Raw genomic sequence first — 57,671 nt, 5'->3', positions numbered from 1 at the left:
CCTGTCAATGTACCCTCGACCCCTCGTTCTCGCTAGTTTGGCAAGTAACAACTTTCGAATCTAACCTGTGCGCAGGCTCCGGCGGCTCCGCCCGTGGGACGTGGTCGGCGCCACGAAGGAGACGAGGTTCAGAGATGGCCAGTGCGTCAGGAGAGGGCTGGAGCGGCGTGCGATGACTGAGGTGCAGAGCGAGGTCCGCGACCTCGCGAGCCGCGAGTACAAGTACGGTTTCGTCACCGACCTCGACGCCGACGCCGTCCCCCGTGGCCTCGACGAGGGCGTGATCCGTGCCATCTCCGCGAAGAAGGATGAGCCGGAGTGGCTGCTCGAGTGGCGGCTGCGCGCCTTCCGCTTCTGGCAGACGATGCGCGAGCCCACCTGGCAGAACGTCCACTACGACCCGATCGACTACCAGGACATGATCTACTACTCGGCCCCCAAGCCGAAAAAGGTGCTGGCGAGCCTCGACGAGGTCGACCCCGACGTGCGCGCGATGTTCGACAAGCTCGGGATCTCCCTCGCCGAGCAGGAGCGGATGAGCGGCGTCGCCGTCGACGCGGTCGTCGACTCGGTCTCGGTCGCCACGACCTTCAAGGCCAAGCTCGCCGAGGCCGGCGTGATCTTCTGCTCCTTCTCCGAGGCGGTCCACAACCACCCCGACCTCGTCCGCAAGTACCTCGGCTCGGTGGTCCCCTTCCGGGACAACTTCTTCGCGACGTTGAACTCGGCGGTCTTCTCCGACGGCTCCTTCTGCTACGTGCCGAAGGGCGTCCGCTGCCCGATGGAGCTCTCCACCTATTTCCGGATCAACGCCGCCGAGACCGGGCAGTTCGAGCGCACGCTGATCATCGCCGACGAAGGCGCCTCGGTGAGCTACCTCGAGGGCTGCACGGCGCCGATGCGCGACGAGAACCAGCTGCACGCCGCGGTCGTCGAGCTCGTCGCCCTCGACAACGCGCAGATCAAGTACTCGACGGTGCAGAACTGGTACCCCGGCGACGCCGAGGGGCGCGGCGGGATCTTCAACTTCGTCACCAAGCGCGGCAAGTGCGCCGGCGTGAACTCGAAGATCTCCTGGACCCAGGTCGAGACGGGCTCGGCGATCACCTGGAAGTACCCGGGGGTCGTCCTGCAGGGGGACAACTCGGTCGGCGAGTTCTACTCCGTCGCCCTCACCGCCAACCACCAGCAGGCCGACACCGGGACCAAGATGCTGCACATCGGGAAGAACACCCGCTCGACGATCCTCTCCAAGGCGATCTCGGTCGGCCACGGGCAGAACACCTACCGGGGCGCGGTGAACGTGCTGCGCTCGGCGCACAACGCCCGCAACCACACCCAGTGCGACTCGCTCCTCATCGGCTCCCGCTCTGGGGCCTACACCTTCCCCTACATCGAGGTGAAGCACCCCTCCGCGCAGGTCGAGCACGAGGCCTCGACCTCCAAGATCGGTGAGGACCAGCTCTTCTACTGCCGCCAACGGGGGATCTCCGCGGAGGACGCCGTCTCGATGATCGTGAACGGCTTCTGCCGCGAGGTCTTCAAGGAGCTGCCGATGGAGTTCGCCGTCGAGGCGCAGAAGCTGCTCAACGTGAGCCTCGAGGGGAGCATCGGCTGATGCTCGTGATCGAGGACCTGCACGCGAAGGTCGGCGAGGTCGAGATCCTGCGGGGGATCGACCTCGAGGTCGGCCCCGGCGAGGTGCACGCGGTGATGGGGCCGAACGGCTCGGGGAAGAGCACGCTCGCGAACGTGCTCGCCGGGCGCGAGGACTACACGGTGACCTCCGGCAAGGTCACCTTCGACGGCGTCGACCTGCTCGCCCTCGCCCCCGAGGAGCGCGCCGCCGCCGGTGTCTTCCTCGCCTTCCAGTACCCCGTCGAGATCCCCGGCGTCGGCAACATCGTCTTCCTGCGGGCCGCGCTGAACGCGATCCGCCGCAGCCGTGGCGAGGAGGAGCTCGACGCGATGGACTTCCTCGCGATCGCCAAGGAGAAGATGAAGATCGTCGACATGGACGCGAGCTTCACCGGCCGCGCGGTGAACGAGGGCTTCTCCGGCGGCGAGAAGAAGCGCAACGAGATCTTCCAGATGGCCGTGCTCGAGCCGCGCCTCGCGATCCTCGACGAGACCGACTCCGGCCTCGACATCGACGCCCTGCAGTCGGTGGCGGCCGGCGTGAACGCGCTCCGCGACCCGGCGCGCTCGATGCTCGTGATCACCCACTACCAGCGCCTCCTCGACTACATCGTCCCGGACCGGATCCACGTGCTGCGCGCCGGGCGGATCGAGCGCTCGGGGGACAAGGAGCTCGCCCTCGAGCTCGAGGCGCACGGCTACGGCGCCGGCGAGGGCGGGAAGTGACCGCACTAACGGCGACCCTCGACTGGGCGGGCCCCCTCCCCGTCGAGGACAGCGGCGACGACAGCTGGCTCGGCGCGCTGCGGCGCGAGGCCTACGCGCGCGCCGCCGCCCAGGGCTTCCCGACGCGAAAGCACGAGGACTGGCGTTACACCCGTCTCGCGCCGCTGCTCGCGCTCGAGCTCTCCGTCGCCGCGGATGCGCCCGCGCCCGAGGAACTCGCCGCCCTCGACGCCCGCGTCCCGGATCTCGGCGGCGCCCGCGTCGTGTTCGTGAACGGACACCTCGACAGCTCCCGCTCCCGCCTCGGCGGGGACGCGGCGGGCTTTCGCGTGAAGGCGCTCGCGCAGGCGCTCGTCGAGGACCGCGCCGTCCTCGAGGCGCACCTGCGCGCCGCGCTCGCCACCTCGGACACCTTCGGCTCGCTCAACACCGCCTTCGCCGCGGACGGCGCCTACCTCGTGATCGACGAGGAGGCGGTGATCGAGGCGCCGCTCCACCTCGTCTTCCTGCAGAGCCGCACGGCCGGGCCGCTGCTCGTGAGCCCCCGCACCGTCGTCGTCGCCGGCGCGCACAGCCGGGCGACGGTCGTCGAGAGCTACTACGGCGCCGCCGACGGCTGCTACCTCGACAACGCGGTCACCGAGATCGTGCTCGGCGCGGGCGCGACGCTCTCCCACTACAAGGTGCAGCTCGAGGGTGAGCAGGCCTTCCACCTCGCCGCCCTCGACGTCCGCCAGGGTCGCGACAGCCACTTCTCTTCGCAGTCGCTCGCGCTCGGGGGGGCGATCGCCCGTCACGAGGTGCAGGTCCACCTCACCGGCGAGGGCGCCTCCGCCGAGGTGAACGGCCTTTTCATGCCCCACGGCGAGCAGCAGCACGACAACCCGACGACGATCGCCCACGACGCCGGCCACTGCGTGAGCCGCGAGCTCTACAAGGGCGTGGTCGACGACCGGGCGCACGGTGTCTTCAACGGCAGGGTGCTCGTCGCCCTCGACGCCGGCGGCACCGACGCCAGCCAGGCGAACAAGAACCTCCTCCTCTCGGACCAGGCCGAGGTGGACACCCGCCCCCGCCTCGAGATCCTCGCCGACGACGTGAAGGTCTCCCACGGCGCGGCTGTGGGGCAGCTCGACGACGAGGCGCTCTTCTACCTCCGCTCGCGGGGCATCCCCGAGGAGGCCGCCCGCCAGCTCCTCATCTCGGGGTTCGTCGGCGAGCTCCTCGAGCGCTTCGAGCCGGCGCTCCTGCGCAGCCACGTGCACGAGCTCGTCGCCGAGCGGGTGCCCGTTGCGAGCCGGGCCGGCCGATGACCACCCCCGTCGCCGAGGCGGCGCTGCTCGGTCGCCTCGACATCGAGGCGCTGCGCGCCGAGTTCCCGATCCTCTCCACCCGTCCCTACGGCAAGCCCCTCGTCTACCTCGACTCGGCGGCGACGAGCCACAAGCCGCAGGTCGTGCTGGACGCGATCACCGCCTTCTACGCCGGCCACAACGCGAACGTCCACCGCGGCGTGCACTACCTCTCTGAGCGGGCGACCGAGGACTACGAGGGGGCGCGGGCGCGCCTCGCCGCCTTCCTCGGGGCCGCCGCGGACTCCGAGGTGATCTTCACCCGCGGCACCACCGAGGCGCTGAACCTCGTCGCCCACAGCTACGGCCGCACCCACCTGCGCGCCGGCGACGAGGTCCTCGTCACCGAGATGGAGCACCACTCGAACATCGTCCCCTGGCAGCTCGTCTGCGAGGAGCGGGGGGCGCACCTCGTCGTCCTCCCGGTCGACGACACGGGCGTCCTCGAGCTCTCGGCGCTCGACTCGCTGCTCAGCGAGCGGACGCGGATCGTCGCCCTCGCCCACGTCTCGAACGTGCTCGGCGCCGTGAACCCGGTGCGCGAGGTCGCGGCGCGCGCGCACGGCGTCGGCGCGGTCGTCGTCGTCGACGGCGCGCAGGCCGTCCCGCACCTGCCGGTCGACGTCGCCGAGCTCGGCTGTGACTTCTACGCCTTCTCGGGCCACAAGATGTACGGGCCGACCGGCATCGGGGTGCTCTGGGGGCGGCGCGAGCTCCTCGAGGAGATGCCCCCCTACCAGGGCGGTGGCGACATGATCCGCACCGTGCGCTTCTCGGGGACGACCTACGCCGCGCCGCCGCAGCGCTTCGAGGCCGGGACCCCGGACCTCTCGGGCGCGGTCGGCCTGGCGAGCGCGGTCGGCTTCCTCGAGCGCATACGCGGCGAGGGGCTGGAGCGCCACGAGGCCGCGGTCCTCTCCTACGGCACGGCCGCCCTTGAAGCGGTGCCCGGCCTCACCCTCGTCGGGACGGCGCCCGCCAAGGTCGGCGTCCTCTCGTTCACCCTCGCCGACGTGCACCCGCACGACATCGGCACGATCCTCGACCGCGAGGGGGTCGCGGTGCGCACCGGCCACCACTGCGCGCAGCCGCTGATGGAGCGCCTCGGCATCCCAGCGACGGCGCGCGCCTCGCTCGGCTGCTACTCGACGACGACCGAGATCGACGCGCTCGTCGCCGCGCTGCACAAGGTGGAGGAGGCCTTCCGGTGAGCGAGCTCGGCGACCTCTACCAAGAGGTGATCATCGAGCACTCGAAGTCGCCGCGGAACTTCGCGGTGCTCGCGGACGCGACGGCGACCGTCGAGGCCTACAACCCGCTCTGCGGGGACCAGATCACCCTCTATCTGAAGATGGCCGACGGCCGCATCGCGGACATCTCCTTCCAGGGCCAGGGCTGCGCGATCTCCAAGGCCTCGACGTCGCTCATGACCCAGGCGCTGAAGGGCGAGGACGAAGAGACGGCGCGCGCGCTCTTCGCAGAGGTGCACACGCTGCTCACCGAGGGGCCGGACGCCGTCGCCGAGCCGGAGCACCTCGGCAAGCTCGCGGTGCTCTCGGGCGTCTCGGAGTACCCGGCGCGGGTGAAGTGCGCGAGCCTCGGCTGGCACGCGCTGAAGAGCGCCCTCGACGAGGGCGCGCAGCCGGTGTCGACGGAGTGACGATGAGCGAGGCCCGCAGCCCGGTGATCGTCTCTCGCATCTGCGAGGCGACCCTCATCCCCGGTGGCACGAAGATGCTGCTGCACGAGGGGGAGGAGGTCTACGTCACCCAGTCGCTCGGCGGCACCTTCACGGTGACGACGATGCGCGGCTACCTCGCGCGCGTCGCCGGCGCGGACGCCGACGCGCTCGGCCTCGAGGCGCCGGAGGAGGCCCCCGCGGCAGCGGCTGGCAGCGGCGCCCCCGCCGACCTCGAGCAGGTGCTCGAGGAGCTGAAGAGCGTCTTTGACCCGGAGATCCCCGTCAACGTCGTCGACCTCGGCCTCATCTACGGCTGCGAGCTCAGCGAGGCGCCCGGGGGCGGCCAGCGCGTCGAGATCAAGATGTCGATGACCGCGCCCGGCTGCGGGATGGGCGACGTCCTCGCCGACGACGCGAAGACCGCCGTCGCCGCGCTGCCGGGCGTCGAGGAGGTCGACGTCGAGCTGGTCTGGGACCCGCCGTGGGACCTCTCGCGGATGTCCGAGGCGGCCCGCCTGCAGCTCGGCATGTACTGATCCGAGGGCTCCTCCCAATCACGCGAACGGCGAGGCGCGGGCGAGATCGGCCAGGTCGACGCTCATTTTCCGTCGCCGGTGTTTTCCCCGTCGACGATGTCGATCGGGCGGAGAACCGTTCGTCGTTTCGGTGTAGGCATCTACAGGAGGTAGGCGATGAAGTACATGCTGCTGATCCACACCAACGGCTCGGACTGGGAGGACCCGGCGGAGGCCGAGGCGATGATGGGCGAGTACATGGCGTTCACCCAGTCGATCGTCGAGAGCGGCGAGCTCGTGAGCGGTGACCCGCTCGAGGGCCCCGACACGGCGACGACGGTGAAGGTGCGCGGGGGGACGACCTCCACGACCGACGGCCCCTTCGCCGAGGTGAAGGAGTTCCTCGCCGGCTACTACATCGTCGACGTGAAGGACCTCGACCGCGCCCTCGAGCTGGCGGCGAGGATCCCCGACGCCCGCACCGCGGGCATCGAGGTGCGCCCGATCCGCGAGATGGGGATGCCGAGCTGAACCCTGAGCACGTGCTCGAGGCCGCGCTCCGCGAGGAGCGCGGCCTCGTGCTGGCCTCGCTCATCAAGAGCTGCGGCGACTTCGACCTCGCCGAGGACGCCCTCCAGGAAGCCGCGGTCGAGGCGCTGCGCCACTGGGGGGAGCGCCCCCCCGACCGCCCCGCGGCGTGGCTGCTCACGACGGCGCGCCGCAAGGCGATCGACCGGGCGCGCCGCGAGGTGCGCGGCAGCGAGCTCAGCGCCGCGGCGGGCGACCCCGCTGTCGAAGAGACCTACCTCGAGGACCCGGGGCCGGTCGCCGACGAGCGGCTGCGGCTGATCTTCACGTGCTGCCACCCGGCGATCGCCCCCGACGCCCGCGTCGCCCTCACGCTGCGCACCCTCGGGGGTCTCACGACCCCCGAGATCGCCCGCGCCTTCCTCGTCCCGGAGGCGACGATGGCGCAGCGCATCGTGCGCGCCAAGCGCAAGATCGCCGCCGCGCACATCCCCTACCGCGTGCCGCCGGCCGAGCAGCTCCCCGAGCGCCTCGCCTCGGTGCTGGCGGTGATCTACCTGATCTTCAACGAGGGCTACAGCGCGAGCGCCGGCGACAGCGTCGTCCGCCACGAGCTGTGCAACGAGGCGGTGCGCCTCGGCGAGGTGCTCGCCGCGCTCGTCCCCGACGAGCCCGAGGTGCGTGGCCTGCTCGCCCTGCTGCTGCTGCACGACGCCCGGCGGGCGACGCGCCTCGACCGGCGCGGCGACCTCGTCCTCCTCCCCGACCAGGACCGCAGCCAATGGGACCACAAGCAGATCGCGCGCGGCGTGGCGCTCGTCGAGGACAGCCTCGTCGCGAGCGGCGGCCGCCCCGGCCCCTACGCGCTGCAGGCGGCGATCGCCGCGTTGCACGCCGAGTCCGGAGAGGGCGGGGCGACGGACTGGCGCCAGATCGCCCTCCTCTACGGCGAGCTGCTGCGGGTGCTGCCGACGCCGATCGTCGCCCTCAACCGCGCCGTCGCCGTCTCGATGGCCGACGGGCCCGCCGCGGCGCTCGGCCTCGTCGAGGCGCTCGCTGGCGACGAGGTGCTCGCCCGCACCTACCTGCTTCCAGCGACGCGCGCCGACCTCCTCCGCCGCCTCGGCCGCACCGCGGAGGCGGCCGAGGCCTACCAGCGGGCCTTTGAGCTCGCGCCGACCGCACCCGAGCGCGCCTTCCTCGAGCGCCGGCGCGACGCGCTGCTGCGCGGCGAGGGCTGAGCGCGCTCCCGCGGGATCAGGCGACGACGCGCTGGCGCCGGCGTGCCGGCCGGGCGATCGTCGCCATTCCCGCCCGCTCTGGCGGCAGCAGCGCCTCGAGCGCGAGGTCGCGCAGCGGGAGGGAGAGGTAGTGGCCCTGCGCGACGGTGCAGCCGAGCGCGCGCAGGTGCAGCAGCTGCTCCTCGGACTCGACGCCCTCGACGACCGTCGTCGAGCCGATGGCCTTGGACATCGTGATCACCGCCGAGACGATCGCCGACTTCACGGGGTCGCTCGCGATCCCCTCGACGAAGGTGCGGTCGATCTTCACGACGTCGATCGGGAAGCTCGCGAGGTAGCCGAGGGCCGAGTAGCCGGTGCCGAAGTCGTCGATCGCGACGCGCGCCCCGAGGTCCTTCAGCCGCGCCAGCACCTCGTTGGTGCGGGCGACGTCCTCCATCGCGAGGCTCTCGGTGATCTCGAAACAGAGCTGGGCGGGATCGACGCCGGTGCGAGCGAAGACCTGCTCGATGTCGCTGATGAGCGCGGGGTCCTGGAACTGGCGGGCGGAGAGGTTGATCCCGACGGCGATCGGGGCGGCGAAGTCCTCGGCCCAGGCGCGCGCCTTGCGGCACGCCTGCAGGAGCACCTCGCGCCCGAGCGGCAGGATGAGGCCGGTGTCCTCGGCGAGGCCGATGAAGTGCTCGGGGGAGAGCACACCGCGTTCGGGGTGGTTCCAGCGGACGAGGGCCTCGACGGCGACGAGCGTCCGCTTCGCGACCGAGTAGAGGGGCTGGTAGTAGACCTCTATCTGACCGCGCTCGAGGGCGCGGCGGAGGCCCGCCTCGAGGTCGATGCGCTCGGCGGAGCGCAGCCCCATCGCCCCCGCGTCGAAGAGCCGGAAGGTCCCGCCCCGCCCCACCGCCTTGGCCTGGTACATCGCGACGTCGGCGTCGTGCAGCACGTCGTCGCGTCCCGCTCCCGCCCGGCTGAGGCCGATGCCGACGCTCACGCTCGCGACCACCTCGTGGCCGTCGGGGAGGGTGATCGGCGACCGCAGCGCCTCGAGGATGCGCTCCGCGGCGGCGGCGGCCTCGCCCTCCTGCACGTCCTCGAGCAGCAGCGTGAACTCGTCCCCGCCGAAGCGGGCGAGCGTGTCCCCAGGGCGCAGCGTCGCCGCGATCCGCTCGGCGATCGCCATCAGCAACGAGTCGCCGACGTGGTGGCCGAGGCTGTCGTTCACGATCTTGAAGCGGTCGACGTCGCAGAACAGCACGGCGTGAAGGCCGTGGTTGCGCTCGGCCCGGCGGAGCGCGTGGTCGAGGTGGTCGAGGAAGAGGCGACGGTTGGGCAGCGAGGTGAGCGCGTCGTGGAAGGCGTGGCGGGCGAGCTGCTCCTCGAGCTGCTTGCGCTCGCTGATGTCGCGAAAGACGAGCACGGCGCCGGTGACCGTCCCCCCCTCGGCGATCGGGGAGACGGTGCAGGCGACGTCGAACAGGCTCCCGTCGGCGCGCGGGAAGCGGGTGTCGTAGCTCACGCCGTCCGGCGTCGTGAAGGCGCGCTCGGCGGCGGTCACGACAAAGGGCGGCGCGAGCGGCCCCCGGCTCTCCTCGCCGAGCACGGTGACGTCGTCCCGCCCGCCCTGCAGCTCCCAGCCGAGCATGGTGCAGGCGGCGCGGTTGGCGAAGATGACGCGCCCGCTCCGGTCGACCGCGCAGACGCCCTCGCCGAGGCTCGAGGTGATCGCCGAGAGGCGCTCCTGCTGGCGGCGCTTGGACTCGTAGAGGGCGGCGTTCGACAGCGCCCCTGCGCCGACCGCGGCGAGCGCGTCGAGCAGCGACTGGTCCGCGGCGTCGAAGGGTTCGGTGCGGCTGCGGCCGTCGACGCCGAGGACGAGGTCGCCCTCGCCGAGGGGGAGCGCCGAGCTCAGCTCGTAGCCTCCCCCCGCGGGAGCGAGCGCCGCCTCCTGGCAGCGCAACAAGGCGCGCGCCGCGTCGAGGATGTCGCGGGTCACCTCCTTCGCGCCGATCGAACGGTGGACCGCGACCGTCGACTGGAACAGGCCCTGCATCCGGGCGCGGTCGCGGCGCGCCTCGAAGTGGCCGGCGAGCACCTGGCGGAGGATGAGCAGCGGCAGCACCGCGAGCGGCAGCGCCCAGGGGAACGCCGAGGTGACGAGGGCGCAGACGGTGGCGACGACGGTGCCCCCGCCCTCGACGCGCAGGCGGACGTCGAGGCCGTCGAGGATCCCGGACCGCCACGGCGCGCCGGTCGCCCAGAGGATCGCGGCGACCGCGGCGGAGTTCGCGACCGAGAAGATCGCCGCGGCGAGCAACGCCGCCGCCACCACCGTCGCCGAGAGCGGCCGGCCGGCCGCGCCCACGAGGTCGAAGACCGCGGCGGCGACCCCCGTCGCGGCCACCAGCTGACCCGTGTTGAAGAGCGACTTCGCGAGCGGCCGCCGCTTCAGCAGCTGCGCGGTGACCGACGCCGCGCCGAAGACCACCACGGTGAGGTCGGGGCCGACGAGCAGTACGAGCACGACGAGGAAGCCCTCGTCGAGGTGGATCGCCTCGGACTGCTCACCCACGTAGACGAGGAGCGGCCGCAGCCAGCTCCCGAGCACGAGGAGGCCGAAGACCCCACCGAGCACGAGGGCGCGCGTGGAGGGCGTCGCGCCCGAAAGGCGCGCCGACGCGCCGGCGAGCGCGGCGGCTCCGCCGAGCGCGGCGAGCGCGACGACGAGACGGGCGCGGGGCGGGAGGCTCACCGCCTGCGCCCCACGATCGGCCGCCCGCGCGGACCGGTCAGCTCCACGAAGAGCCGTTCCACGCCACCGAGCTCCACGCCTCGCCGTTCCAGGCGAGCGAGTCCCACTGCTCGCCGTTCCAGGCGAGCGAGCTCCAGGCGCTGCTCGACCAGGCCCCGCCGTTCCAGGCGAGGGAGTTGAAGGTGGCGCCGTTCCAGGCGAGGCTCGACCAGTTGCCGTTCCAGGCGAGGCTCGACCAGTTGCCGTTCCACGCGAGGCTCGACCAGTTGCCGGGGTTCCAGCTGGACTGCGCCCAGGCGTTCTCGAGGGACACGGTGAGGCCGAGCCGGACGGCGGGGCCCCCGGGGTGCGAGGTGAGGGTGAGGCCCGACACCGAGGCGGCGGCGGAGGCGTCAAGCTCACCGTGGCCGTCGACGAAGGGGTTCCCCACCGGCCCGGGGGTGGTGCTCGACAGCAGCGCCGCCTTCACCTGGTTGGGCTGCTCGGAGGGGTGGGCGGCGAGGAGGAGGGCGACCGCGCCGGAGGTCACCGCCGCGGAGAAGGAGGTGCCGGAGCCGACGAAGTTGCCGCTACCGACGCGCGCCTCGGGGTAGCTGGCCTCGACCGTCGAACCGGGGGCGGCGAGGCTCACGACCGAGCGCCCGGAGGTCACGAGGTCGGGCTTGAACCAGCCGTCGGGGTTCGTCGGCCCGGCGCTCGAGAAGCTCGCCATCTGGTCGGCGGCGGGCGCGCTCTGGCCGAGGTCGTCGACCGCACCCACCGTCACGACGTCGGGGTCGTCCCCCGGGGCGAGGATCGTGCCGTTGGTCGGACCGTCGTTGCCCGCGGAGGCGACGACGACGATGCCGGCCGCCCAGGCGCGCTCGACCGCCTGGTCCAGCGGGTCGAGTGCCGTCGACTCGACGGGGACGTAGCCGAGGGAGAGGTTGAGGACGCGGATGTGGAACGCGGCGGCGTGCGCGATGGTCCACCCCACGCCCTCGATGACGGTGGCGAGGTCGGTCGTCCCGCTCGCCCCTGCGACCTTGACGGCGACGAGCCCGGCCGCGGGCGCTTCCCCGAGGTAGGAGCCCCCCGACGAGGCGCCGTTGCTTGCGATCAGCCCGGCGACGAAGGTGCCGTGGCCGTACTGGTCGTTGAAGGGGTCGCCGCCGCCGCTGAGGTCGACGCCGCCGACGAGCCGACCGGCCAGGTCCGGCAGGTTGTCGATCCCGGTGTCGAGGACGGCGACGTTGACGCCGGCCCCCTCGTCGCCCGCCGACCAGAGGTCGGTCGCGCCGGTCTGCTGCGGGTAGACCGCGGCGGGCGGGCGCGTCGTCGCCGGCGCGGCGTCCGACTGCACCTGCACGGTGAGGTCGGGGGTCACCACCACGCCCGGGAGCAGCCCGAGGAGGGTCACCTCGAGCGGGGTGAGGGTCGCGGCGACGAGGCCGCCGACGCCGAGGTCCTCGAGGGCGGTCCCGCCGACCTGCTCGACGAGGCCGATGACGGTCGCGACGGCGCTCGAGCCGAGGTCGCCGATGACGTAACGCGCCCCCCCGCCGGAGAGCCCGGGCAGCAGCGCGGCGCCGGCAGGCGCGGCACCCGGCAGGGCGAGGGCGCCGACGAGCAGCGCTCCGGCGAGGGCGGTGCGTCGGGCGGCGCCGCCGGGGCGGCGGTGGTGGCGGATGTGAAGTCCCATCGGTCTCCTCCAGTGCGATCGGGTGCGTAACGGCACCGCGCCCCCGGGAACTCCAACGGATTTGCGCGATTTTCGTGAACTTTCACGCGGTGTGATCGGCCGACCGCGGAGCGTGTTGGCCCCGGGTCCCTTCGGGGTGGGTGGCGGGCCACCGGACCCACCGCCGGCCCACTCCCTCGACCCGACCATCGCCGGGGGGCGGCGGTAGGGTGGGCCGATGTTCGGTGGTGGGATCGGCAGCCGGGGCGGCTACGGGAACCCCACGCTGCGCAACATCCGGATCGGCCTCGTCGTCGCGGTGATCGCCGCCGGCCTCCTCTTCCATCGCTCGGGGAGCGCCTACTCCGCGATCCGGACCGTCTACCTCGTCGCGGTCCTCGGCTTCCTCGCCTACGGCTTCACCCGGCGCCGCCGCTCCGGCATCGGCGGCGCGCGGCGCCCCGGCTCGCTCCCCGGTGGGGCACCCCTCCCCGGAGGCTGGGGCGGCCAGCAGGGCGCGCCGGTCGACATCCGCCCGGCCCCCTCTGACCCGGCGCCACCGCTCGCCGCGGCGGGCTGGTTCCCGGAGCCGGACGACCCGGGGGTCGAGCGCTACTGGGACGGCGCGAACTGGTCCAAGCGGCGCCACCGCCAGGGCGACAGCTGGGTCGAGGACTAGCTCCCGGTGTCCGACCTGCCGCGCTACGCGGAGCTCCCCCCGGCAGCGAAGGGCGGCCGCTCCGCGTGGGGGGTCTTCGGCGCCGAGGACCAGATCGGGACGCTCAACCTCCTCACCCCCGAGCGGGTGGCGGCCGCGGCCCGCCTCATCGAGCGCGGCGACCGCTTCCCCCTCGACGCGCCGATCGACCTCTTCTCGCCGGCGCTCACCTCCCGCCGCGGCGTCCCCCGCCACCAGGTGCTGCACCGCGCGGGGACCTCCTCCTTCGACGACGTCTACGACAACTTCTACCCGCAGGCGGGTAGCCAGTGGGACTCCCTCGGCCACGTCGGCTACGACCTCGACGCCTTCTACAACGGGGCGAGCGAGGCCGACGTCGCGAGCGGCCGGCGCAACACGATCGAGCACGCCGCGGCGCACGGGATCGCCGGCCGCGGCGTCCTCCTCGACGTCGAGCGGGCCCTCACCTCGCGCGGCCGCGCCTATGACCCGGGCATCTCGACGCCGATCAGCGTCGAGGACCTCGAGCTCGCGCGCTCCGACGCCGCGCTCGCGATCACCCCCGGTGACCTGCTCCTCGTGCACACCGGCTTCGCCCGCTGGTACGCGGGCCAGCCGACCGAGGTGCGCGCCGAGCTCCCGTCCGACCTGCGGGCGCCGGGGCTCGAGCACAGCGAGGCCGTCTGCGAGTGGCTCTGGGACCAGCACGTGGCGGTGATCGCCTCGGACACCTTCGCCGTCGAGGCCTGGCCGCGCGACCTCGCGGAGATGCCCTTCGGCTACCTGCACCGCGTCCTCATCGGCCAGTTCGGCCTCTCCCTCGGCGAGCTGTGGTGGCTCGCCGACCTCGCCGAGGACTGCGCCGCTGACGGCCGCTACGAGATGTTCGTCACGGCTGCGCCGATGCGGGCGCCCGGCGGCATCGGCTCCCCGGCGAACGCGCTCGCGATCAAGTAGCCGCCCCGCCCTCGGGCGAGGGGCCGGTGGCGAGCGGCCGCTCCGGGTCGGCCGACCACTGCGACCACGAGCCGGGGTAGAGGCGCCCCGCCGCGAAGCCGGCGAGCTCGAGGGCGAGGAGGTTGTGGCAGGCCGTCACCCCCGAGCCGCAGTACGAGACGACCTCGTCGCCCGGGGCGAGACCCGCCGCGGCGAAGCGTTCGGCGAGCAGCTCGGGCGTGAGGAAGTGCCCGTTGGCGTCGAGGTTCTCGCGGCAGGGGAGGGAGCGGGCACCGGGGATGTGGCCGGTGCGGGGGTCGATCGGGTCGCCCTCGCCGCGGTAGCGGGCGGGGTCGCGGGCGTCGATCAGCAGCAGGCCGCCACCGGCGACCTCCTCGATGTCGGCGAGGCGCTCGGGGGGGAGGGGCCTGGCGCTGAAGTCCCCGGTGACGGCGACGACCTCCCCCTCCTCGAGCGCTCCCGGCCAGGCATCGATCCCGCCGTCGAGCAGCGCGCTCGAGCAGCCGAGGGCGCGCAGCATCCAGACGAGGCGGGCGGCGATCACGCCCCCCTGGTCGTCGTAGACGACGCTCTCGCTGTCGTCGGAGATGCCGTGGCGACGCATCGCGGCGGCGAACCGCTCCGCCGCAGGGAGGGGGTGGCGGCCGACCGCGGGGCCCGGGACGGCGGCGAGCTCGTGCTCGAGATCGACGAAGACCGCTCCGGGGAGGTGGCCGGCGAGGTAGGCGTCCCGGCCAGAGCGGCCGTCCAGGTACCAGCGGAGGTCGACGAGGACGAGGTCCTCCGGGTGCTCGGCGACGAACTCGGCGGTGACGACGGGCGGGAGCACCGGGCTAGCTTGCCGCTTGTCGCGCCTCGCGGCCAAGGAGGGACGGATCGGATGGCAGAGCTGCTCGCGACTCGCTCGCTGCACCGGTGAGCGCGACCCCGCTCGGCCTCGTCGCCGGGACCCTCACCACCGGTGCGTGGCTGCCCCAGCTCGTGCGCACCTGGCGGCTCGGTCGCGCCGAGGAGATCTCCTGGGGCTATCTCGCGGTCTTCGGGAGCGGCGTCACCTGCTGGCTCGTCTACGGCCTCGTCCTCTCCTCGCTGGCGATCATCGTCGCCAACGCGGCGACGATCGTCCTCGTCCTCGGCCTCGTCGCCCTGAAGTTGCGCACCCGCCCGGTCGACCGTCGCCTCGCCGACGAGGCGACGGGGCTCAGATAGCGGGCGGCGGTCGGCGATGGGGGAGATCGAGCGCGGCGGCCTCCGCCTCGCCTACGAGCGGCGCGGCGAGGGCCCCCCGGTCGTGTTCGTCTCCCCCCTCGGCTGGAGCGGCGCCCACTGGAGACTGCACCAGGTCGGCGCGCTCTCGGGCGAGTTCGAGGTGGTCACCTACGACCACCGGGGGACCGGTTCCTCGTCGGTGGCGGACGGCCCGTACTCGACCCGCCTCCTCGCGCGCGACCTCCTCGTCCTTTTCGAGGAGCTCGACCTCCTCGAGCCGCTGCGCGTCGTCGGCCTCGGGAGCGGTGGCGCCGTCGTGCAGTGGCTCTGCCTCGACCAGCCCGCGGCGGTGCGCGCCGCCGTCTTCGTCGCCTCCGGGCCGGGGCAGTTCGACGAACGCCCCCTCGCCCGCGACCTCCCCGCCGACGGGCTCGCCGCCGTGGAGGAGGAGTGGCCGGCCGCGCTCACCCGCCGCCTCGCCAGCCGGGAGTACTTCCTCGACCCCGCGGCGCCGGTCGTCGCCCCCTTCGTCGCCGCGGTGACGGACGGCGCGGCGGCTGCGGTCGCCTGGCGCTGGCACGCCGAGGCGGCGCGCGGCCACCAGCTGACCGAGCACATCGCGGAGATCGAGGTGCCCGCCCTCGTCGTGGTGGGCGAGGAGGACGAGGTCGCCCCGCCAGGCGAACCGAACCCGATCGAGAGCTCCCTCGAGCTCGCGAAGCGCCTCTTCTATGCCGAGTACGTGGAGATCCCCGGCGCGGCGCACGCCCTGCACGTCGAGCAGGCGGAGGCCTTCAACGCCTCGATCAGGGACTTCCTCACCCGCTACTGACCACTCAGCGAGGCCTGCACGTCGTAGTAGACCTGCATCCCCCCGAGGTAGTAGGGGCCGTGGCCGAGGGCGGCGGTGAGGTAGCTCGTCGCGAGGGCGGGATTGACCCCCATCGGGTCGACGAGGATCGCGTCCACCTTGTAGTTGCGCAGGAAGGCGCGGATCTCGGCGCGCGTCGCGGCGTCGTTCGGGGGCAGGGTCGCGCCGGCGGCCGGCGGCCCGAAGAGGACCGAGGCCGGCTGGCCGTAGAGGGCCTCGGTGAAGAGCACCTGGATGATGTCGGGGTGCAGCAGCGGCGGCGTGCCTTCGGGGGTGTTCGGCGGGTCCTGCGGCTCGTTCCACGGGCCGCTCACGATCGTGAAGCGCAGGCGTGTCTCGGCCTGCCACAGCAGCGCCTCGTTGTAGGGCCACACCGGGAGCGGGTAGGTGAGCACCACCGAGCCGCTCGGGATGGCGACCGCGCCGCCCTGCGTGAAGTACGCGGGCAGCTCGTCGGGGGCGGTCGCGAAGCTCGGATAGGGGATCCTCGGGATGATCGGCACGAGCGCGACGACGAGCGCCGCACCGAGCGCGAGGAGGCGCCAGTCGGCGCGCCGCCCCTCGGCACGCGCCCGCCAGCGGCCGATCACCTCGTCCACGCCGACGGCGACGACGAGCGCGACGAAGAGCTGGACGAACAGCGAGTAGCGCGAGGCGGCCTCGTCCTCGAAGAGCGGGAGGTGCGGGAAGAGGGCGAAGGGGAGGGTGATCCGGGTCACGTGCCCGTTCACGTTGAGCGGGGAGCCGAGCGAGAACACGAAGGCTGCGAAGGCGAGGAAGGCGGCCATCCCGACGAGGCGCCGCCGGCGCGCCGTGACGGCGAGGACGAGGAAGACGGCGAGGAGGGGGATCCCGAGGTAGAGGCCGTTCTCGATGAAGTCGGTGGAGACGAAGCTCGAGCCCCGCGCGATCAGCGAGGCGGGGCCGACCGCCTGGTTGCTCGTCGGGATGATGAGGCTCAGCAGGTCCTCGCGGAACTGCGCGATCTCATAGGGCGCCGGGTTGTGCACCACCCGCTGCGGGCCGGCGAGCATCGCCCAGGTCTGCCAGCCGCCGAGGAGGGCGAAGGGGGGGACGGCCCAGCACAGGCCGCGCACGACGCGGCGCAGCCGGCCGCGCACCTGGCGCGGGTAACGCGCCACGAGCGCCACGAGGGCGAGCAGGCAGAGCAGCGCCACGCCGGCGAGCACCTCGGCCGAGACGAGGAGCTCGCCTCCGGCTATGAGGCCGAGCCACAGCCCGAGGCGGCGCGCGTCGCGCCCCTCGCCGGTGACGATCCGGTCGAGGAGGAAGAAGATGAGCGGCGGGAAGGGGACGAAGACGAGGCCGAGATGGTCGTGGCCCTCGCTGATCATGTACGGCGAGAAGGCGTAGAGCAGGCCGCCGAGGAAGCAGGCGAGGCGCGAGCGGAGGTAGCGGCCGAGGACGAAGTACATCGCCAGCCCCGAACAGACGAAGGCGAGGCGCATCAGCAGGTTGTAGGTGGGGAGCGGCCCCGCGCTGAGGGTGAGCGGCGAGGCGACGAGGCCGAGGAGGGGGGCGAGGGTGTTCGAGGCCATGTTCGCCCCGAAGGGGTAGTTGATGCTGTTGGCGACGAAGGGGTCGTGGCCGTGGAAGAGCGCGTGCGGGAGCCAGGCGAGGTCCCAGACGTACTCGGCGACGTCGTCGCCGGTGTAGGTGAGGCGGCTTCCGTCAAGGAAGCCGACCGGCCAGTAGATGACGACGGTGACCGCCGCGTAGGCGACGGCGACGAGCGCGTGCACGAGCGCCGCGCCGGGGAGCGGTCGTCGCGCCGGGGTGCCCACCTCGGGCGCCGGGGTGTCCGCCTCGGGCGCCGGGGAGGCGGGCTCCTCGGCCGCGGGACCCGGTGGCGACTCCGTCGCAGGGATGGCCGGAGGAAGGCACGGCGGTGGGGAGTCCTCGCTCACCGGAGCTCACTCCTGGTCGGCACCGGCGGAGCGTAACTGAGGGGGTTTGCCGCCGGAGTTGCCGCCTCAGGACAGGAGCGGCAGCCGGGCGATCGCCGGGGCGAGGCCGTCGGCGGGGTGGGGGCGGCTCAAGAGGAAGCCCTGGACGCAGTCACAGCCGAGCGCGCGCAGGCGGCGCAGCTGGTCGGCGGTCTCGACGCCCTCCGCGATGACCTCCATCCCGAGCGCGTGCGCGAGGTGGATGACCGAGGCGACGATCTCCCGGTCGTAGGCGTCCTCGGAGAGGCCGGCGACGAAGCTCTGGTCGACTTTCACCCCGTCGACCGGCAGGCGCTTCAGGTAGCCGAGCGAGGCGTAGCCCGTGCCGAAGTCGTCGATCTCTAGCAGCACCCCGAGCGCCTTCAGCCGCCCGAGGAGCTCGAGCATCTCGTCCGCGCCGTCGAACAGCGCGCTCTCGGTGAGCTCGAGGCGCAGCGCGGAGCCGTCGACGCCGCTCTGACTGAGGGCCCGCTCGACGTTCTCGACGATGCCCGCCCCCTGCATCTGGCGGGCCGAGAGGTTGACCGCGACGAAGAAGCGGTCGTCGACGACGCCGTCTCGCCGCCAGGCGGCGAGCTGCTGCAGGGCGCGCTGCAGGACCCAGCTGCCGATCGAGACGATCGCCCCCGAGCGCTCCGCGGTCTCGAGGAAGTCGAGGGGCTCGAGCAGGCCGCGCGCCGGGTGCGCCCAGCGGACGAGGGCCTCGGCGCCGAGGGCGCGACCCGTCGCGAGGTCGAAGATCGGCTGGAACTCGAGGCGCAGCTCGTCGCGGGTGCTCGCGAGGGCGAGCTCGGCCTGGGTGCGCAGGCGCTCGCGGTGGCCGAGGCCGAGCTCGGGATCGTAGACGCGGAAGCCGCCGCCACCACTCGCCTTCGCCGCGTAGAGCGAGATGTCGGCCTCGCGCAGCAGCGCCTCGAGGTCGAGCGCGGGGGTGGAGCGCGCCGCGACCCCGACGCTCGCACCGATGCTGAACTGCTCGTGGTCGACGGTGATCGGCTGGCGCATCGTCTCGACGATGCGCGCCGCGGCCCTCGCCGCGTCCTCGGGCAGGGCGAGGTCGTCGAGGACGACCGCGAACTCGTCGCCGCCGATGCGGGCGACGCTGTCCGCCGGTCGCACGCAGGCGCTCAGGCGGGCGGCGACCTCGACGAGGACCGCGTCGCCGGCGGAGTGGCCGAGCGAGTCGTTCACGTCCTTGAAGCTGTCGAGGTCGCAGAAGAGCACCGCGACGTGGCGCCCCTCGCGCGGGGCGCGCAGCGTGGCCTCGAGGCACTCGGCGAAGAGCAGCCGGTTCGCGAGGCCGGTCAGCGGGTCGTGCTTGGCGAGGTGGGCGAGCTCGGCCTCCTCGTCGCGCAGCGCCGTGACGGCGCGCTGCAGGCGGGTCGCGAGGCGGGCGTTCTCGACGAGGATCACCACCTGGCGGGAGAGCACGGAGAGCACCGCGACGAGGCAGCTCACGGCGACGATCGCGTCCACCCGGCCGAGGTCGACCGACTGGCCGATCCCCGCCCCCACCGCCCCGAGCAGCAGCAGGTAGGGGAGGGCGAGCTGCCACCACGGGTGCGCCCGCATCGGCGGGGCCTCCTCGGCCTGCGCCGGCCACAGGGCGGCGAGGCCGACGAGCAGGAAGCCGGCCACCCAGCCGCCGTCGGTGACCCCGGAGAAGGCCGAGGGGCGGATCTGGGTCGCGTAGACGAAGCTCGTGTCCGAGACGACGAAGCCGAAGATGCCGGCGACGACGAGGGCGATGCGCACCCGGTCCTTGCGCCGCCGCTGCACAAGGAGGGCGACGGCCACCGAGGCGGTGACCACGTCGAAGAGCGGGTAGGCGAGGCTGATCGCCTCGGAGAAGCCGTTCGGGCGGCCGTCGAGCGCCGAGTCGAGGACCACGCTCCAGGTGATCGCCACGATCGAGGCCGCGACGATCACACCGTCAAGGACGAGGCGGAGTCGGAGGATGCGGCCGAGCTCGGAGCGACCGAGGGCGGCGACGCCCACCAGGATGAGCGCCGAAGCGGTCAGGTAGAAGACGTCCGAGGCCGACGGGAAGGGGAGCTCGTTGCCGCGGAAGACCGCCTGGTAGCTCCAGATCGCCTGGCCGACCGCCCAGACGAGCGCCGCGCAGCCGAGGAGGCGGAAGGGCTGGCGGAGCTCGGGCGCGCGCCGGGAGAGGCCGTAGGCACAGGCACCGGCGGCGAGCAGCGCGGCGGCGAGCTCGCCGATGTTGTCGACGTCCCCGGTGACGCCGACGCCGCCGAGGCGGAGCGCCATCCACGCCTCGAAGAGGCCGAAGACGAGCGCAGTGGCGATCGCGGCGACACGGAAGCGCTTCAGGGTGTCGCGCTGCTGGGGGACGGGCGCGACGAGGACGGGGAGGGGGGCGAGGTCTGCCTTGCGGCGCAGGAGGCCGGCGCGCCCGCGCACCGGCTCCACGGCTTCGAGGGGGAGGGAGTCCGTGATCATCTGCGCCCGCTGTCCCGGGGGTCGGCCGTGAGGGGGGTTCGCCGGGAACTGCGTCCTGTCCCTCCGGTGCGTCGCACTCTTCACTCCGCTCTGTCGTCTGCTGGTTTCGAGGGAGCCGTCGAGCGCTTTCATGATACTTCACGCATTCGCCCGCGACGCTGGCAGCGGCGAAGATGCGGCATGGCTGCTCCGTTGTGCCTGATGGCCGTGCACGCCCACCCCGACGACGAGGTGATCCCGACGGGCGGCGTGCTCGCGAGGTACGCGGCCGAAGGGGTCACCACGGTCGTCGTCACCTGCACCGACGGGCGGCAGGGCTTCGCTCCGGGCTTCGCGAACCCCGGCGAGCCCGGCCACGAGCCCGCCGCGGTGGCCGCCGTGCGCGCCCGCGAGCTCGAGGCCTCCTGCGCGCTGCTCGGCGTGCGCCACCTCGAGCGCCTCGGCTACGGGGACTCCGGGATGCGGGGCTGGGAGGGGAACGGCGACCCCACCTCGTTCTGCAACGCCGCCCTCGACGAGGCGGCGACGAAGGTCGCCGCGCTGCTCGCGCACTACCGCCCGCAGGTCGTCGTCACCTACGACGAGCGCGCCGGGGAGGGCCACCCGGACCACGTGATGGCGCACCGGGTGGCGCTCGCGGCGAGCGCCGAGAGCGGCATCCCCGACAAGCTCTACCTCTCGGTGCGGAGCGCCGCGTTCGTCGAGGAGATGGCGGCGGCGCGCGACGCCCTCGGCCTCTCGAGCCCGCGCCCGTCGGGGAGAGCGGGGCGGCGCGGCACCCCGGACGAGCTCGTGACCACCCGGGTCGACACCGGTGCCTACGCCCTCGTGAAGCAGCGCGCGCTCGCCGCGCACGCGAGCCAGCTCGACGGGAGCCCGTGGCTCGCCTTTCCCGAGGAGGTCCTCGAACACCTCTTCGCGAGCGAGACCTTCATCCGCCTCGACGACCGCACCGGCGCGCCGCTTCCCGAGGACGACCTCTTCGCCGGACTGCGGTAGACCTCCGCGTCACCGTCGCAGCGCGGCGGCACAATGTCGGAAACGACGACGGGGAGACGAACTTTGCCGGCGGTGCTCGGACAGCAGCGGTGCCCGAACTGCGGGGAGCGCTTCCGCGCCCTCAAGCCGCCGGCCGGCGCGCGCCGCGACTGCAAGTGCGGGAAGCGCTGGACGCTCACCTTCGAGCTCGTCGAGGGCGCGCTCGCAGAGCGCCTCGGGCAGTCGGCCTACCGGCTGAAGGTCGATCCCTACGTCGACGGCCGCCGCAGGGCCGCCGAAGGTGGCCAGCGCCTCTTCGACGAGGAGCTGAAGGTCGCCCCCGACGTGGAGCAGGCGCCGCCGAAGCGCGCGCGCCGGCTCGCGGTGAAGCGCGGCACCCACTTCCCGAGCGCGCGACGCCGCTGACGCCTTCCGGGCAGCCTCCTCACGAGGCGGTCTCGTTACCGAGGCGCAGCGCGTGCGGCCAGGTGTCGACCGAGTAGCCGGCGACGCGGTAGGTGTGGCTCGGCGCGCCGAAGGTGCGGGCGATCGCGGCGGGCACGATGCCGCCGAAGGGCTGCTTCGCGTAGACGAGGAAGGAGAAGCTCTGCCCCCGGTACCAGTCGGCGCTCGACTGCCGCCCGTCGGCGACGAGGCGACCCGCGCCGTCGGCGAGCACGGGGCGGAGGCGCACGGCGCCTCCTGTGTCGACGGTGACGACCGAGGCCGCCCAGTAGTCGCCGATCCCCTCGGTGAGGTGGTGGGCGAGGAGGAAGCGCTCGAGCGCGGCGCTGGCGCTGCGCGGCGGGCGCGCCGAGAGGTCGACCGCTGTCACCGCCGCCGAGGTGGCGAGTGACAGCGCCCCGAGCAGCACGCCCACGGCGAGCAGCGGACGCGGCGCACCGAGCACGAGGCGCCCGACGAGGCGTGCCGCGAGGAACGCGCCGAAGAGGACGACGGCGTCGAGGTAACGGGCGTAGGAGGGGCTGGCGCTCTCGGTCAGCTCGCAGAAGACCGCCACCCCGCCGAGGAGGCCGAAGAGGAGTTGGTCGTCGAGGCGCCAGTCCCGCTCCGCGGCGGGCGCGGCGCCCGCCCGGCCGATCCCCCGCACGAGGGCGACGGCCGCTCCGAGCACCCCTGCCGCGATCGCGAGCAGGCCGAGGAGGTGGGGGAGCTCGAGGAGCGGCGAGACCTTCGGTCCGCCGATCGCACCGCGGTGCACCCCGACGAAGGCGGCCAGCCAGTTGCCGAGCAGTCCCGGATCCGCCCGCAGCTGGGCGAGGGTGGTCCCCCGGCGGCTCGGCGCCAGCTGGAAGGTGCCGAGCGCCTCGGCGAGGAGGCGCACCACGAGCGCGAGCGCTACCGCTGCGGGCGCCGCGGCGAGCGACGCGGCGCCCCGGCGGAGCGAGTTCGTGCGCGCCGCCGCGGCCAGCCCCCCGAGCGCGACGGGGAGGACCCCGAGCGCGAGCGCCTGCAGGTCGCCGAGGAGTGCGCCGGCGAGGAGGGCCACGGCGAGGCACCAGCGCCAGCCGGGCGGCCTGCCGTCGAGGAGGGCCATCGCGCCGAGGCAGTACAGGACGGTGCCGACGTGCCAGGGCCCCTGCAGGAGGAAAAAGGCGAGGGCGTGGCCGGGGAGGACGAGCAGCGCCGCCACCGTGAACAGCGCGGCGAAGGCGGCTCTGCGGGGCTGGCCGCGCACGACGAGGAGGGTGCCGAGCAGCACCGTCGCCGCCGCGAGCACCGCCGGGACGAGATGCATCGCCGCCGCGCGCACCCCGCCGACGAGGACCGCGAGGGCGTAGAAGAGCACGTCGACGGTCCAGAAGGAGTCGAGCGAGAGCCGCCAGTGGGCGAGGGCGAGGTGACCGTCGCGCACCGCCGCGCCCTCGAGGACGACGGTCGCCCCGTCGGAGTTGCCGGCGAAGGCGTGCACCGAGACGAAGTAGTAGAGCGTGCTCAGCGCGAGGAGGCCGAGGGCGCCGAGGGCGGCGGAGCGCAACCGCCGGGAGCGCACGGGCTCAGGCGGCGTCGAAGGCTGCGAGAAGTTCGTCCTCGCGCATCGTGCCCGGCCCGCTCCCGCTCGCGACGAGCGCGCTGCCGAGGCGCATCACTGCGGCGTTCGCCGGCGTCGGCACGCCGTGCAGGCGCCCGAGGAGCACGATCTCCCCGTTCAGGTAGTCGGTCTCGACCGAGCCCGCGCCGCGCACGAGGCTCTGCCAGGTCGATCCCGCGGGGTGGGGGTGGCCCTCGACGGGGAGGAAGCGCACGAGCGCCTGCCGGCCCCCCTCCGCCCATTCTTCGGGCGAGACGGTCGCGATGCCGGCCGCGGCGAAGACCGCCCGCCCCTCGGCGCTCAGTCGTTCGAAGACCGGCCCCTCGCGCAACTCCGGCCCGCAGAGCGCGTGCACCACGTTCCCGAGGTTGCGGAGCAGCTTGGTGTGCTTCCACCGCATGACGTCCGCGCGGAGCGTCGTCGGCCACGTCGCGGCGGTGAAGTCGTCGGCGATCGTGCGGGCGCGGTCGTCGACGCCGCCGGGGTAGCGGCCGAGGTCGAAGGCCCCGCTCGTCGGGGCGGAGTGGGCCATCACCACCCCCGGCGCGAGGTAGGTCGTGGCGCAGACGACGCAGAGGCCGTAGACGTGCTCGAAGAAGCGCAGGGCGAGCCCTTCGTTGGCGATGCCGTTCTGCGCGCAGAGGAGGGCGATCGACGGTGGCGCGCAGCGTTCCAGCGCCTCGAGCGCGCCGAGGGTGTCCTGGCTCTTCATCGTGAGCACCACGACGTCGTCCGCGTCGAGGCCGACCTCGGCGGGGGTGCCGAAGACGGGCACGGGGAGGGTCACGGAGCCCTCGGGCGAGTCGACGCGCAGCCCCGAGGCGGCGATCGCGGCGCGGTGCTCGCCCCGGCAGATCAGCGCGACCTCGTTGCCGTGCTCGAAGAGGCGACCGCCGAGCACGCCACCGACGCCGCCCGCGCCGTAGATCACGTACCGCCCCACCGCCACCTCCACTCGCCGCTGCCCCGGACCTGGGGGAGACTACTGAGCATGGCCGCAGACGATCGGACCGTGCGACGCGTCGCCGCCGGAACGCTGAGCGCCGACACCGCGCAGTCGAGCGGCATGCGACGCCTCGCCGCGGTCTCCGGTCGGCTCACCGCTTCGGAGGCGCTGTTCATGGGCGAGACCCACATGGCGGCGGGGGCCGTCTCGGGCAACCACCACCACGGCGTCGCGGAGACGGCGATCTACGTCGTCTCCGGCAGCCCGGTCTTCGTCTATCTCGAGCACGGCGTGGAGGTGCGCGTCGAGGCGGCCCCCGGCGACTACGTGTACGTGCCCCCCTTCGCCCCCCACCGCGAGGAGAACCCCGGCGACGAGGTTGCCGTCGTCGTCATCGCGCGCACCACCGACGAGTCGATCGTCGTGAACCTCGAACGGCTCGACGAGCCGAGCGCCCCCGGGCGGAGCTGACCCGGCGGCCGCGGGGCCGAGCGGTCGCGGGCCGTCAGCTGTCCGGGGCGGGGCTCCCGCCGCGGCGTCGCCGACGGGAGCGCTCGAGGAGCGCAGGGCCGGCGAGACCGACGACCGCCAGCGCGAACAGCTCGGGGTAGTACGAGGGCGGCCGATAGCGGAAGGCGACGACGTGGCGGCCGGGGCTGACCGCGACGCCGACGAGCGCCGGGGCGACCATCTGGGTCGGCGCGGCGCGGCCGTCGACCGTGGCCGTCCAGCCCGGGTCGTAGGACACGGCGAGGACGACGACCGATCTGCCTGCGGCCGAGACGGTGGCGCTCGCCAGCCCCTCGGGGAGGTCGGTGCCCGCGGCCAGCACCGCGCCGGTCGTCGCTCGCGCCCCGCCCGCGGGGAGCGTCGTCGCGGGCGGCGACTGCCCGCCGTAGGCGATGACGGGATAGGGGCCGTCGAGGGCGAGCGACGAGTGCACGAAGGCCTCCGTCGCGAGGCCGATGTCGGTGCGGTCGGCGGGGATCACCCCCGCGGTCTGCACGACGCGGAAGTAGCCGTCGCCGTGCGTCTCGTAGAGCGCGTCGCCGCCGACGCGCTCTACGAGCGTGGCCCGCGCCGCGGCGATCACCTGACCCACTGCGGCGGGCGGGTTCAGCGCCGGGAGCAGCAGGTAGCGGATGCCGAAGAGCGGGTAGTCGGCGGGGTCGTCCTCGTCGAAGTAGCCCTCGGGGTCGGTCATCAGCGAGGACGTCCGCAGCGTGTACCCGACGAGGTCGACGTCGAGGCTCGCCAGGTACTTGAAGACCGGGACGCTCCCGGGCGAGCTCCCGACCGTGAAGAGGCTCCCCCAGCCATCGGTCGGGTTGCCGGCGAAGAAGCGCCCCGGGCCGAGCACCTCGGCCTGCGCGACGAGCTCCGCGATCGCCGGGCCGATGCTCGCGTCGTTCGCCCGCTGCTGGCCGACGTAGAAGGCGTCGCGGTTGTCGGTGGACAGCGCGTGCGTCCACGCCGGCGCGAGCAGGGCCGTCGTCGCGACGACGGCGCCGATCCCGGCGAGCAGTGGCCGGGGTGCGAGCCTCCACGACGTCCGCCGCACCGCGAGGGAGCGCGCGCCCGCGGCGAGACGCTCGAGGGCGACCCCAGCGAGCAGGATCCCGGCGAGCTGCACCCCGACGACGAAGCGACGGAGGAACAGGTCGCGCGCCCCCGGGAGCAGGTGGAGCAGCGGACCGAGCGTCGGACGGCCGAAGAAGGCGACCAGGGCGACCCCGAAGCAGAGGGCGAGCAGACGGGCGACCTCGTCCTCGCGCCATCGCCAGAGCGCGCGGGCCAAGCCGACGAGGACGAGCACGGTGAGGACCGGGAGGAGGCGGCCGAAGTCGAAGAGGCTCCCGTCAAAGAGCCACCGCAGCGCCTGGCGCGCGCCGTAGGAGTCGGTGTCGACGCTCCCCTGGAGGAACTCGTTCAGCGAGGTGTAGCGGCCCGTGAGGACGAGGGGGAGGGTGACCCACGCAGAGGCGAGGAAGGCGCAGAGCGCGACGAACGCGCTGCGCCGCAGCCGCCGCCGGAGCTCGGAGGGGGCCGCGAGGGGGACGAGGACGAGCGGCAACGCCGTCAGGTAGCCGGTGATGAAGTGGCTGGCGATCGTGAAGGCGATGAAGAACGCGCTCAGCGCGTAGCCCCGGCCGTGGCGGATCGCGCGTGCCGTGAACCCCCAGGCGAGCGGGAGGCCCCACATCCCGATCAGTTGGGACCACACGCCGAAGCCGACGAAGAGGTAGCTGGGCTGCTCGTAGCCGACGCCCGTCGCGCTGGCGACGAACGAGGAGACGACCGCCGCACCTCCCGCCTGCCAACGGGTGAGGCCGAGCAGACGCGCCGCGAGGTACACGCAGACGGGCCACAGCGCGACGAGCAGGTAGAGCGCAATCGAGAAGGCCCGGTCCCCGCCGATGGCCAGTCCGAGCAGACCCGCGAGCGTCGCGCCGAGGCTCTGGTAGTGCAGAAAGAGGGGAGAGCCGAGGCCGAGGTAGGGGTACCAGCCGTCGAGCGGGAGATGCCCGAGCTGCAGCTGGTGCACGGCGTAGCGGACCATCTGCTCGTGGAACGAGCTGTCGTTCAGCGTGGAGACGACCGAGGCCTCGTGGCGGAGGGCGACGAGGTTGAACACCACCGGCGCGCAGACGAGCGCGAGCGCCGGGTGGACGCGCCGCAGCCGGCCGAGGCGGCCCCCACGGCCCGGCGTGGCCAACACCGCTCCACCGCGGCCGGGGCCGGGGTCGGGCGGCGACGAGGAGGTCACGGCCGGCCCGGCGCGCGTCGTCACCGGGCACCCTCGTCGTTCGGCCGGGGGGCGTGCGCCGCCGGCGAGTTAGGAAGGCTCCGGCTGGGAGAGGTCGCCGAGGACCTCGTCGAGGCTGGTGGCGGTGTCGTCGTGTCGGCAGCGCCGATAGATCTCCGCAGCGGCGTGGTGGAACCCACCGGGCAGGCCGACTGCCTCGAAGGTCTTCGCGATCTCCTCCATCTCCCCGATCCAGCGCCACCCCTTGGTCGCGGCCTGCTGGGCGGCGGCCGAAGCGCGGGCGTCGAGTCCGGGTTGGGAGTCCGCCCACTCGGTGACGAGCGCCTCCTCGATCCCGAAGGAGCGGGCGAGGCTCCGCACCGAGAGGATGAGGGCGGAGGTGCCCTTGGTCCACGCTGCGTAGGCCGCCTTCAGCGCGGAGGCATCGCCGGGCCGCGCCGACAGCACCCGGCAGTCGAGGTTCGCGCCCTCGAGGGCGCTCGCGAGCTCCTCCGCCGCCGCGCCAGAGAGGTAGAGCTTGGTCGGTCGCCCAGGCTTGGGCGGGGCGCCGACGATCCCTCCGTCCAGGTAGTTGCCGCCGGCGGACTCGATCACGTACGCGACCTCGGCTGCGGTCGCGGGCGCGATCGCGTTGGCGTCGAGGTAGAGGCCGTCGAAGCCGGCGACCTCGTTGGCCACGTCGACCGCAGCGTGCGGCGGGCAGACCGAGAAGATCACCTCCGCCGCGGCGACGACGGCGACGACCGAGCCGAGGTCGATGAGCCCCTCGTCGGCGGCGCGCCCGCTCGTTGCCGCGCTACGCCCCTCCGAGGCCCAGAAGACGTCGTGGCCCGCCTCGGCGAGCGCCCCGCCGATCCCGGCCCCCATCTCGCCCGGGTGGAGGATGCCGATCCGCATCGCCGTACCCCGGCTACGCCGCGGCCGCGCGGATCTTGTCGGGCGTGAGGGCGTCCATCGCGTAGAGCGTGGCGTCGAGCGTCTTCGTGGCGGTGACCACCCGGACGATCGTCTCGTCGAGGCCGGAGGAGAGGGCGGCGAAGCGGGCCGCCGCGCCCGAGGCGCTCCCGTAGTAGCCGACCTCGGTGAGCAGCTCCTCGGGGACCGAGTCGCAGAGCTGCTCGATGGACTCCCCCGCGTCGCGACGTGCCTCGAGCTCGCGCAGCGCCTCGTCGAAGCCCATCCTTCCGAAGTGGCCGCGATAGGCGAGCGTGGTGTCGCCGCCCTGGCGCACGAGCGCGTAGCCGAGCACCTGCGTCGCGAAGGCGCGCCGGGCCGCCTCCACGTTCTCGTCGACGCACACCCGGATGTACATCGAGAGCACGAGCGAGGAGGCGTCCCGGCCGGCTTTGGCCGCACCCTCGCCGAGGCGCTCCCGGCTCCACGCGATCTGCTCGGGCGAGGCCCAGTTGAGGCAGGCGCCGTCGGCGGCCTCGCCCGCCAGACGCAGCATCTGCGGGCCGAGCGCGGCGAGGAAGACGGGGACGTCCACGCGCTCCCCGCCGAGCGCGTACTGATCGACGTGCAGCGCGGGGCCGTCGTAGGAGACGGTCTCGCCGGCGAGCAGGCGCCGCAGCACCTGCAGGTAGTCGCGCATCACCGCGATCGGGCGGTCGGGGAGGCCGGCGTTGTTCCAGTAGCTCGCGCCGGCGCCGCCTGTGCCGATGCCGAGCACGAAGCGGTTCCCCGAGACGACGCCGAGGGTGGCCGCCTGCGCGGCGAGCGACAACGGGTTCCAGCTCCGCGGCGCGGGGACGACGCTGATGCCCGTGCGCAGGGGGTGGCCGAGCACCTCCTCGGTGGCGAGGGACCACTGGTCACAGAGGTGGAAGGAGTCCGGCACGCCCCCGGCGGGGGTCCAGGCCGACTCGAAGCCCATCGACGCAGCCTGCCGGGCCGCCTCCCGCATCTCGGGAAGCTTCAGTGAGAGGCGTCCGTCGAGCCCGACTCCGATGATCACGATCGTTCCCTTCCTCGTCCCGCCACGGGAGAGCGTAGGGCCTCGGGCTCGCGCGGCACCCGGGGCGGGCCCGCGGCACATCGCCTGCTCAGGCTCGTTGACACCCGCGGGGCCGAGGACGACGATGGAAACAACGGGAGTGCGATCCCGGTTACGAAGGAGGGTCATCGTGCAGACGATTGGCTCAACTGAGGAGTCGGGTCCGCCCGGCTGATGACCGGGGGGGTTGCGGCCACGACGCCGCTCCGCCTTCCCCGCCACCTCCCCGCTCCCGGCCCAGGACGATGCGGGTTGCACGGTCGGCGGCTCGGAAGGAAGGAGCCACCGGGGCCGAGGGCCCCCCAACACCGGAGCTGGATGGCGGGCCGGAGGAGCCGGCCCGCCGTTCTCGTCCCCCGGGCTACCCTTTGCACGCGCAACGGTTGGCTGCGGCGCCGATCGCAGGGAGGCAGCATGGCAGAGGCCGAGAAGCTCGTCCTGAGTGACGAGATGGTGAGCAACGTGAACGGCGCCTTCGAGAACGGCAAGCCGATCGTGGTCGCCTACGTCGACGACGAGGGCCAGCCGCACCTCTCTTTCCGTGGGACGACGCAGGCCTTCTCACCGGATCAGCTGGCGATCTGGATCCGCGAGCCCACGGGCGGGATCCTCTCCAACATCGAGCGCCACCCGCGCGTGACGCTGCTCTACCGGGACTCGCCGAACCGCACGACCTACATCTTCTCCGGGCGGGCTCGTGTGCAGGGCGACGAGGAGACGCGCCGGGTCGTGTTCGACAACAGCCCCGCGCGCGAGCAGGAGAAGGACCCCGAGCGCCTCGGCAAGGCGCTCGTCGTCGACCTCGACACGGTGCAGGGGAGCGAGGGCGAGCGCCGCTTCCTCATGAAGCGCGGCTGACGCTCGCGCACTGAGCCGGCCGGCTCAGTGCCGCCGGCGGATGTACGGCCTCAGTCCGGTGTGCTCCCCGGTCCCTCGCCGCGGGCGCGCTCGACGGCGTCGAGCGCCTCGCGCAGGCGGCTGATCCACGCGGTCTCGTTGCGCCCGACGAGCTCCACACACCACGCGAGCGCCTCGCTGCGGCTGCGCGCCACTCCCGAGTCGACGAGGGTGTCGAGCGTCTGGCGCTGGCGAAGATGCAGGCGGGTCATCACCGGCACGCTCGTCGTGGTGAACAGACGCGTCGTCTCGCCGACGGTCGCGCCCCAGGCCACCTTGCGGCCGAAGCGGGACTCGGCACCCTCGGCGATGGTGATGCGCCGCTCGCGGGTGTCGTTGCGGAAGCGCTCGATACGCGCCGTCTCGGCGACGGCGCGTGCCCCGACGTCGCCCGCCGGCAGCTCCACGTTGGAGAGCGTGCCGACGACGAGGATCTCGTAGTCGTCGACGATCACCTCGACGTCACCTTCGAACCAGCCGTCGACGAGCGAGCCGATGAGCCAGCCGCGGATCCCCTCGCGGTCTTCCGGTGTCGTCGCCGGCCGCCCCCGGCGCTCGAAGTTCAGCTTCCACTCACCCTGCGGCCCGCCCTGTCCTTTTCTCATGATTACGAGATTACATAATTATCGACTGCCTCACGCAAAGGCACAGCGCGCAAGGGCACTGCGGGCACCGCCCCCGGACGCGGAACCGCCGGAGGCAAAAGCCTCCGGCGGCTCGACGCGGCCTGCCCGGCGGGATTCCCCCTACCCCGTGTGCAGGCCTTGTCCGCCCTCGGTACTGGCGAGGAGCCGAGGGCGGTTACGGGAGGGGTCGTGGCGTGGCGGCCGGACGTCCCCCCCGGATCCTTTTGCGGTACTCCTCCTTGTCTTGTGGCCTCGTCTCCGAGGCCGTGTGATCACCATGCCCGCGAGATGTGAGGCCACACCGAGCCGAGTGTGAGCAACCCATTAACCGTTACGAACCGATGACGGCCCGCTGGTCGGCGCGCCGGGATCCCCGCCCGCGGAGGTGCCCGGCGGTACGCTCCGCGGGTGGCCGACCTCGCCGAACCGATCGCCTTTACCTGCCCCCGCTGCGGCGGCGAGGTGAGCGAGCGCTTCTACGGTCCCTGCGTCGCGTGCCGCGGCGCGCTCGGCTCCATCGCCGGCGTCGCGGGGGCCGCCGCGAACGAGCCAGAGCGTTACGTCCCGAAGATGAACGTCGTCCCGAACCAGGTGGCGACCAAGGATTGATCGCCGCAATCGTTGACAGCGCGCGCACAGGAAGCCAGGCTCGGAGCTGCCGAGGTGGTGAAACTGCCCCGGCGGTGACCGGGGCGAGGGGGTTGCGATGACCGTCACTGAGGAGCGGCAGGCTGCGACAACGGGCTCGGACAGAGCCTTCAAGGTCGAACAGCACGGCATCGACTTCATCCCGGAGGCCGAACGCTGGGCCAAGCCACGCGACCTGTTCGGGATGTGGGCGGGCGCGAGCTTCCAGATCGAGTACTTCGTCTACGGCGTCATCCTCATGACCTTCGGCCTCAGCTTCACCCAGGCGGTCTGGATCACGATCGTCGGCAACCTCTCGTTCGTCCTCCTCGGTCTCACCAGCCTGCAGGGGCCGGACGCCGGTACGACGACGATGATGATCAACCGGGCGAGCTTCGGGCAGAACGGCTCGCGGGTGATCTCGCTGTTCAACTGGGCGACGCAGGTCGGCTTCGAGACCGAGGGGCTGATCCTCGTGGTGTTCGCCGCGGAGGTGCTCGCCCACAAGGCGGGATTCCTCCCCGGGACGCCCGCGAAGGTGATCTTCATCCTCGCCGCGGTCGGCATCCAGCTGCTGCTGCCGCTGTTCGGCCACGCCACCGTCGTGAAGACGCTGCGCGCCCTCATCCTGCCGTTCTTCGTGCTGTTCGCGCTGCTCGCCGGCCTCACGCTCAGCAAGGTGCACGTCGCCAGCTACAGCCACGGCGGTAGCTGGCAGCTCGTGATGGTCGGGCTGGCGTTCACGATCGCGCTCTCCGGCCTCGGTTGGACCGAGAACGGGAACGACTACTCGCGCTACCTGCCGCGCAACGCCTCGAGGAAGGCGATCGTCGGTTGGGTGACGCTCGGCACCGCGGTCCCCGAGATCCTCGTGATGCTGCTCGGCGTGGCGGTCGGCACCTACGCGTCGGGGATCGCGACGAACCAGAACCCCTTCGCCGCGTTCATCGGCGCGAAGCCTGTGGTCTCGACGTGGTTCGTCGTCCCCTTCCTCGTCGTCTCGCTCTTCCAGCTGTTCGCGATCAACAGCCTCGACCTCTACTCCTCGGGCGTCACGCTGCAGGCCGTGGGGGTCAGGGTGCGCCGTTGGCAGGCCGTCGTCATCGACACGGCGATCGCCTGTGGGATCACCTTCTACGCCATCTTCAGCTCGTCGTTCTTCAACCTCTTGAAGGACTTCGTCACCGGCGTCATCTGCTGGATCGCGCCGTGGATGGCGATCTACCTCGTCGACTGGCTGCTCCGTCGCTTCCGCCACGACCCCGTCGAGCTGCAGCGGACCGGCCCCGGCTCGCTGTACTGGCGCTCGGGCGGGATCCACTGGCCGGCGATCATCGCCCAGGCGCTCGGGATCTTCGTCGCCATCGAGTCGGTCTCCCAGCTCTTCTTCGTCGGCCAGATCTCGCGCTGGATCGGCGCCGACAAGATCGGGGTCTACCCCGACTTCAGCATCTTCTTCAGCGTCGTCGTCGCCGGCCTCGTCTACTACGTGCTCGCCCGCAAGGGGGTCCACCGGGAGGCCGAGCGCCAGGTGGAGCCGCTCGGGACGTTGTGACGTCGAAGGGCCGTGCGGCCCCGGCCCGCCTCGGCGGCGCGGCTCCAGCGGGAGCGCGCCTCGCGCCTTCGCGGCGGCTCGCTGATCGCCCGCGGCGGCGGTGGCCGGGGGGCCGTCTCAACAGGCGAGGGTCGGCCTCTCGACGAGCAGCGCGGCACGCAGCGCCCCCACCTCGGCCTCGCCGAAGCCGTGCCCGGCGAGGTAGCCGACGACCCCTCCGTAGCGGCTCGCGATCTCGTCAAGCACCGCGAGGATGAGCTCCGGCTCGCAGCGGAGGATCGCCGCCAACCGGCTCGGTGACCCGCCGGTGGCGTCGTTGCGCTGCTGCACCCCGAGGCGGAACTCCTCGGCGAGGAAGAGCCCGGTCGCCGCCTAGTCGGCGGCGATCACCTCGTCGGGGACGCCGAGCGCCCCGAGCACGAGGGCGACGAGGACGCCGGTGCGGTCCATGCCGAGCGTGCAGTGGACGAGGGCGGGGAGCGCCCTCGGCGCGAGCAGCTCGCGGAGCGCGGCGACGAGCACCGGCGCGCGCTCGTGCACGAGGAGGCGGTAGGTCTCCTCGAGGGAGGTGACGAGGCGGCGGTCGATCGGGGAGAAGGCCTCCGCGGGGGCGCCCGGCGGGCAGTAGCTGAAAAGGGGACCATCACCCGCCGCACCTCAGGGCGCAGGCGGTCCGGTGCAGCGACCCGCTCGTCGGGCTCGCGCAGGTCGAGCGAGGTCCGCAGGCCGAGGTCGGCGAGCGCCTTGCACCCCTTGTCGTCGACGAGGTGCACGGCGTCACCGCGCAGCAGCCGCCCCCAGGCGACGGTCGCGCCGCCGGAGGTGGGGTAGCCGCCGACGTCGCGCACGTTGAAGGGGCCGGCGAGCGGCAGGCGGCGGGCGAGGAAGGCCTCCTCGCAGAGCATTTCGGCGAGGTCGGTGGTGCGCGGGCTCATCGGCTCGGTCGCGCTCATCTCCTCTCACGGTACGGACCGCAGGTGAACCCGCCGTGACCGCCGCACTGCCGGGGTTTGGACGCGAGGTGAATCCTGCGCCGCGCGCTCAGGAGGAGGCGGCGGCCCCGAGATCGCTGTCGTCACCCTGCCAGTCCTCGCACAGGGCACCGTCGCGGTCGCGGCGGAACAGCGGGACGGCGCCGAGGGCGTGCACGAGGAGGGCGTCGGCTCCGAGCGCGCCCCGCCAGACCCCGGCCTCGGTGAGGAGGGTGCCGATCGCGACCGGCTCCGCGCCGACACGGCGCAGCAGCGTGAGCGCGGCGCGCAGCGAGGCCCCCGTCGAGACCACGTCGTCGACCAGTGCGACGCGCCGGCCGACCACCGCACCGAGCCGCTCGCGGTCGAAGAGCAGGCGCTGGTTGGTGTCGGTGGTGATCGAGCGCACCGGCTCGGAGACCGCGTCGGAGAGGTGGATCTTCGGCGTCTTCTGCAGGATCAGGTAGTCGTCGAGGCCGAGCGCGCGACTCACCTCGATGGCGATCGGGATGCCCATCGTCGCCACCGAGGCGACGATCTCCGGCTCGAAGGGCGCGAGGCGCTCGGCGATCTCCGCCCCCGCCCGCTCGGCGAAGGCGACGCCGTGGTCGACGGTGATGAGCAGTGCGATCGCCAGCTCCGCGGAGATCGGCATCAGCGGCAGCGACAGGTGCTGGCTGCCCACCTTGGCCTCGTGGACTCCGATCGGGCTGACCATGGCCCGTGATGCTTGCCGCCCCGCCAGCGCCCCGCAACCCGCCTCAGCGCGCGAGGAGCAGCGCCGCGGCGTGCTCGGCGATGGCGACGGTCGGCGCGTGGGTGTGGCCGTGGGTGATCGTCGGCATCACCGAGGCGTCGGCGACGAAACAGCCCTCGAGGCCGACGACGGCGAGCGCGGGGTCGACGACGGCGCCCCGGTCGCGGCCCATCCGGCAGGTGCCGACCGGGTGGTAGAGCGTCTGCGAGAAGCCGGTGACGGCGGCTTCGGCGAGGGCGGGGGAGAGGGGCCCGGCGGGGACGATCATCTCGCCGAGCGCCCCGGCGAGGGGGGCGGTGCCGGCGATCTCGATGCAGGCGCGCACCCCCGCCGTGAGCGTGGCGCGGTCGCGGCCGGCGGGGTCCGAGAGGTAGCGGGGGTCGATCACCGGCGCCGCGAAGGGGTCGGCCGAGGAAAGGCGGACCTCGCCGCGGCTCTCCGGCTGGAGGAGCACCGCGGCGACGGTGGCGCCGTCCCGCGTCGGGAGCGTGAGCCCCTCGTTCACGAAGGCCGCGGGGATGAACAGCAGCTCGAGGTCGCACTCCGCGAGGTGCGGGTCGCTCCGCAGGTAGCCGTAGGCCTCGGCGACGTTGGAGCTGAGGAGGCCTTCGCGGCGCGCGAGGTAGCGGAGGAGGGGCCCGGGGCGCCGCGCCCGCGCCAGGGTGCGCGCCCCCGGCGCGGCGAGGGCGACGCCGGCCGTCAGGTGGTCGGCGAGGTTCTTCCCCACTTCGGGCGCGCCGACGCGCACCTCGAGGCCGAGGCGCTCGAGCTCTGCGGGCGGCCCCACCCCCGAAGAGAGGAGGAGGCGCGGTGAGCCGATCGCCCCCGCGGCGAGCACGACCTCGCCGGCCGAGACCTCGTGGCGGCGGCGACGGCGGCGGTAGCTGAGGCCGGTGACCCGCCCGCGCCCGATGGTGAGCGCCGCCACCTCTGCGCCGGTGCGCACGGTGAGGTTCCGCCGCGCCCTCGCCGGGGCGAGGTAGGCGCGCGCCGCGCTGACGCGTGCGCCTTTTTGCTGGTTGACGAGGGCGAGGGCGACTCCCTCGTCGGCCCCGCCGTTGCGGTCGCGGTTCTCGACGAGGCCGTTGGCCGCCGCGGCGGCGAGGAAGGCGCGGGTGAGGGGGTGCGGGTCGCGCTGCTCGCTCACGGGGAGCGGCCCGGACCGCCCGTGGCTGCCGCCGACCCCCTCGCCGGCGCCCTCGGCGGCCTGGAAACAGGCGAGCAGCGCCTCGTAGCCCCAGGCCGGCCCGGCCGCCTCCTCCCAGCGGGCGTAGTCGCTCGCGAAGCCGCGCACCCACATCATCGCGTTCAACGACGAGGAGCCCCCGAGGACCTTCCCCCGCGGCCAGAAGACGCGCCGCTCGCCGAGCGAGGGTTGCGGCTCGGTGCGAAAGCCCCAGTCGAGGCGGCCGTCGTAGAGGGTGGGGAAGGCCGCCGGGACGCGGATCGCCGGGTGGAGGTCGCGTGCCCCGGCCTCGAGGAGCAGCACCCGGCGGTCGCCGTCGGCGGAGAGCCGGTTGGCAAGGACACAGCCCGCCGAACCCGCGCCGACGATCACGACGTCGAAGCGCTCCACCGGGACAGCCTGCCAGGAGCAGCTGGGCCCCGCCGGTCCCGCGCGGCCCGCCGCGCCGTGCAAGTAGCTTTTCGCCGTGGCCGTCCGCTTGGTGATCATCGGCGGCGGCCCCGCGGGGGTCGAGGCGGCGGCGACGGCCTCTCGCCTCGGTGCCGCGGTGACGCTCGTCGAACGGGACGTCATCGGGGGCGCGGCCAACCTCTGGGACTGCATCCCCTCCAAGGCGATGATCGCCACCGGGGGCGCGCTCGCGCTGATGCGCCGCTCGGAGAACCTCGGCATCCGCCTCGACGGCGCCGCGCCGGACCTCGAGGCGCTGCGCGGCCGCGTGCGCGGGATCACCGAGCGCCTCTCGGCCTCGACGACCCGCCAGCTCGAGAGCCAGGGCGTCCGCCTCGCGCGCGGCAGCGCCCGCATCGTCGGGGCGCACACCGTCGAGATCACCGCCGCGGACGGCTCACCTTCCGAGGAGGTCGAGGCCGAGGCGATCCTCGTCGCCACGGGCTCGTACCCCCGCGTCCCGGACTGGGCCGACGTCGACGGCGAGCGGGTGCTCGTGACCCGCCAGGCCTATCCCCCGGCGACGATCCCCGAGCACCTCGTCGTGGTCGGCTCGGGGGTGACCGGCGTCGAGTTCGTCCACATGTTCCGCTCGCTCGGCTCCGAGGTCACGCTCATCGTCTCGCGCCAGCAGGTGCTGCCGATGAAGGACCCCGAGGTGGCCGCGGCGCTCGAGACGAACTTCTTGGAGCGCGGCGTGACGCTCGTGAAGGGGGCGCGGGCGACCGGGGTGATCGTGAAGGAGGACGGCGTCGGGGTGACCTGTGCGGACGGCCGCACGATCTCCGGCAGCCACATGCTGCTCGCCATCGGTTCGGTCCCGGCCTCGGCGGGCATCGGCCTCGAGGCGGCCGGCGTCACGGTGAGCGAGAACGGCTACATCCCGATCAACCAGCACTGCCAGTCCAACGTCCCGCACGTCTACGCCGCCGGTGACGTGTCGGGGCGGCTGCAGCTCGCCTCGGTCGCTGCGATGCAGGGGCGCAAGATCGCCGAGCACGTCGTCGGCCTGCACACCCGCGACCACCGCCACCTCGACTACGACAAGGCCGCCTCGGCGATCTTCACCGAGCCCGAGATCGCCGACGTCGGCCTCGCCGAGGCGGAGGCGTTCGCCCTCGGCCAGAAGATCCGCGTCACCAAGGTCCCCTTCGCGGTGAACGCGAAGGCGATGATCGACGGCGACCCCCGCGGCTTTGTGAAGCTCCTCTCGGACCCCGCGACCGGCGTCGTGCTCGGTGGCTCGATCGTCGGGGCGCACGCCGCCGAGCTGATCAGCGTGGTCGCGATCGCCGTGATCGCCCACCTCGGCGTCGACGACGTCGCCGAGAGCCTCTTCGTCCACCCCGCGCTCTCCGAGGCGATCGCGGAAGCCGCCGAATAGGCCGACACGCCGCGCGGCGCCCCGCTCAGGCGGCCGTCGCCCGTCGCCGGCGGCCGGCGGCGATCATCTTCTTCGCCGCTGCGACGTCCTCCTTGCGCGGCCCGCTGCCGTCGCCGGGGACCTCGAGGATCACCGGCACCTCGGCGATCGCGGGGTGCGAGCAGAGCAGGCCGAGCGCCGCCTTGCCGATGAGCCCCGCCCCGAGGTTCTCGTGGCGGTCGCGGTTGGAGGCGAACTCGACCTTGGAGTCGTTCAGGTGGATGCAGCGCAGGCGGGCGAGGCCGATGGTCGCGGCGATCTCGGCGATCACCGCCTCGGCCTCGCCGGGGTTGTTGTAGGCGACCCCCGACGCGAAGAGGTGCTGGGTGTCGAGGCAGACCCCGAGGCGCTCGTCGCCGGCCGCCGAATCGAGGACCGCGCCGAGCTCCTCGAAGCTGCGGCCGATCGTCCCGCCACCGCCGGCGGTGTTCTCGAGGAGGAGGTCACAGCTCGGCGCCCCGAGGGCCTTCGCGGCGTCGTCGAGGGCGGCGACGACGGTCCTGCCGAGCTGCTCGAGCACGGCATCGGTGCCGCGGCCGAGGTGGCTGCCGACGTGCAGCACGACCCCCGACGAGCCGATGCTGCTCGCCACCACGAGGTTGTCGACGAGGTTCTCGTAGGACTTGCCGGCGAGCTCCTCGTCGCCGGTCGCGAGGTTGATGAGGTAGGGGGCGTGGCAGAAGGTGGCCGAGACGACCTTCGAGGCCTCCTGGGCGGCCCGGTAGGCCTCCATCACCTCAGGGCTCGGGCGGGGGCCGTGCCAGGCCCGCGAGGAGAGGCAACGGATCTGGATCACCTCGGCGCGCATCGCCTCGCCGCGGACGATGCCGCTCGGCAGGCCGCCCGCGGTGCTGACGTCTGCGCCGACCAGCATGGTGGCGACCTTACCGCCCCCCTGGGGCGGTGGCAGGTGAGGCGTAACCTCTCGTCATGGCGCGGAAATTCCTGGTGCGCACGTTCGGCTGCCAGATGAACGAGCACGACTCCGAGCGCATCGCCGCCGACCTCGTCGCCGACGGCCTCGAGCGCACCGAGGTCCTCGACGAGGCCGACGTCGTCGTGCTCAACACCTGCTGCATCCGCGAGAACGCCGACAACAAGCTCTACGGCAACCTCGAACGGCTCCGCCACCTCGCCCTCGACAAGCCGCAGCTGCAGATCGCGGTCGGTGGTTGCCTCGCGCAGAAGGACCGCGAGGCGATCCTCGAGCGGGCCCCGCACGTGGACGCGGTCTTCGGGACCCACAACGTGGCACGCGCCCCGGCGCTGCTCGCCGAGGCGCGCCGAAGCGGCCGACCGGTGGTCGAGATCCTCGAGGCCCCAGCGAGCGACGAGGACGCCTTCGCCTCCGCGCTCGCGGTGCGCCCCGACCTGCCGCACGCCGCCTGGGTGACGATCCAGGTCGGCTGCGACAACTCCTGCGCCTTCTGCATCGTGCCGCAGGTGCGCGGCCCCGAGCAGAGCCGCCCCTTCGGGGAGCTCGTCGAGGAGATCGCGGCCCTCGCGCGCTCGGGCACGAGCGAGGTCACGCTCCTCGGGCAGAACGTGAACTCCTACGGTCGTGACCTCACCCTCGCCCACCGCCACGAAGCGGACCCCGACCTCGTGGCGCGCCGCTGCGGTGAGGCCTACGCCGCGGGGGAGCAGCGCGTGCGCCCGCTCTTCGCCGACCTGCTGCGCGCCGTCGGGGCGATCGGGGGCATCCGGCGGGTCCGCTTCACGAGCCCGCACCCGAAGGACCTGCGCACCGAGACGATCGCCGCGATGGCCGAGACCGCGGCCGTCTGCCCCCAGCTCCACCTGCCGCTGCAGTCCGGGAGCGACACGGTGCTGGCGGCGATGCGCCGCGGTTACACCGCCGAGCGCTACCTCGCGCGCCTCGCCGCGGCGCGGCGCGCGCTGCCTGGTCTCGCGGTCTCGACCGACGTCATCGTCGGCTTCCCCGGCGAGCGCGAGGCCGACTTCGAGGACACTCTCGCGGTCGTCGCCGAGGCCTCCTACGACAGCGCCTACACCTTCATCTACTCGCCCCGCCCGGGCACGCGCGCCGCCCTGCTCACCGAGCAGATGCTCCCCGAGGAGGTGATCGCCGAGCGCTTCGGCCGCCTGAAGGCCGTCGTCGACCGGGCCTGCCTCGCCGCCCACGAGCGGCGCGTCGGCGAGATCGAGGAGATCGTCGTCGAGGGCCGCTCGAAGCGCGACGCGACGATCTGGTCCGGGCGCACCGCGCACGGCAAGCTCCTCCACCTCGCCCCCGCCCCCGAGGAGCTCGTGCCCGGCCGCTACGGGCGGGCGCGCGTCACCGGCGCGGGGCCGCACCACCTCCTCGGCGAGCTCGTCTCGCTCGAGGCCGCGCCGGCGCGCCGGCGCATCGCGCTGCCGCTGCACGCGCGCTGAACGCCCGGCGCCAACAGCGGCGGACCCCGCCCGTACACTCTCGGGCGTGAGCGTGTTCGCCAAGGTCCTGCGTGCCGGAGAGTCGAAGAAGGTCCGCTCCCTCGAGGAGGTCGTGCCGCTCATCAACGCGCTCGAGGCGGAGGTGAGCGGGCTCTCCGACGCGGAGCTGGCGCACATGACCGAGGAGTTCCGTGAGCGGCTGGCGGCGGGGGAGGAGCTGAACGACCTGCTGGTCGAGGCCTTCGCCGTCGTGCGCGAGGCGGCACGGCGAACGATCGGCCAGCGCCACTACGACGTGCAGCTGATGGGCGGGATGGCGCTGCACTTCGGCTGGATCGCGGAGATGAAGACCGGTGAGGGAAAGACCCTCGTCTCCACCCTCCCCGTGTACCTGAACGCCCTCGCCGGCAAGGGCGTGCACGTCGTCACGGTGAACGACTACCTCGCGAAGCGCGACGCGGCGTGGATGGGGCAGGTCTTCACCTTCCTCGGCCTCACCGTCGGCCTCGTCACCTCCGAGGAGAGCGACTTCGAGCACAAGCGCGCCGCCTACGCGGCGGACATCACCTACGGCACGAACACCGAGTTCGGCTTCGACTACCTGCGCGACAACATGGCGGTCGCCCGCGAGCAGATGGTGCAGCGCGGCCACTACTACGGCATCGTCGACGAGGTCGACTCGATCCTCATCGACGAGGCGCGCACGCCGCTCATCATCTCCGGCCCCTCCGACGAGTCGACGCGCCTCTACTACCAGTTCGCCTCGATCGCTCGCACCCTGAAGCGCGACGAGGACTACGAGATCGACGAGGAGAAGCGCACCGCGGTCCCGACCGAGGAGGGGATCGCGAAGGTCGAGCGCCAGCTCGGCGTCGACAACCTCTACGACGCGGTGGCGGTGAACTACGTCCACCAGCTGACGAAGTCGCTCGAGGCCAAGGAGCTGCACCACCGCGACAAGGAGTACGTCGTCCTCGACGGCGAGGTGAAGATCGTCGACGAGTTCACCGGCCGGATCATGGAGGGGCGCCGCTGGTCCGATGGCCTGCACCAGGCGATCGAGGCCAAGGAGCGGGTGCGGATCCAAGAGGAGAACCACACCTGGGCGACGGTCACCCTGCAGAACTACTTCCGCATGTACGACAAGCTCGCCGGCATGACCGGGACGGCGGAGACCGAGGCCTCCGAGTTCGCCTCCACCTATGCGCTGCAGGTCGTGCCGATCCCGACGAACCGCCCCCTCGTCCGCCGCGACCTCCCCGACCTCGTCTTCAAGAGCGAGGAGGGAAAGTTCAACGCGGTGATCGAGGACCTCGCGGCGCGCTACGAGACCGGCCAGCCGGTGCTCGTCGGCACCGCTTCGGTCGAGAAGTCCGAGCTGCTCTCCCGCCTGCTCGACAAGCAGGGCGTCCCCCACCAGGTGCTGAACGCGAAGCAGCACGAACGGGAGGCGACGATCGTCGCTCAGGCGGGCCGCCTGCACGCGATCACCGTCGCCACCAATATGGCCGGGCGCGGCGTCGACATCCTCCTCGGCGGCAACCCCGAGGGCCTCGCGCACGACGTGCTGCGCGCCGAGGGCCTCGACCCCGACGACCCCGCGAACGCCGAGCGCTACGCGAGCCTGCTCGAGCGCTTCAAGGCCGAGACGGCGGCCGAGGCCGAGGAGGTGCGGGCGCTCGGGGGCCTCTACGTGCTCGGCAGCGAGCGCCACGAGAGCCGCCGCATCGACAACCAGCTGCGCGGCCGCTCGGGACGGCAGGGCGACCCCGGCGAGAGCCGCTTCTTCCTCTCCCTGGAGGACGAGCTGATGCGCCTCTTCGCGAGCGGGGCGATGAGCTGGGTGATGGACCGCGCGCTGCCCGACGACGTGCCGATCGAGGCGAAGATGGTCACCAAGGCGATCGAGCGGGCGCAGAACACCGTCGAGCAGAAGAACGCCGAGCAGCGCAAGGACGTCCTCAAGTACGACGAGGTGATGAACGAGCAGCGCAAGGTGATCTACGAGCGCCGGATGCAGATCATCGACGGCGACGACCTGCGCGACTACACCCTCAGCCAGCTCGAGATCGTCCTCGACCGGGTCGTCGCCGACTGCTGCCCGGGGAACTTCTCCGAGGAGTGGGACCTCGAGCGCCTCGCCGCCGAGCTCTCGCTGTACTACCCGAGCGAGTTCACCCCCGCCGACCTGCGCCTCGCCACCTCGGTCGAGCAGCTCACCGAGTCGGTGATCGCCGACGCCGTCGAGTACTACGAGCGCCGCGAGCAGAGCCTCGGGGAGAGCCCCGAGGGGGACCCGGTGATCCGCCTCCTCGAGCGGCAGATCATGCTGCAGATCATCGACCAGCGCTGGCGCCTGCACCTCTCGGAGATGGACTACCTGCGCGACGGGATCCACCTGCGGGGCATCGCCCAGACCGACCCCTTCGTCGCCTGGCAGCGCGAGGGCTTCGAGATGTTCGGCAACCTGATGGACGCGATCGACGACGACTACCTGCGCTACGTGAACCACGTGCAGGTCGTCCCCGCGAACGAGGAGGCGCCGGACTACAGCCGCGCCACCTTCGCCGCCGCCGAGGACCCGACGCTCGGCCTCGCCGCCGCGGCGGCCGCCGAGGACCCGCTCGGTGCCTCCCCGGCGCTCCCGGCGGCCCCGCCCGCCGCGCCGCCTCGCCAGGCCGTCGCCGCGAACCGCCCGCCCGCCGCCGCCGCACCGCCCGCGGGCGGCCTGACGGCGCTCGCCGGCACCCGCGCCACGCCGCAGAAGGTCGGTCGCAACGACCCCTGCTGGTGCGGCAGCGGCCGCAAGTTTAAGGTCTGCCACGGCGCGAGCTGAGTGCCGATGGTGATCCCCGACGCCACCGCCCCCACCGGGGGCGCTGGCGAACGTCCCGACCTGGCGACGCTCCTCGCCGAGCTCGAGCAGCGCCTCGCCGCGGCGCGCGGCTACCTGCGCTACGACGAGCGGCGCGCCGAGCTCTCCGAGCTCGAGGCCGAGATCGCCGTGCCCGACCTGTGGTCCGACGCGGAGCACGCCCGCACCGTGACCACCCGCTACGGGCGGGTGAAGAGCGACGTCGACGAGCTGGACCAGCTGAGCGAGCGCCTCGAGGAGGTGCGCGGCCTCTACGAGCTCGCGAGCGAGGAGGGCGCCGAGTCGCTCGCCACGATCGCCCCCGAGCTGCTCGACACCCTGGAGCGCACCGCGCCCGCCCTCTCGGACCTCGAGCTCGTGAGCCTGTTCTCCGGCGAGCACGACGAGCTCGACGCGGTCTGCGAGATCCACGGCGGCGCCGGCGGCACCGACGCCCAGGACTGGGCGGAGATGATGCTCCGCATGTACCTCCGCTGGGCGGAGCGGCGGGGCTTTGCCACCGAGGTCGACGAGGTCACCGAGGGCCAGGAGGCCGGCATCCTCTCGGCGACCTTCATCATCCGCGGGCGGCGCGCCTACGGCCTGCTCACCTCCGAGCGCGGCGTCCACCGGCTGGTGCGGATGTCGCCCTTCGACTCCCAGCACCGCCGGCAGACGAGCTTCGCCTCCTTCGAGGTCACCCCCTTCTTCGAGGACCTGAGCGACGTGGTCGACATCGACGAGAAGGACCTGCGCGTCGACACCTACCGCTCGTCGGGCGCGGGGGGCCAGCACGTGAACGTCACCGACTCGGCGGTGCGCATCACCCACCTCCCGACCGGCATCGTGGTCTCCTGCCAGAACGAGCGCAGCCAGCACCAGAACCGCGCCAAGGCGATGCAGATCCTCGCCGCCAAGCTCGCCCAGGTGCAGCGCGACGAGCGCCGCGCCGAGCTCTCGGCGCTCACCGGCCCGCAGATCAAGGTCGAGTGGGGGAGCCAGATCCGCTCCTACGTGATGGCCCCCTATCAGCTGGTGAAGGACCTCCGCACCGACGAGGAGACCGGCAACGTCGAGGCCGTCCTCGACGGCGACCTCGACCGCTTCATCGCCGCCTACCTTCGCTGGCGGCGGGCGAACGACGGAAGTGCATAGCCCTTGAGCTGGTATTCCGTCCGAAAAGCCGGACATCGGCCAGGCTCCGCTGTTAGGGTTTCGGCGAACCGATCCCGGCCCGGCGTCGCGCCGGGGAGTCCGGACAATTGGGCGTGCCGCTCGATGGGCGCAGACGACGCCCCGACGAGCTGACTGGATGCAGCGCCGCCAGCGGGCCCGAAGGACGACACGATGATCCGATTCGAGAACGTATCCAAGAGCTACAACAACGGCGTACCGGCGCTGAACGACGTCTCGCTCGAGATCCTGCGCGGCGAGTTCGTCTTCCTCGTCGGCCCCTCCGGCTCGGGCAAGACGACCTTCTTGCGGCTGCTCCTTCGCGAGGAGGTCCCGGACTCCGGGACGATCCTCGTCGCCGGCCGCGACATCGGTGAGCTCTCGGCCTCCAAGGTCCCCTACCTGCGGCGCAACCTCGGCTGCGTCTTCCAGGACTTCCGGCTGCTGCCGAACAAGACCGTCGCCGAGAACGTCGCCTTCGCCCTCGAGGTGATCGGCCGCCCGCGCGCCGTCGTGCGCACCCAGGTCACCCAGGTGCTCGACCTCGTCGGCCTCGGCAACAAGACCGACCGCCGCCCCGACCAGCTCTCCGGCGGCGAGCAGCAGCGGGTGGCGATCGCCCGCGCCTTCGTCAACCGGCCGCTCGTCCTGCTCGCCGACGAGCCGACGGGGAACCTCGACCCGGCGACCAGCCAGGGGATCATGAAGCTCCTCGACCGCATCAACACCACCGGCACGACCGTGGTGATGGCGACGCACGACGTCGGCATCGTCGACACGATGCGCCGCCGGGTCCTCGAGCTCGAGCACGGCCACGTGGTGCGCGACCAGGCGCGCGGCGTCTACGGCGTCGGCGACACCTCGACGCGCGGCGTCCCCGCGGTCTCGGTGCTCGCACAGGGCAACGTCATGGGCGAGCGCGACGGCGCGGATCGCATGGCGACGGCCCGCTCGCGCCGCGGCCACCGCTAGGCCCCGATGAGCGTCTTCGTCGAGTACGCCGCCAAGGAGACGGCCTCCAACCTCTGGCGCAACCGGATGATGGCGCTCGCCGCGATCCTCACGGTCGCGGTCTCGCTCTCCCTCGTCGGCACGGCGCTGCTGCTGCGCCAGGCGGTGAACCGCCAGATCGCCGAGGTGTCGAGCAACGTCTCGCTGCAGATCTTCATGAAGCCGAACGCGACCGGCGGCCAGCTGAACTTCGTGAAGGCGCTGATCTCCCAGACGCCGCAGATCCTCCACCAGCGCTGCGACTACCTCGGCCCGGTCGCCTCCTACAACGAGGCGAAGAAGGTCCTCGCCTCCGAGCCCGCGGCCTACGAGGCGCTCAGCCCGCAGACCGTCCCCACGGTCTTCCGCTGCCAGCTCACCGACCCGAAGGAAGCGGCCTCGGTGAGCCAGATCTTCTACGACTCCTCCTCCAACACCCCGAAGGTCGTCGGCGTCTACCGGGCGACCGCCCCCACGCAGACGATCAAGGTCATGGAGCGGGTCACGGGCATCGTGCAGGTCGTGCTGATCGCGGTCGCCCTCGTCCTCCTCGGCTCCTCGGTGGTGCTCATCCTGAACGCCATCCGGATGGCGATCTTCGCCCGCCGCCGCGAGGTGAGCGTGATGAAGCTCGTCGGCGCGACGAACTGGTTCATCCGCGTGCCGTTCATGCTGGAGGGGCTGATCCAGGGCTTCCTCGGCGCCTTCGTCGCCCTCTTCGTCGTCTGGGGGTCGAACATCGGCGTGCGCTGGCTGGTGAGCCACTACGGGGTGGCGCTGCTCTCGGCCTCGGTCCTCCCCGTGCACGAGCTGTTCACGATCGAGTCGCTGCTCATCATCCTCGGCGCACTGATCGGCGTGGTGGGCTCCTTCTTCGCCATCCGCCGTTTTCTCGACGTCTGACGCCGCGCGCCGCGGCCCGCGGGCGCCCGCGCCCCGATGGCTCGTCGACGCGCTCGCCGCCTTCTCCGCCGATCACGCGGCGCTCGCCGTCGTCGGCCGCGACGGGGTGCGCGCGCTCGTCGGCGACGCCGAGCGCCCCTTCGCCCTCGCCTCGGTGAGCAAGCTGCTCACCGCCTACGCCGCGCTCGTCGCGACCGAGGAGCAGACGCTCGCGCTCGACGAGGCGGCCGGCCCACCCGGCGCGACCGTCGCCCACCTCCTCGCGCACGCCTCGGGCCTCGGCCCCACAGGCGAGCTGCTCGCCGCACCGGGCACCCGGCGCATCTACTCCAACGCCGGCTTCGAGACCCTCGCCGCCCACCTCGCCGCCCGCAGCGGCATCGCCTTTGCCGACTACCTCGCCGAGGCGGTCCTCTCCCCGCTCGCGATGGGCGCGACCCGCCTCGTCGGCTCGCCGGCGTACGGCGCCGAGGCCCCGCTCGGCGACCTCGTCGCCTTCGCCGGTGAGCTCCTCTCGCCCCGCCTCCTCGCCACCGAGACGCTCGCGCTCGCGACGAGCGTCGCCTTCCCCGGACTGTCGGGGGTGCTCCCCGGCTTCGGCCGCCAGGAGCACTGCGACTGGGGGCTCGGCCCCGAGCTGCGGGACCACAAGTCCCCGCATTGGACGGGCGGCGCGAACGCGCCGTCGAGCTTCGGCCACTTCGGCCAGAGCGGGACCTTCCTCCTCGTCGACCCCGTCGCCGCCCTCTCGGTCGTGCTGCTCACCGACCGACCCTTCGGTGAGTGGGCGGTGGGCGGTTGGCCGGCGCTCCTCGACGCGGTGCTCGCCGACCCTGTGCTCGCCCCGCCGGGCCGCTGACGCACACGGCGTGCGGCCGCGCCCGCCGGCGCCTCCGTCGGCGCCGCGGGCTCCCATTAGTGTCCCCGGCATGACGACGACGACGTGGGCCTGCGCGGCGCGCCCCGGGCAGGCGGCCCGGCGGTGAAGGGCGTGATCCTCGCGGGCGGCACCGGGAGCCGGCTGCACCCGCTCACCCAGATCACCAACAAACACCTGCTGCCGATCTACGACCGGCCGATGATCTCCTACGGGATCGAGGCGCTCGTGCGCGCCGGGATCACCGAGATCATGATGGTCACCGGAGGGACGCACGCCGGCGAGTTCTTCCGCCTCCTCTCGAACGGCGAGAAGTTCGGCGTCGACAGCCTCCTCTACTCCTACCAGGAGCGCCCGGGCGGGATCGCCGAGGCCCTCGGCCTCGCCGAGCGCTTCGCCGGAGACGACCTCGTGCTCGTGATGCTCGCCGACAACATCTTCGGGCGCACCATCCGCCCGACCGTCGACCGCTTCGTCTCCCAGGGCTCGGGGGCGCGCATCGTGCTCGCGGAGATCACCGAGCCCGAGCACCTCCGCCACCTCGGCGTCCCCGAGCTCACCGCCGAGGGCAAGGTGGCGCGCATCGTCGAGAAGCCAGAGGTGCCGCCCTCCACCTACTGCGTCACCGGCGTCTACTGCTACGACCCGTCGGTCTTCTCGGTGATCAAGACGCTCGTCCCCTCCGGGCGCGGCGAGCTCGAGATCACCGACGTGAACAACCACTACGTCGAGGCAGGCGTGATGGAGTTCGACGTCCTCGAGGGCTTCTGGGGCGACGCCGGGGAGTCGATCGACGCCTACTACGCGGTGAACGACCAGGTCCGCCGGGAGGGCGCGAACCTCGACTGAGCTGCGCGCCGCGCCGCGGCGATTCAGGCGGCGGCGGAGAAGGGCAGCGCGCGCCGGGGGAGCGAGCGCCGCCACCGCCAGGGGCGGAAGAGGTCAGGGCGCGGGTACTCCTCGTAGAGCCAGCGGCCGAAGGCGCGCCCCACGCGCGGGTGCGCGCCGGCGAGGGCGATCGCGGCGCGGCTCGTCGGCCGGTGACGCATCGCCGCGTTGCACCACGAGGCGAGGCGCTGGTCGGGGAGCAGGCCGCCGGCGAGCTCGGCGCGGTAGGCGGCGGCAGCGGCCTGCCCCGTGGCCGTCGCGAGCGCCCGCCCGGCGGCGCGCCCGGTGAGCAGGGCCTGACCGATCCCCTCGCCGCTGAAGGGGTCCGCGGCGCGCGCCGCGTCGCCGACGAACAGCACCCGGCCGCCGCCCGCGACGAGCGGCAGCGAGCCGACTGGGGCGGGGATCGGCCACGACCTGAGCGGCCCCTCGCGGCGCGCCGAGGCGCCGAGGAAGGCGCCGAGTGCCGGCCCCGACAGCGTCGCCTCGCAGAGCTCGGCGAGCGTCGCCCCCGGCCGGCGGGTGGTGCGGGGGAGGCAGACGCCGACGTTCGCCGTCCCGTCGCCGAGGGGGAAGGACCACGCGTAGCCGGGGAGGAGGGCGTCCTCGAAGGCGACGAGCAGGCGCCGCTCGGCCTCTTCGGAGAGCGAGGAGTAATAGGCGCGGTAGGCGTGCCAGTGCAGCGGCGCGGCGCGCGCACCGGCCGCCTCGGGGAGGGCCTTGCGCACCGCCGACCAGGCGCCGTCGGCGGCCACCACCGCGCCGGCGCGCAGCCTCGCGCCGCCGGAGAGGGCGAGCTCGACGCCCCCCTCGTCCAGCGAGAGGCCGCTGAAGGCCTCGCCCTCGAGGACGGTGACGCCCTCCTCACGGGCGCGCGCGACGAGCGCGGCGTCGAGCTCGAGACGCCGGCAGACCGCCGCCGCGATCCCCTCCTCGTCTCCGAGCGCGAGCAGCGCGCGGCGCCCCGAGGCGCCCTGCAGCACGAGCTCGGGGGTGGGTGTGAACGAGGGCAGGCGGCGGGGGTCGACCCCGAGCGCCTCGAGGTCGCGCAGCGCCGCGGTGGTGAGGCCGTCGCCGCAGCACTTGTCGCGGGGGAAGCGCGCCTTGTCGACGAGCGTCACCGCGACACCCCCCTCGGCGGCGGTGATCGCCGCCGCGCAGCCGGCGGGGCCGCCCCCGACGACGACGAGACCCCGCTCGGCCCTCACCGGCGGGAGCGGCGCGCCTCGAGCGAGGAGAGGCAGGCCGCGAGGTCCGGCTCGGCGAAGGAGAAGCCGCTCGCCTCGAGGCGTTCCGGCACACAGCGCTGGCTGGCGAGGACGAGCTCGTCGGTCACCCGCCGCCCGAGCGTGAGGCGCAGCAGCGGGCGGGGGACCGCGACGAAGGACGGACGGTGCACGAGCCCGGCGAGCACCGTGGTGAACTCGCTGTTGCGCACGGGGTTCGGGGCGCAGAGGTTGACCGCCCCCGAGACCGAGCCGGTCGCGCAGTGCCAGAGCGCGGCGAGCACGTCGTCGAGGCCCACCCAGCTCATCCACTGCCGCCCCGAGCCGAGTCGCCCCCCGAGGCCGGCCCGGAAGAGCGGGCGCTGGCGGGCGAGCACGCCGCCGGGGCCGAGGACGACGCCGCTGCGGCAGCAGACGACGCGGGCGCCTGCGTCGCGCGCCGTCGCCGTGGCCGCCTCCCAGGAGCGGCAGACCTCGGCGAGGAAGCCGGTCCCCGCGGCCGCGTCCTCGTCGAGCAGCTCGTCGCCGCGGTCGCCGTAGTAGCCGACGGCGGACATCGAGACGAGCGCCGGGAGGCGGTCGCTCTCGGTGGTCGCGATCGCCCTCGCGACGAGGTCGGTGGTGAGGATGCGGCTGGAGCGGATGCGCTCGGTTTTCGCCGGTCCCCAGCGGCGGGGGGTGAGCGGCTCGCCCGCGAGGTTGAAGACGACGTCCACCTCGCGCAGGTCCCCGCCGGGCAGACCGCCGAGGTCGAGGTGGCGCGCCGCGAGGTCGATCCCGACCTCCCCCTCGGCCGCGGTGCGGCGGACGAGCGGGTGCACCGTCACACCCCGTTCGACGAGGCTCCGGGCGAGCGCGGCGCCGACGAAGCCGGTCGAGCCCGTGATCAGTGCCCGCATCGCCCGCGACCCTATCGTCGCCCCAGGTAAAGTTGCTCCCGATGAATGAGCACGTCACTCCGACAACGGCGTCGGAGACCGACCTTGACGAGCTCGGGCTGAACGCGTGGTTCGTGGAGGACAAGCACCAGGAGTACCTGGCCAACCCCTCCCGAGTCGACGACGACTGGCGCGAGTACTTCGGCAACGGCAACGGTCACCACGCTTCCGCCGCCCCCGCGGCCCCGACGGCCAACGGCGCCACGCCCCCGCCGGCGATCCCCCTCGCCGCGGCTCCGGCGCCAGCCGTGGCCGTCCCCGTCGCGCCGGCCGAGGCGGCGCCCGCCGCGGCCGCGCAGCCCGCCGCAGCAGCGGCGGCTCCGGCCGCGCAGCCCGCCGCGGCAGCGGCGGCTCCTGCCGCCCCGCCCGCCCCGCCGCTCCCCGCGCCGTCGGCGACCGGATCCGACGGCGAGGAGGTGACCCCGATCCGCGGTGCGCAGGCGCGCATCGTCGACAACATGGTCACGAGCCTCGGGGTGCCCACGGCGACGAGCTTCCACCCCCTCCCCGCGAAGGTCCTCGAGGTCAACCGCCGGATCCTGAACGAGCACCTCGCCCGCACGACGGGCCAGAAGATCAGCTTCACGCACCTCATCGCCTACGCGGCCGTGCGCGCCCTCGACAAGGTCCCGGCGCTCAACGTCACCTTCGTCCCCGACGCCGACGGCAAGGGGACCCCGGGCGTCATCCGCCACGAGCACGTCGGCCTCGGCATCGCCATCGACCTCGAGCGCCCGGGGGGCGGCCGCTCCCTCGTCGTCCCCGCGGTGAAGCGGGCCGACACGCTCGACTTCGCCGCCTTCGTCGCCGCCTACGAGGACCTCGTGGCGCGCGCCCGCGTGAACAAGCTGACCGTCGAGGACTTCTCCGGGGTGACGATCACCCTCACCAACCCCGGCGGCCTCGGCACCTCGCAGTCGGTGCCGCGCCTCATGGCCGGGCAGGGGGCGATCATCGGGGTCGGCTCGCTCGACTTCCCCGTCGAGTACGCCGGGACCGACCCCGCGACCCTCGCGGACCTCGGGGTCGGCAAGGTGCTCTCGCTCAGCTCGACCTATGACCACCGCGTCGTCCAGGGAGCGGAGTCGGGGCTCTTCCTGAAGCACGTCCACGAGCTCCTCGTCGGCGACGGGGGCTTCTACGACGAGCTCTTCGAGGGCCTCGGGGTCTCCGAGCCCCCCGCCCACTGGCAACGCGATCGCCGACCGACCGGGGCCGCGCCGGAGAACGCCGGCGCGGTGCGCGACCTCGTCGCCGCCTATCGCCTGCACGGCCACCTCGCCGCCAGCCTCGACCCGCTCGCCCCGCGGCCGCCGGCCTTCCCCGACGTGCTCCTCCCCGAGCACTACGGCCTCACGCTCTGGGACCTCGACCGCACCGTCGCCACAGAGGGCGTCGGCGGCGCCGAGCGAGCCACCCTCGAGCAGCTGCTGGCGGCGCTGCGCCGCGCCTACTGCGGCACGGTCGGGGTCGAGGCGGCGCACATCTCCGACGACGTCGAGCGGCGGTTCGTCCAGGAGGCGGTCGAGGCCCCCCCCGAGCTGTTCTCCGCCGACGAGCAGCGCTACCTCTTCGGCCGCCTCGCCGCCGCCGAGTCCTTCGAGCGCTTCCTGCAGGTGCGCTACCCCGCCGAGCGGCGCTTCAGCCTGGAGGGGGGGGACAGCGCGATCGTCTTCCTCGACGCCCTGCTCGAGGAGTCGGTCGCCGCCGGCACCACCGAGGCGGTGCTCGCCATGGCGCACCGCGGCCGGCTGAACGCGCTCGCGAACATCGTCGACAAGCCCTACTCGGCGATCTTCTCCGACTTCGAGCACAACCTCGACCCCCTCACCGTCGAGGGGGCGGGCGACGTGAAGTACCACAAGGGGGGGCACGGGAAGTGGGTCGGCCGCGGGGGCGAGTCGATGCTCGTCGAGCTCGCCTCCAACCCCTCCCATCTCGAGGCGGTGAACCCCGTCGTCGAGGGGATCGTGCGCGCCAAGATCGACCACCGGCCGGGGGAGAGCTACCCCGTGCTGCCGATCCTCGTGCACGGCGACGCCTCCTTCGCCGGCCAGGGCGTGGTCGCCGAGACCTTCAACCTCTCCCTCGTCGACGGCTACGCGGTCGGCGGGACGGTCCACCTCGTGATCAACAACCAGCTCGGCTTCACCACCTCGCCCGCCTCGGGGCGCTCGACGCGCTACGCGACCGACGTGGCGAAGATGGTCGAGGCGCCGATCCTGCACGTGAACGGGGACGACCCCGAGGCGGTCGCCCGCGTCGCCCGGCTGGCGGCGCGCTACCGCACCCGCTTCCACAAGGACGTCGTCGTCGACCTCGTCTGCTACCGCCTGCACGGCCACAACGAGGGCGACGACCCGAGCTACACCCAGCCGCTCATGTACCGGGCGATCGAGGCCCACCCCTCGGTGCGCACCAGCTACCAAGAGCGCCTCGTCGCCGGGGGGGTGCTCACCGCCGAGGAGGCAGAGGCCGAGCTACAGCGGCTCAACCAGGAGCTCGCCGCGGCCCTCGTCGAGACCCGCGCCATCCCGCACCCCGACCTCGCGGAGATGCCGCCGGTGCACGCGCCGCCGCTGCCGCCGCTCTCGCTGCAGAGCGGCGTCGACCGGGCCGTCCTCGACGCCCTCGCCTGGCGCCTGCACCACGCGCCGGAGGACTTCCACGTGCACCCCAAGCTCCTCCGCCAGCTCGAGCTGCGCGAGGAGCTCTACGCGAGCGGCGAGGTCGACTGGGCGCTCGCCGAGGGCCTCGCCTACGGCTCGCTCCTCTACGAGGGGACCGACATCCGCCTCACCGGACAGGACGCGCGCCGTGGCACCTTCTCGCACCGCCACGCCGTCCTCACCGACGTCGAGAGCGGCGCGGAGTTCACCCCGCTCGCCGCGCTCGCCGCCCCCCAGGGGGCCCAGGGCGCGATCACCGGCGAGGGCGCCGGGCGCTTCGAGGTCCACGACTCGGTGCTCTCGGAGTACGCGGCGCTCGGCTTCGAGTACGGCTACGCCGTCGAGGACCCGAGCGCGCTCGTGATCTGGGAGGCGCAGTTCGGCGACTTCGCCAACGGCGCGCAGATCATGATCGACAACTTCATCGTCGCCGGCGGGGAGAAGTGGGGGCAGTCGCCCGGCCTCGTACTGCTCCTTCCCCACGGCTACGAGGGCCAGGGTGCCGAGCACTCCTCGGCGCGCATCGAGCGCTACCTGCAGCTCGCGGCGAAGAACAACCTCGCGATCGTGCAACCGACCACCGCCGCGCAGATCTTCCACCTGCTGCGCGCCCAGTCGCACCGGGCGATCCACTGCCCGCTCATCGTCTTCACCCCGAAGAGCCTGCTGCGGGCGCGCACCACCCGCTCGCCGGTCGAGGACCTCGTCGACGGCTCCTTCCACGAGGTCCTCGACGACCCCGCGGCGGGGGAGACCCTCGACCGCGCCGCCGTCGAGCGGGTCGTGCTCTGCACCGGCAAGATCGGCGTCGAGACCTTCGAGCGACGGGACGCGATCCTCGCCGCCGAGCCGGCGCGCGGCCGCTCCGCGGTCGTCCGCCTCGAACAGCTCTATCCCTTCCCGGCAACGGCGCTGCGCGCCGTGCTCGACCGCTACCCGGCGGCCAGCGAGCTCGTCTGGGTGCAGGACGAGCCGGAGAACATGGGCGCCTGGAGCTACGTGCGCGAGCCCCTCGAGCAGCTGAACACCGCCGGGCTGCCGCTCCGGCGGGTGACGCGCCCCGCCGCGGGGAGCCCGGCGACCGGCTCGCACCTGCTGCACGAACTCGAGCGGGACTACCTCCTCGACCACACCGTGGGCACGGCCCCGGCGAAGGCATCCTGATCGCCGCCCGCTCCGCTGGCCGCGACAGCCGGAGCGGTCCGCGGCCGCGTGCGACTTCGGTGGTTGACTAACTCCAGATGCCCGCCCAGCACGTCGTCGTCGACGGTTCCAACATCGCGACCGAGACCCGCCAGCTTCCGAGCCTCGCCCAGCTCGAGAGCGCGCTCGAGGAGCTGCGCAAGGACTTCCCCGAGGCCGAGGTGACCGTCGTCGTCGACGCCACCTTCGCGCACCGCATCGACTCCTCCGAGCTCGCCCGCTTCGAGGCGGCGCAGCTGCGCGGCGAGTTCGTCTCGCCGCCCGCCGGGGCGATCGGGCGCGGCGACGCCTTCCTGCTCCGCATCGCGGAGAAGGTCGACGGTACGGTCCTTTCGAACGACTCCTTCCAGGAGTTCCACGGCGAACACCCGTGGTTGTTCGAGCGCGGCCGGCTGATCGGCGCCACTCCGGTGCCCGGTGTCGGCTGGATCTTCGTCCCCCGCACCCCCGTGCGCGGCCCGAAGAGCCGCGTCGCGACCCGCGACGCCACTCGCGAGAAGGCCAAGGTCACCAAGGCGATCGCCGTGGCGACCCTCGAGGTCGAGCACCCCGAGAGCACCCCCGAGCAGAGCGAGCACCGCTCGCGGCGCACCCGCGCGCCGGCGGAGAAGCCACAGGCGGTGAACGACCCGATCACCTTCATCAGCTTCATCGCCGAGCACAAGCTCGGCGATGAGGTGGACGCGCTCGTCGAGAGCTTCACCTCGCACGGCGCGGTCATCACCTACGGCGAGGTGCGCTGCTACGCGCCGCTCGCCAACCTCGCCGAGCCGCCGCCGCGCAGCGCCCGCGAGGTGCTGCACCGCGGCGCGACTGAGCGCTTCGTGATCACCGCCCTCGACCCCTACCGGCGCGGCATCGAGCTCGCGCTGCCCGCGGTGGCGCACATCTCGGGGCGGCCGAGCGAGGAGACGGTGGAGGCCGAGGTGCGCCTCTCGCGGCGCGGTCGCCAGCGCGCCCAGCCCGAGGCCGTTCCCCTCGCGGACGCCGCGGCTCCCGCCGAGGTGCCCGCCGTCGGCGAAGCACCGGAGAAGCTGTCGCCGTGGCGTCGGAGCGACCCCGCGCCGGCCACCGAGAGCGCCGGACCCCCGGCCGACGGGCCGGCGCCGTCGCCGCCTGCAGGCGCGCGGCCCCGCCGGCAACGCGCCGCGGCGGTCGCACCCGCCGCGCCGGCCGAGGGCGCTGCGACGGGCCCGAAGAAGGCGCCGGCGCGCAAGATGGCCCCGCAAAAGGCCGCGGCGAAGAAGCAGCCGGCGAAGCAGGCCGCGGCGAAGAAGCCGATCGCGCAGAAGCGGGCCGCGGCCAAGGTCGCGCCCGAGGCAGTCGCCGCCAAGCGCGCGCCGGCGAAGGCCGCGGCGAAGAAGCAGCCGGCGAAGAAGCAGCCGGCGTCGGAGCAGACGCCGGCGGCGGCGAAGGGCGAGCCGCGCCGCCGCACCAAGGCGGCCGGGAGGCCAGCCGAGGGGAGGGGCTGACTGTGGCGGACTGGCGCGCCGAGGAGCTCATCCCGCACCGCCCCCCCTTCCTTCTCGTCGACGAGATCGCCGAGCTCGTCCCGGCGACCTCGGCGCGGGGGAGCTGGTACCTCACGGGCGGCGAGGCGTTCTTCGCCGGCCACTTCCCGGGCCGGCCGACCGTCCCGGGGGTGCTGATGATCGAGGCGCTCGCGCAGCTGGGCGCCTGCGCGGTGCTCGCCGACGACCGCTACGCCGGGAAGATGCCCCTCTTCGGCGGCGTGGGAAAGGCCCGCTTCCGCCGCCAGGTGCTCCCCGGCGACGTCCTCGATCTCGAGGTCGAGATCTCGCGGCTCTCGGCACGTGCCGGAACCGGCCACGGCAGGGCGACCGTCGAAGGCCAGCTGGCCTGCGAGACGGATCTCTTCTTCGTCCTCGTCGCGCCGTGACGCGCAGCGCAGCAGCCCAACCATACCGACGGGGCCCCATCCGGTGGTGAGCGCCGGCAGCGCGGGCGGAACGCTCAGGTGAAGCTCGTCACCTGGAACGTGAACTCGCTGCGCGCCCGTCTCTCGCGCGTCGAGGAGTGGATCGCCGCCAACGAGCCGGACGTCGTGCTGATGCAGGAGACGAAGTGCACCGCCGCGAACTTCCCGGCGATGGCCTTCACCGCTCTCGGCTACGAGTCCGCGCACCACGGCGCGAACCAGTGGAACGGGGTCGCGATCCTCTCTCGCGTCGGCCTCGAGGAGCCGCGGCTCGGCTTCTCCGACGAGCAGGCCGGCTCCCCCGAGGAGTGCCGACTCATCTCGGCGCGCTGCGGCGGGATCCACGTCTTCAGCGCCTACGTCCCGAACGGCAGGGTCGTCGGCTCCGAGCACTACGTCGCGAAGCTCCGCTGGCTGGAGCACCTCCGCGCCGAGCTCGACGCGCGACTGACTCCGACCCAGCCGATCGCCGTCTGCGGCGACTTCAACGTCGCCCCCGAGGACCGTGACGTCTGGGACATCACCCAGTTCGCCGGGGCGACCCATGTCACCCCCGAGGAGCGCGCCGCGCTCCGGCACGTGCTCGACTTCGGCCTCGAGGACGCGTTGCGCGCGTACCGTCCCGACGAGGTCGGGCCGTTCTCGTGGTGGGACTACCGGGCTGGCGCCTTCCACAAGGGCTGGGGGATGCGCATCGATCTCGCGCTCGTGAGCCCGCCGGTGCTCGCCCGTGTCGTCGATGCCACCGTCGACCGTGACGCCCGGAAGGGGAAGCTCCCCTCGGATCATGCGCCGATGGTGCTGACACTCACCGACTGATGGGTGATGACCGGGACGGTCCCGCGTGGCCCGGCACACCCGAGAACGGGTGGCAGTTTCCGTGGGTCCCTCGGCCGAATCTGTCTCCACCGTGCGCAGCGTCGCACGTATCCAATTCTCCGACGAACGGTTGCAGGAAGCGCCCTGAGCACGACGGCCTGGGAGGGCGCAACGGGGGGAACAGCGGCGGGGCCGCTGGTTACCGGGCGCGCGGCGAGGGCCCGGGCGACCAACCGCCATTCGAAAAGCGGCCCGAAGGCCGTCCCGTGGAGGGCGATCACCGCGCGCCGACCGACGGTTGCCCTTTGGTGTACTAAGCATGGCCTATTCGGGCAGGCCAGCTGGTTGTCTATTGCCCCGCGGCAGGCACCGCTGCTAATAACCATCCGTCGTGCCACCAGAACGCACGAAAGTACCCGACACTGCTAACGGCACAAATGGATCCGATATTGAGCATTCCCGTCGGGGTCGAAACACAAACCCGAATTCCGCCGATGCACGGAGAGAGTCAGCCCAATGAGCCGGTCCCCCCGCCAGGTGTGGAGCACGATCCGCGCAGCGCTTACGAGGCCGCGGCGGTCCGACTCCGACCAATCGGCACGCACGCGGCGTCCGGTATGGCGCGCGGTGGTCGCCGCCTGCACCCTCCTGCTCCTTCCGCTCTCGTCGCTGATCGCCCTCGAAGGTGTCGCAAGCGCGCAGGCGGTCGGCACCCCGTCGCCTGCGAGCGGCATCGTCGGCAGCACGACGACGGTCGCGGTGTCCGGCTACGTCGCGACGCATTCCCTCACGGTGACGGTGGACAGTGTCACCGCGACTGTCAACAGCGGTGGCACGACCGACGGCACCGGCGCCGCCAGCGTTAACTTCACCATCCCGCCAGTCCCCAATGGGACCCAGACGGTCGTCGTTTCGGACGGCACGAACAACGACACGACGAGCTTCACCGTCAACGCCGCCGCATCGGGGCTCAGCCCGACCTCCGGAGCGATCGGCACCTCGGCAACGGTCACCGCGCAGGGCTTCATCGCGAGCCACGCCCTCACCGTCACGGTTAACGGTGTGAGCGCGACGGTCACCGGCGGCAGCCCGACCGATGCGACCGGCTCGGCCACCCTCACCTTCACGGTCCCCACGACCACCTCCGGCGCCCAGGCGGTCGTCGTCTCGGACGGCACGAACACAGCGGGCGCCGGCAACTTCACGATCAGCAGCGCTGCATCGCTCAACTCGCCGTCGCCGACCTCGGGCCCCGTCGGCCAGAGTGTCACCGTCACCGGTAGTGGCTTTATCGCGAACCACACCCTCACCGTCACCGTCGCCGGCA

46 protein-coding genes and 2 pseudogenes are annotated in these 57,671 nt (G+C 73.0%); 31 read left to right on the top strand and 17 right to left on the bottom strand.

The window, feature by feature from the left end:
• Nucleotides 1-172 precede the first annotated feature (172 nt).
• From sufB to VNF07_08965, 8 genes are all read left to right on the top strand, one after another.
• Complete coding sequence (sufB, locus tag VNF07_09000; GenBank protein HVB06362.1) at nucleotides 173-1,618, top strand: Fe-S cluster assembly protein SufB; 1,446 nt, start codon at nucleotides 173-175, stop codon at nucleotides 1,616-1,618.
• Nucleotides 1,618-2,364, top strand: a complete 747-nt coding sequence (gene sufC, locus VNF07_08995; GenBank protein ID HVB06361.1) for a Fe-S cluster assembly ATPase SufC — start codon at nucleotides 1,618-1,620, stop codon at nucleotides 2,362-2,364. The genes sufB and sufC overlap by 1 nt, the downstream gene beginning before the upstream one ends.
• The gene (gene sufD / locus VNF07_08990) at nucleotides 2,361-3,677 is read left to right on the top strand and encodes a Fe-S cluster assembly protein SufD (GenBank protein HVB06360.1); all 1,317 of its coding nucleotides are present in this window, start codon (nucleotides 2,361-2,363) and stop codon (nucleotides 3,675-3,677) included. The genes sufC and sufD overlap by 4 nt, the downstream gene beginning before the upstream one ends.
• Nucleotides 3,674-4,927, top strand: a complete 1,254-nt coding sequence (locus VNF07_08985) for a cysteine desulfurase (protein HVB06359.1) — start codon at nucleotides 3,674-3,676, stop codon at nucleotides 4,925-4,927. Before sufD ends, VNF07_08985 begins: the two co-directional genes overlap by 4 nt.
• Nucleotides 4,924-5,376 (top strand): SUF system NifU family Fe-S cluster assembly protein, encoded by a 453-nt coding sequence (locus VNF07_08980; GenBank protein ID HVB06358.1) that lies wholly within the window; start codon nucleotides 4,924-4,926, stop codon nucleotides 5,374-5,376. Before VNF07_08985 ends, VNF07_08980 begins: the two co-directional genes overlap by 4 nt.
• Nucleotides 5,377-5,378: 2 nt before the next feature.
• Nucleotides 5,379-5,933 (top strand): putative Fe-S cluster assembly protein SufT, encoded by a 555-nt coding sequence (gene sufT / locus VNF07_08975; protein HVB06357.1) that lies wholly within the window; start codon nucleotides 5,379-5,381, stop codon nucleotides 5,931-5,933.
• Nucleotides 5,934-6,089: 156 nt separating this feature from the next.
• Nucleotides 6,090-6,443 (top strand): YciI family protein, encoded by a 354-nt coding sequence (locus tag VNF07_08970; GenBank protein HVB06356.1) that lies wholly within the window; start codon nucleotides 6,090-6,092, stop codon nucleotides 6,441-6,443.
• A gap of 11 nt (nucleotides 6,444-6,454) precedes the next feature.
• Nucleotides 6,455-7,681, top strand: a complete 1,227-nt coding sequence (locus tag VNF07_08965) for a DUF6596 domain-containing protein (protein HVB06355.1) — start codon at nucleotides 6,455-6,457, stop codon at nucleotides 7,679-7,681.
• A 16-nt stretch (nucleotides 7,682-7,697) separates the two neighbouring features.
• Here VNF07_08965 and VNF07_08960 read toward each other — a convergent pair whose 3' ends face one another.
• Both VNF07_08960 and VNF07_08955 read right to left on the bottom strand, forming a co-directional pair.
• Nucleotides 7,698-10,430, bottom strand: coding sequence for an EAL domain-containing protein (locus VNF07_08960; protein ID HVB06354.1), 2,733 nt, complete (start codon nucleotides 10,428-10,430; stop codon nucleotides 7,698-7,700).
• Nucleotides 10,431-10,467: 37 nt separating this feature from the next.
• Nucleotides 10,468-12,111 carry a S8 family peptidase gene (locus tag VNF07_08955; protein ID HVB06353.1) on the bottom strand — a complete coding sequence of 548 codons (1,644 nt, stop codon included), beginning with the start codon at nucleotides 12,109-12,111 and terminating at the stop codon, nucleotides 10,468-10,470.
• A 217-nt stretch (nucleotides 12,112-12,328) separates the two neighbouring features.
• Here VNF07_08955 and VNF07_08950 point away from each other — a divergent pair, with 217 nt between their 5' ends.
• The gene (locus VNF07_08950) at nucleotides 12,329-12,769 is read left to right on the top strand and encodes a DUF2510 domain-containing protein (protein ID HVB06352.1); all 441 of its coding nucleotides are present in this window, start codon (nucleotides 12,329-12,331) and stop codon (nucleotides 12,767-12,769) included.
• A gap of 6 nt (nucleotides 12,770-12,775) precedes the next feature.
• Nucleotides 12,776-13,726 carry a cyclase family protein gene (locus tag VNF07_08945; GenBank protein ID HVB06351.1) on the top strand — a complete coding sequence of 317 codons (951 nt, stop codon included), beginning with the start codon at nucleotides 12,776-12,778 and terminating at the stop codon, nucleotides 13,724-13,726.
• On the opposite strand, the gene VNF07_08940 is transcribed toward VNF07_08945, so the two are convergent.
• Nucleotides 13,719-14,555 carry a sulfurtransferase gene (locus tag VNF07_08940; protein HVB06350.1) on the bottom strand — a complete coding sequence of 279 codons (837 nt, stop codon included), beginning with the start codon at nucleotides 14,553-14,555 and terminating at the stop codon, nucleotides 13,719-13,721. The two genes, VNF07_08945 and VNF07_08940, sit on opposite strands and share 8 nt — an antisense overlap.
• A gap of 86 nt (nucleotides 14,556-14,641) precedes the next feature.
• Here VNF07_08940 and VNF07_08935 point away from each other — a divergent pair, with 86 nt between their 5' ends.
• Together VNF07_08935 and VNF07_08930 are read left to right on the top strand one after the other, a co-directional pair.
• On the top strand, nucleotides 14,642-14,935 hold the full coding sequence (locus VNF07_08935; GenBank protein ID HVB06349.1) for a SemiSWEET transporter: 294 nt from the start codon (nucleotides 14,642-14,644) through the stop codon (nucleotides 14,933-14,935).
• Between the two features lie 16 nt (nucleotides 14,936-14,951).
• Nucleotides 14,952-15,767, top strand: coding sequence for an alpha/beta hydrolase (locus VNF07_08930; protein HVB06348.1), 816 nt, complete (start codon nucleotides 14,952-14,954; stop codon nucleotides 15,765-15,767).
• On the opposite strand, the gene VNF07_08925 is transcribed toward VNF07_08930, so the two are convergent.
• Both VNF07_08925 and VNF07_08920 read right to left on the bottom strand, forming a co-directional pair.
• Complete coding sequence (locus VNF07_08925) at nucleotides 15,761-17,734, bottom strand: hypothetical protein (GenBank protein ID HVB06347.1); 1,974 nt, start codon at nucleotides 17,732-17,734, stop codon at nucleotides 15,761-15,763. The genes VNF07_08930 and VNF07_08925 overlap by 7 nt on opposite strands.
• Nucleotides 17,735-17,800: 66 nt before the next feature.
• The gene (locus VNF07_08920) at nucleotides 17,801-20,236 is read right to left on the bottom strand and encodes an EAL domain-containing protein (GenBank protein HVB06346.1); all 2,436 of its coding nucleotides are present in this window, start codon (nucleotides 20,234-20,236) and stop codon (nucleotides 17,801-17,803) included.
• A gap of 201 nt (nucleotides 20,237-20,437) precedes the next feature.
• Here VNF07_08920 and VNF07_08915 point away from each other — a divergent pair, with 201 nt between their 5' ends.
• Together VNF07_08915 and VNF07_08910 are read left to right on the top strand one after the other, a co-directional pair.
• Nucleotides 20,438-21,235 carry a PIG-L family deacetylase gene (locus VNF07_08915; protein ID HVB06345.1) on the top strand — a complete coding sequence of 266 codons (798 nt, stop codon included), beginning with the start codon at nucleotides 20,438-20,440 and terminating at the stop codon, nucleotides 21,233-21,235.
• Between the two features lie 72 nt (nucleotides 21,236-21,307).
• Nucleotides 21,308-21,640 (top strand): hypothetical protein, encoded by a 333-nt coding sequence (locus tag VNF07_08910; GenBank protein HVB06344.1) that lies wholly within the window; start codon nucleotides 21,308-21,310, stop codon nucleotides 21,638-21,640.
• A 19-nt stretch (nucleotides 21,641-21,659) separates the two neighbouring features.
• On the opposite strand, the gene VNF07_08905 is transcribed toward VNF07_08910, so the two are convergent.
• Nucleotides 21,660-23,228, bottom strand: coding sequence for a hypothetical protein (locus VNF07_08905; GenBank protein ID HVB06343.1), 1,569 nt, complete (start codon nucleotides 23,226-23,228; stop codon nucleotides 21,660-21,662).
• A gap of 4 nt (nucleotides 23,229-23,232) precedes the next feature.
• Entirely contained in the window at nucleotides 23,233-24,216 is a 984-nt protein-coding gene (locus VNF07_08900; protein HVB06342.1) for a 2-dehydropantoate 2-reductase N-terminal domain-containing protein, read from the bottom strand.
• A 42-nt stretch (nucleotides 24,217-24,258) separates the two neighbouring features.
• On the opposite strand from VNF07_08900, the gene VNF07_08895 reads away from it, so the two are divergent.
• Nucleotides 24,259-24,684 carry a cupin domain-containing protein gene (locus VNF07_08895; protein HVB06341.1) on the top strand — a complete coding sequence of 142 codons (426 nt, stop codon included), beginning with the start codon at nucleotides 24,259-24,261 and terminating at the stop codon, nucleotides 24,682-24,684.
• 34 nt (nucleotides 24,685-24,718) lie between these two features.
• Here VNF07_08895 and VNF07_08890 read toward each other — a convergent pair whose 3' ends face one another.
• The 3 genes from VNF07_08890 to VNF07_08880 are packed head-to-tail and all read right to left on the bottom strand — an operon-like array spanning nucleotide 24,719 to nucleotide 28,937.
• On the bottom strand, nucleotides 24,719-27,004 hold the full coding sequence (locus tag VNF07_08890; protein ID HVB06340.1) for a DUF6541 family protein: 2,286 nt from the start codon (nucleotides 27,002-27,004) through the stop codon (nucleotides 24,719-24,721).
• 45 nt (nucleotides 27,005-27,049) lie between these two features.
• Nucleotides 27,050-27,877, bottom strand: a complete 828-nt coding sequence (locus VNF07_08885; protein ID HVB06339.1) for a DUF1932 domain-containing protein — start codon at nucleotides 27,875-27,877, stop codon at nucleotides 27,050-27,052.
• 13 nt (nucleotides 27,878-27,890) lie between these two features.
• On the bottom strand, nucleotides 27,891-28,937 hold the full coding sequence (locus VNF07_08880; GenBank protein ID HVB06338.1) for an LLM class flavin-dependent oxidoreductase: 1,047 nt from the start codon (nucleotides 28,935-28,937) through the stop codon (nucleotides 27,891-27,893).
• Between the two features lie 453 nt (nucleotides 28,938-29,390).
• Between VNF07_08880 and VNF07_08875 the strand changes: the two genes are divergently transcribed.
• Nucleotides 29,391-29,834 carry a pyridoxamine 5'-phosphate oxidase family protein gene (locus VNF07_08875; GenBank protein HVB06337.1) on the top strand — a complete coding sequence of 148 codons (444 nt, stop codon included), beginning with the start codon at nucleotides 29,391-29,393 and terminating at the stop codon, nucleotides 29,832-29,834.
• Between the two features lie 50 nt (nucleotides 29,835-29,884).
• On the opposite strand, the gene VNF07_08870 is transcribed toward VNF07_08875, so the two are convergent.
• A complete protein-coding gene (locus VNF07_08870; protein ID HVB06336.1) occupies nucleotides 29,885-30,478 on the bottom strand; it encodes a hypothetical protein in 594 nt (197 codons plus the stop codon).
• A 429-nt stretch (nucleotides 30,479-30,907) separates the two neighbouring features.
• Between VNF07_08870 and VNF07_08865 the strand changes: the two genes are divergently transcribed.
• Entirely contained in the window at nucleotides 30,908-31,108 is a 201-nt protein-coding gene (locus tag VNF07_08865; protein ID HVB06335.1) for a hypothetical protein, read from the top strand.
• A gap of 97 nt (nucleotides 31,109-31,205) precedes the next feature.
• Nucleotides 31,206-32,681: a cytosine permease gene (locus tag VNF07_08860; GenBank protein ID HVB06334.1), complete on the top strand. Its 1,476-nt coding sequence runs from the start codon at nucleotides 31,206-31,208 to the stop codon at nucleotides 32,679-32,681.
• Between the two features lie 117 nt (nucleotides 32,682-32,798).
• On the opposite strand, the pseudogene VNF07_08855 reads toward VNF07_08860, so the two are convergent.
• The 3 genes and pseudogenes from VNF07_08855 to VNF07_08845 all read right to left on the bottom strand — a co-directional run bounded on the left by VNF07_08855 (nucleotide 32,799) and on the right by VNF07_08845 (nucleotide 35,985).
• Nucleotides 32,799-33,269, bottom strand: a pseudogene (locus tag VNF07_08855) (tyrosine-protein phosphatase).
• Nucleotides 33,270-33,722: 453 nt separating this feature from the next.
• Nucleotides 33,723-34,370 carry a phosphoribosyltransferase family protein gene (locus VNF07_08850; GenBank protein HVB06333.1) on the bottom strand — a complete coding sequence of 216 codons (648 nt, stop codon included), beginning with the start codon at nucleotides 34,368-34,370 and terminating at the stop codon, nucleotides 33,723-33,725.
• Between the two features lie 43 nt (nucleotides 34,371-34,413).
• Complete coding sequence (locus tag VNF07_08845) at nucleotides 34,414-35,985, bottom strand: GMC family oxidoreductase N-terminal domain-containing protein (protein HVB06332.1); 1,572 nt, start codon at nucleotides 35,983-35,985, stop codon at nucleotides 34,414-34,416.
• A 76-nt stretch (nucleotides 35,986-36,061) separates the two neighbouring features.
• On the opposite strand from VNF07_08845, the gene VNF07_08840 reads away from it, so the two are divergent.
• A complete protein-coding gene (locus VNF07_08840) occupies nucleotides 36,062-37,429 on the top strand; it encodes an FAD-dependent oxidoreductase (GenBank protein ID HVB06331.1) in 1,368 nt (455 codons plus the stop codon).
• A 25-nt stretch (nucleotides 37,430-37,454) separates the two neighbouring features.
• Here VNF07_08840 and VNF07_08835 read toward each other — a convergent pair whose 3' ends face one another.
• Nucleotides 37,455-38,342: a deoxyribonuclease IV gene (locus VNF07_08835; GenBank protein ID HVB06330.1), complete on the bottom strand. Its 888-nt coding sequence runs from the start codon at nucleotides 38,340-38,342 to the stop codon at nucleotides 37,455-37,457.
• Between the two features lie 56 nt (nucleotides 38,343-38,398).
• On the opposite strand from VNF07_08835, the gene VNF07_08830 reads away from it, so the two are divergent.
• The 7 genes and pseudogenes from VNF07_08830 (at nucleotide 38,399) to VNF07_08800 (ending at nucleotide 47,511) form a co-directional block, all read left to right on the top strand.
• Complete coding sequence (locus VNF07_08830) at nucleotides 38,399-39,865, top strand: MiaB/RimO family radical SAM methylthiotransferase (GenBank protein ID HVB06329.1); 1,467 nt, start codon at nucleotides 38,399-38,401, stop codon at nucleotides 39,863-39,865.
• Between the two features lie 46 nt (nucleotides 39,866-39,911).
• Entirely contained in the window at nucleotides 39,912-42,701 is a 2,790-nt protein-coding gene (secA, locus tag VNF07_08825; protein HVB06328.1) for a preprotein translocase subunit SecA, read from the top strand.
• 6 nt (nucleotides 42,702-42,707) lie between these two features.
• Nucleotides 42,708-43,874, top strand: coding sequence for a peptide chain release factor 2 (gene prfB, locus VNF07_08820; protein HVB06327.1), 1,167 nt, complete (start codon nucleotides 42,708-42,710; stop codon nucleotides 43,872-43,874).
• A gap of 192 nt (nucleotides 43,875-44,066) precedes the next feature.
• On the top strand, nucleotides 44,067-44,864 hold the full coding sequence (gene ftsE / locus VNF07_08815) for a cell division ATP-binding protein FtsE (GenBank protein HVB06326.1): 798 nt from the start codon (nucleotides 44,067-44,069) through the stop codon (nucleotides 44,862-44,864).
• Nucleotides 44,865-44,870: 6 nt separating this feature from the next.
• On the top strand, nucleotides 44,871-45,785 hold the full coding sequence (locus VNF07_08810; GenBank protein ID HVB06325.1) for an FtsX-like permease family protein: 915 nt from the start codon (nucleotides 44,871-44,873) through the stop codon (nucleotides 45,783-45,785).
• Between the two features lie 91 nt (nucleotides 45,786-45,876).
• Nucleotides 45,877-46,644: pseudogene (locus tag VNF07_08805) on the top strand (serine hydrolase domain-containing protein).
• A gap of 123 nt (nucleotides 46,645-46,767) precedes the next feature.
• Nucleotides 46,768-47,511, top strand: coding sequence for a sugar phosphate nucleotidyltransferase (locus VNF07_08800; protein HVB06324.1), 744 nt, complete (start codon nucleotides 46,768-46,770; stop codon nucleotides 47,509-47,511).
• A gap of 23 nt (nucleotides 47,512-47,534) precedes the next feature.
• Here the strand turns inward: VNF07_08800 and VNF07_08795 are convergent, their stop codons facing one another.
• Both VNF07_08795 and VNF07_08790 read right to left on the bottom strand, forming a co-directional pair.
• Nucleotides 47,535-48,758, bottom strand: a complete 1,224-nt coding sequence (locus tag VNF07_08795) for a geranylgeranyl reductase family protein (GenBank protein ID HVB06323.1) — start codon at nucleotides 48,756-48,758, stop codon at nucleotides 47,535-47,537.
• Complete coding sequence (locus VNF07_08790) at nucleotides 48,755-49,675, bottom strand: TIGR01777 family oxidoreductase (GenBank protein ID HVB06322.1); 921 nt, start codon at nucleotides 49,673-49,675, stop codon at nucleotides 48,755-48,757. Before VNF07_08790 ends, VNF07_08795 begins: the two co-directional genes overlap by 4 nt.
• A 41-nt stretch (nucleotides 49,676-49,716) precedes the next feature.
• On the opposite strand from VNF07_08790, the gene VNF07_08785 reads away from it, so the two are divergent.
• The 5 genes from VNF07_08785 to VNF07_08765 form a co-directional block, all read left to right on the top strand.
• Nucleotides 49,717-53,547, top strand: a complete 3,831-nt coding sequence (locus VNF07_08785; GenBank protein ID HVB06321.1) for a multifunctional oxoglutarate decarboxylase/oxoglutarate dehydrogenase thiamine pyrophosphate-binding subunit/dihydrolipoyllysine-residue succinyltransferase subunit — start codon at nucleotides 49,717-49,719, stop codon at nucleotides 53,545-53,547.
• Between the two features lie 77 nt (nucleotides 53,548-53,624).
• Nucleotides 53,625-55,058: a hypothetical protein gene (locus VNF07_08780; GenBank protein HVB06320.1), complete on the top strand. Its 1,434-nt coding sequence runs from the start codon at nucleotides 53,625-53,627 to the stop codon at nucleotides 55,056-55,058.
• A gap of 2 nt (nucleotides 55,059-55,060) precedes the next feature.
• Nucleotides 55,061-55,486: a 3-hydroxyacyl-ACP dehydratase FabZ gene (gene fabZ, locus VNF07_08775; protein ID HVB06319.1), complete on the top strand. Its 426-nt coding sequence runs from the start codon at nucleotides 55,061-55,063 to the stop codon at nucleotides 55,484-55,486.
• A 78-nt stretch (nucleotides 55,487-55,564) separates the two neighbouring features.
• The gene (locus VNF07_08770) at nucleotides 55,565-56,344 is read left to right on the top strand and encodes an exodeoxyribonuclease III (protein ID HVB06318.1); all 780 of its coding nucleotides are present in this window, start codon (nucleotides 55,565-55,567) and stop codon (nucleotides 56,342-56,344) included.
• 537 nt (nucleotides 56,345-56,881) lie between these two features.
• The coding region (locus tag VNF07_08765) for a hypothetical protein (GenBank protein HVB06317.1) at nucleotides 56,882-57,671 on the top strand (790 nt) is incomplete at its 3' end.

This window comes from Acidimicrobiales bacterium, from assembly GCA_035533595.1.
Taxonomy (GTDB): domain Bacteria; phylum Actinomycetota; class Acidimicrobiia; order Acidimicrobiales; family Bog-793; genus DATLTN01.
Note: the sequence above shows the minus strand (reverse complement) of the source record. Positions and strands in the feature narration are given on the sequence as shown.

What these genes read in the sequence shown, in the direction of transcription:
- sufB (HVB06362.1), top strand. Translation starts at nt 173, where the DNA reads ATGACTGAGGTGCAGAGCGAGGTCCGCGACCTCGCGAGCCGCGAGTAC.
- sufC (HVB06361.1), top strand. Translation starts at nt 1,618, where the DNA reads ATGCTCGTGATCGAGGACCTGCACGCGAAGGTCGGCGAGGTCGAGATC.
- VNF07_08985 (HVB06359.1), top strand. Translation starts at nt 3,674, where the DNA reads ATGACCACCCCCGTCGCCGAGGCGGCGCTGCTCGGTCGCCTCGACATC.
- sufT (HVB06357.1), top strand. Translation starts at nt 5,379, where the DNA reads ATGAGCGAGGCCCGCAGCCCGGTGATCGTCTCTCGCATCTGCGAGGCG.
- VNF07_08970 (HVB06356.1), top strand. Translation starts at nt 6,090, where the DNA reads ATGAAGTACATGCTGCTGATCCACACCAACGGCTCGGACTGGGAGGAC.
- VNF07_08955 (HVB06353.1), bottom strand. Translation starts at nt 12,111, where the DNA reads ATGGGACTTCACATCCGCCACCACCGCCGCCCCGGCGGCGCCGCCCGA.
- VNF07_08950 (HVB06352.1), top strand. Translation starts at nt 12,329, where the DNA reads ATGTTCGGTGGTGGGATCGGCAGCCGGGGCGGCTACGGGAACCCCACG.
- VNF07_08930 (HVB06348.1), top strand. Translation starts at nt 14,952, where the DNA reads ATGGGGGAGATCGAGCGCGGCGGCCTCCGCCTCGCCTACGAGCGGCGC.
- VNF07_08920 (HVB06346.1), bottom strand. Translation starts at nt 20,236, where the DNA reads ATGATCACGGACTCCCTCCCCCTCGAAGCCGTGGAGCCGGTGCGCGGG.
- VNF07_08915 (HVB06345.1), top strand. Translation starts at nt 20,438, where the DNA reads ATGGCCGTGCACGCCCACCCCGACGACGAGGTGATCCCGACGGGCGGC.
- VNF07_08895 (HVB06341.1), top strand. Translation starts at nt 24,259, where the DNA reads ATGGCCGCAGACGATCGGACCGTGCGACGCGTCGCCGCCGGAACGCTG.
- VNF07_08885 (HVB06339.1), bottom strand. Translation starts at nt 27,877, where the DNA reads ATGCGGATCGGCATCCTCCACCCGGGCGAGATGGGGGCCGGGATCGGC.
- VNF07_08875 (HVB06337.1), top strand. Translation starts at nt 29,391, where the DNA reads ATGGCAGAGGCCGAGAAGCTCGTCCTGAGTGACGAGATGGTGAGCAAC.
- VNF07_08870 (HVB06336.1), bottom strand. Translation starts at nt 30,478, where the DNA reads ATGAGAAAAGGACAGGGCGGGCCGCAGGGTGAGTGGAAGCTGAACTTC.
- VNF07_08860 (HVB06334.1), top strand. Translation starts at nt 31,206, where the DNA reads ATGACCGTCACTGAGGAGCGGCAGGCTGCGACAACGGGCTCGGACAGA.
- VNF07_08850 (HVB06333.1), bottom strand. Translation starts at nt 34,370, where the DNA reads ATGGTCAGCCCGATCGGAGTCCACGAGGCCAAGGTGGGCAGCCAGCAC.
- VNF07_08835 (HVB06330.1), bottom strand. Translation starts at nt 38,342, where the DNA reads ATGCTGGTCGGCGCAGACGTCAGCACCGCGGGCGGCCTGCCGAGCGGC.
- VNF07_08830 (HVB06329.1), top strand. Translation starts at nt 38,399, where the DNA reads ATGGCGCGGAAATTCCTGGTGCGCACGTTCGGCTGCCAGATGAACGAG.
- prfB (HVB06327.1), top strand. Translation starts at nt 42,708, where the DNA reads ATGGTGATCCCCGACGCCACCGCCCCCACCGGGGGCGCTGGCGAACGT.
- ftsE (HVB06326.1), top strand. Translation starts at nt 44,067, where the DNA reads ATGATCCGATTCGAGAACGTATCCAAGAGCTACAACAACGGCGTACCG.
- VNF07_08810 (HVB06325.1), top strand. Translation starts at nt 44,871, where the DNA reads ATGAGCGTCTTCGTCGAGTACGCCGCCAAGGAGACGGCCTCCAACCTC.
- VNF07_08790 (HVB06322.1), bottom strand. Translation starts at nt 49,675, where the DNA reads ATGCGGGCACTGATCACGGGCTCGACCGGCTTCGTCGGCGCCGCGCTC.
- VNF07_08785 (HVB06321.1), top strand. Translation starts at nt 49,717, where the DNA reads ATGAATGAGCACGTCACTCCGACAACGGCGTCGGAGACCGACCTTGAC.
- VNF07_08780 (HVB06320.1), top strand. Translation starts at nt 53,625, where the DNA reads ATGCCCGCCCAGCACGTCGTCGTCGACGGTTCCAACATCGCGACCGAG.